Annotated in this window: 45 protein-coding genes (1 of these 45 running past the window's edge); 20 read left to right on the top strand and 25 right to left on the bottom strand. The window is 68.9% G+C overall.

From position 1 onward, the window contains the following. The 5 genes from TY25_RS30305 to TY25_RS30285 all read left to right on the top strand — a co-directional run. On the top strand, positions 1-172 hold the 3' end of the coding sequence (locus tag TY25_RS30305) for a metallophosphoesterase (RefSeq protein ID WP_042261796.1). It extends 980 nt beyond the left edge of the window; only the last 172 of its 1,152 coding nucleotides appear in the window; its start codon lies beyond the left edge, outside the window; the stop codon is at positions 170-172. Positions 173-310: 138 nt separating this feature from the next. Continuing rightward, complete coding sequence (locus tag TY25_RS30300) at positions 311-1,405, top strand: BMP family lipoprotein (protein WP_042261794.1); 1,095 nt, start codon at positions 311-313, stop codon at positions 1,403-1,405. A gap of 27 nt (positions 1,406-1,432) precedes the next feature. Next, complete coding sequence (locus tag TY25_RS30295) at positions 1,433-2,944, top strand: ABC transporter ATP-binding protein (RefSeq protein WP_042261792.1); 1,512 nt, start codon at positions 1,433-1,435, stop codon at positions 2,942-2,944. Beyond that, positions 2,941-4,110, top strand: a complete 1,170-nt coding sequence (locus TY25_RS30290; RefSeq protein ID WP_042261790.1) for an ABC transporter permease — start codon at positions 2,941-2,943, stop codon at positions 4,108-4,110. The genes TY25_RS30295 and TY25_RS30290 overlap by 4 nt, the downstream gene beginning before the upstream one ends. Further along, complete coding sequence (locus TY25_RS30285) at positions 4,110-5,390, top strand: ABC transporter permease (RefSeq protein ID WP_042261838.1); 1,281 nt, start codon at positions 4,110-4,112, stop codon at positions 5,388-5,390. Before TY25_RS30290 ends, TY25_RS30285 begins: the two co-directional genes overlap by 1 nt. On the opposite strand, the gene TY25_RS30280 is transcribed toward TY25_RS30285, so the two are convergent. Genes TY25_RS30280 through TY25_RS30265 form a run of 4 tightly spaced genes read right to left on the bottom strand, consistent with a single transcriptional unit; the run spans position 5,391 to position 9,143 of the window. Beyond that, on the bottom strand, positions 5,391-6,731 hold the full coding sequence (locus TY25_RS30280; protein WP_042261788.1) for a hypothetical protein: 1,341 nt from the start codon (positions 6,729-6,731) through the stop codon (positions 5,391-5,393). It lies immediately after the preceding gene. Then, positions 6,728-7,126: a hypothetical protein gene (locus TY25_RS30275; protein WP_042261785.1), complete on the bottom strand. Its 399-nt coding sequence runs from the start codon at positions 7,124-7,126 to the stop codon at positions 6,728-6,730. The genes TY25_RS30280 and TY25_RS30275 overlap by 4 nt, the downstream gene beginning before the upstream one ends. Then, positions 7,123-7,311, bottom strand: coding sequence for a hypothetical protein (locus TY25_RS30270; RefSeq protein WP_042261783.1), 189 nt, complete (start codon positions 7,309-7,311; stop codon positions 7,123-7,125). The genes TY25_RS30275 and TY25_RS30270 overlap by 4 nt, the downstream gene beginning before the upstream one ends. Beyond that, complete coding sequence (locus tag TY25_RS30265; RefSeq protein WP_042261781.1) at positions 7,308-9,143, bottom strand: hypothetical protein; 1,836 nt, start codon at positions 9,141-9,143, stop codon at positions 7,308-7,310. The genes TY25_RS30270 and TY25_RS30265 overlap by 4 nt, the downstream gene beginning before the upstream one ends. Before the next feature lie 633 nt (positions 9,144-9,776). Here TY25_RS30265 and TY25_RS30260 point away from each other — a divergent pair. From TY25_RS30260 to TY25_RS30235, 6 genes are all read left to right on the top strand, one after another. Then, positions 9,777-10,178 carry a hypothetical protein gene (locus TY25_RS30260; RefSeq protein ID WP_014987377.1) on the top strand — a complete coding sequence of 134 codons (402 nt, stop codon included), beginning with the start codon at positions 9,777-9,779 and terminating at the stop codon, positions 10,176-10,178. Between the two features lie 26 nt (positions 10,179-10,204). Further along, complete coding sequence (gene atpB, locus TY25_RS30255; RefSeq protein ID WP_042261777.1) at positions 10,205-10,975, top strand: F0F1 ATP synthase subunit A; 771 nt, start codon at positions 10,205-10,207, stop codon at positions 10,973-10,975. A gap of 49 nt (positions 10,976-11,024) precedes the next feature. Then, the gene (locus tag TY25_RS30250) at positions 11,025-11,282 is read left to right on the top strand and encodes a F0F1 ATP synthase subunit C (RefSeq protein WP_014987379.1); all 258 of its coding nucleotides are present in this window, start codon (positions 11,025-11,027) and stop codon (positions 11,280-11,282) included. Positions 11,283-11,288: 6 nt separating this feature from the next. After that, positions 11,289-11,798 (top strand): F0F1 ATP synthase subunit B, encoded by a 510-nt coding sequence (locus TY25_RS30245; RefSeq protein WP_042261775.1) that lies wholly within the window; start codon positions 11,289-11,291, stop codon positions 11,796-11,798. After that, positions 11,795-12,376, top strand: coding sequence for a F0F1 ATP synthase subunit B family protein (locus tag TY25_RS30240; RefSeq protein WP_052383281.1), 582 nt, complete (start codon positions 11,795-11,797; stop codon positions 12,374-12,376). Before TY25_RS30245 ends, TY25_RS30240 begins: the two co-directional genes overlap by 4 nt. 127 nt (positions 12,377-12,503) lie before the next feature. Next, positions 12,504-12,992 (top strand): group II truncated hemoglobin, encoded by a 489-nt coding sequence (locus tag TY25_RS30235; RefSeq protein WP_042261772.1) that lies wholly within the window; start codon positions 12,504-12,506, stop codon positions 12,990-12,992. On the opposite strand, the gene TY25_RS30230 is transcribed toward TY25_RS30235, so the two are convergent. Further along, positions 12,980-13,882: a serine hydrolase gene (locus TY25_RS30230; RefSeq protein WP_052383280.1), complete on the bottom strand. Its 903-nt coding sequence runs from the start codon at positions 13,880-13,882 to the stop codon at positions 12,980-12,982. The two genes, TY25_RS30235 and TY25_RS30230, sit on opposite strands and share 13 nt — an antisense overlap. A gap of 342 nt (positions 13,883-14,224) precedes the next feature. Between TY25_RS30230 and TY25_RS44265 the strand changes: the two genes are divergently transcribed. Then, positions 14,225-14,944 carry an LppP/LprE family lipoprotein gene (locus TY25_RS44265; RefSeq protein ID WP_052383279.1) on the top strand — a complete coding sequence of 240 codons (720 nt, stop codon included), beginning with the start codon at positions 14,225-14,227 and terminating at the stop codon, positions 14,942-14,944. Positions 14,945-15,096: 152 nt separating this feature from the next. Here the strand turns inward: TY25_RS44265 and TY25_RS30220 are convergent, their stop codons facing one another. The 6 genes from TY25_RS30220 to TY25_RS30195 form a co-directional block, all read right to left on the bottom strand. Then, positions 15,097-15,510, bottom strand: coding sequence for a SanA/YdcF family protein (locus TY25_RS30220; protein ID WP_226887210.1), 414 nt, complete (start codon positions 15,508-15,510; stop codon positions 15,097-15,099). Between the two features lie 307 nt (positions 15,511-15,817). Beyond that, positions 15,818-16,750, bottom strand: a complete 933-nt coding sequence (locus tag TY25_RS30215) for a DMT family transporter (RefSeq protein ID WP_042261771.1) — start codon at positions 16,748-16,750, stop codon at positions 15,818-15,820. A gap of 69 nt (positions 16,751-16,819) precedes the next feature. Then, positions 16,820-17,842, bottom strand: coding sequence for an ArsR/SmtB family transcription factor (locus TY25_RS30210; protein ID WP_042261769.1), 1,023 nt, complete (start codon positions 17,840-17,842; stop codon positions 16,820-16,822). A gap of 7 nt (positions 17,843-17,849) precedes the next feature. Beyond that, positions 17,850-18,077: a hypothetical protein gene (locus TY25_RS30205; protein ID WP_146154170.1), complete on the bottom strand. Its 228-nt coding sequence runs from the start codon at positions 18,075-18,077 to the stop codon at positions 17,850-17,852. A 112-nt stretch (positions 18,078-18,189) separates the two neighbouring features. Further along, entirely contained in the window at positions 18,190-18,399 is a 210-nt protein-coding gene (locus tag TY25_RS30200) for a hypothetical protein (protein WP_042261764.1), read from the bottom strand. Between the two features lie 221 nt (positions 18,400-18,620). Then, entirely contained in the window at positions 18,621-19,619 is a 999-nt protein-coding gene (locus TY25_RS30195) for an AurF N-oxygenase family protein (RefSeq protein ID WP_042261761.1), read from the bottom strand. Positions 19,620-19,801: 182 nt separating this feature from the next. Between TY25_RS30195 and TY25_RS30190 the strand changes: the two genes are divergently transcribed. Further along, on the top strand, positions 19,802-20,515 hold the full coding sequence (locus TY25_RS30190; protein WP_042261755.1) for a DsbA family oxidoreductase: 714 nt from the start codon (positions 19,802-19,804) through the stop codon (positions 20,513-20,515). A 61-nt stretch (positions 20,516-20,576) separates the two neighbouring features. On the opposite strand, the gene TY25_RS30185 is transcribed toward TY25_RS30190, so the two are convergent. Next, entirely contained in the window at positions 20,577-21,737 is a 1,161-nt protein-coding gene (locus TY25_RS30185; protein WP_052383288.1) for a lipase family protein, read from the bottom strand. 627 nt (positions 21,738-22,364) lie between these two features. On the opposite strand from TY25_RS30185, the gene TY25_RS30180 reads away from it, so the two are divergent. Beyond that, positions 22,365-22,877 carry a mycothiol transferase gene (locus TY25_RS30180; protein WP_042261753.1) on the top strand — a complete coding sequence of 171 codons (513 nt, stop codon included), beginning with the start codon at positions 22,365-22,367 and terminating at the stop codon, positions 22,875-22,877. Positions 22,878-23,047: 170 nt separating this feature from the next. Further along, entirely contained in the window at positions 23,048-24,202 is a 1,155-nt protein-coding gene (locus TY25_RS30175) for a GDSL-type esterase/lipase family protein (RefSeq protein ID WP_042261751.1), read from the top strand. A gap of 144 nt (positions 24,203-24,346) precedes the next feature. On the opposite strand, the gene TY25_RS43700 is transcribed toward TY25_RS30175, so the two are convergent. Together TY25_RS43700 and TY25_RS30165 are read right to left on the bottom strand one after the other, a co-directional pair. Next, positions 24,347-25,369 (bottom strand): CAP domain-containing protein, encoded by a 1,023-nt coding sequence (locus TY25_RS43700; RefSeq protein ID WP_063602774.1) that lies wholly within the window; start codon positions 25,367-25,369, stop codon positions 24,347-24,349. A gap of 42 nt (positions 25,370-25,411) precedes the next feature. Next, positions 25,412-26,149 carry a hypothetical protein gene (locus TY25_RS30165; RefSeq protein WP_146154169.1) on the bottom strand — a complete coding sequence of 246 codons (738 nt, stop codon included), beginning with the start codon at positions 26,147-26,149 and terminating at the stop codon, positions 25,412-25,414. An 870-nt stretch (positions 26,150-27,019) separates the two neighbouring features. Between TY25_RS30165 and TY25_RS30160 the strand changes: the two genes are divergently transcribed. After that, positions 27,020-28,033, top strand: a complete 1,014-nt coding sequence (locus TY25_RS30160; protein ID WP_042261747.1) for a LysR family transcriptional regulator — start codon at positions 27,020-27,022, stop codon at positions 28,031-28,033. Between the two features lie 4 nt (positions 28,034-28,037). Here TY25_RS30160 and TY25_RS30155 read toward each other — a convergent pair whose 3' ends face one another. From TY25_RS30155 to TY25_RS30130, 6 genes are all read right to left on the bottom strand, one after another. Beyond that, entirely contained in the window at positions 28,038-29,063 is a 1,026-nt protein-coding gene (locus TY25_RS30155) for an alpha/beta fold hydrolase (protein ID WP_042261745.1), read from the bottom strand. A gap of 238 nt (positions 29,064-29,301) precedes the next feature. Beyond that, positions 29,302-30,006, bottom strand: a complete 705-nt coding sequence (locus TY25_RS30150; protein WP_042261744.1) for a DUF8020 domain-containing protein — start codon at positions 30,004-30,006, stop codon at positions 29,302-29,304. Positions 30,007-30,189: 183 nt separating this feature from the next. Further along, the gene (locus TY25_RS30145) at positions 30,190-31,494 is read right to left on the bottom strand and encodes a lysine N(6)-hydroxylase/L-ornithine N(5)-oxygenase family protein (RefSeq protein ID WP_042261742.1); all 1,305 of its coding nucleotides are present in this window, start codon (positions 31,492-31,494) and stop codon (positions 30,190-30,192) included. Further along, the gene (locus tag TY25_RS30140) at positions 31,491-31,745 is read right to left on the bottom strand and encodes a phosphopantetheine-binding protein (RefSeq protein WP_042261740.1); all 255 of its coding nucleotides are present in this window, start codon (positions 31,743-31,745) and stop codon (positions 31,491-31,493) included. Before TY25_RS30140 ends, TY25_RS30145 begins: the two co-directional genes overlap by 4 nt. A gap of 30 nt (positions 31,746-31,775) precedes the next feature. Next, positions 31,776-32,423, bottom strand: a complete 648-nt coding sequence (locus TY25_RS30135; RefSeq protein WP_042261739.1) for an isochorismatase family protein — start codon at positions 32,421-32,423, stop codon at positions 31,776-31,778. A gap of 32 nt (positions 32,424-32,455) precedes the next feature. Continuing rightward, positions 32,456-33,265 (bottom strand): SDR family oxidoreductase, encoded by an 810-nt coding sequence (locus TY25_RS30130; protein WP_042261735.1) that lies wholly within the window; start codon positions 33,263-33,265, stop codon positions 32,456-32,458. Between the two features lie 160 nt (positions 33,266-33,425). Here TY25_RS30130 and TY25_RS30125 point away from each other — a divergent pair, with 160 nt between their 5' ends. Then, positions 33,426-34,982: a (2,3-dihydroxybenzoyl)adenylate synthase gene (locus TY25_RS30125; protein ID WP_226887539.1), complete on the top strand. Its 1,557-nt coding sequence runs from the start codon at positions 33,426-33,428 to the stop codon at positions 34,980-34,982. A 55-nt stretch (positions 34,983-35,037) separates the two neighbouring features. On the opposite strand, the gene entS is transcribed toward TY25_RS30125, so the two are convergent. From entS to TY25_RS30100, 5 genes are all read right to left on the bottom strand, one after another. Next, positions 35,038-36,294, bottom strand: a complete 1,257-nt coding sequence (gene entS / locus TY25_RS30120; protein ID WP_042261730.1) for an enterobactin transporter EntS — start codon at positions 36,292-36,294, stop codon at positions 35,038-35,040. Beyond that, positions 36,291-37,295, bottom strand: coding sequence for a Fe2+-enterobactin ABC transporter substrate-binding protein (locus tag TY25_RS30115; protein WP_042261728.1), 1,005 nt, complete (start codon positions 37,293-37,295; stop codon positions 36,291-36,293). Before TY25_RS30115 ends, entS begins: the two co-directional genes overlap by 4 nt. Beyond that, complete coding sequence (locus TY25_RS30110) at positions 37,292-50,710, bottom strand: non-ribosomal peptide synthetase (RefSeq protein WP_052383286.1); 13,419 nt, start codon at positions 50,708-50,710, stop codon at positions 37,292-37,294. The genes TY25_RS30115 and TY25_RS30110 overlap by 4 nt, the downstream gene beginning before the upstream one ends. 95 nt (positions 50,711-50,805) lie before the next feature. Beyond that, entirely contained in the window at positions 50,806-51,660 is an 855-nt protein-coding gene (locus tag TY25_RS30105) for a siderophore-interacting protein (RefSeq protein ID WP_042261724.1), read from the bottom strand. A gap of 164 nt (positions 51,661-51,824) precedes the next feature. Continuing rightward, on the bottom strand, positions 51,825-52,781 hold the full coding sequence (locus TY25_RS30100) for a purine-nucleoside phosphorylase (protein ID WP_042261721.1): 957 nt from the start codon (positions 52,779-52,781) through the stop codon (positions 51,825-51,827). A 246-nt stretch (positions 52,782-53,027) separates the two neighbouring features. Between TY25_RS30100 and gnd the strand changes: the two genes are divergently transcribed. The 3 genes from gnd (at position 53,028) to TY25_RS30085 (ending at position 57,150) form a co-directional block, all read left to right on the top strand. Then, on the top strand, positions 53,028-54,482 hold the full coding sequence (gene gnd, locus TY25_RS30095; RefSeq protein WP_042261719.1) for an NADP-dependent phosphogluconate dehydrogenase: 1,455 nt from the start codon (positions 53,028-53,030) through the stop codon (positions 54,480-54,482). A 338-nt stretch (positions 54,483-54,820) separates the two neighbouring features. After that, a complete protein-coding gene (locus TY25_RS30090) occupies positions 54,821-55,942 on the top strand; it encodes a serine hydrolase domain-containing protein (RefSeq protein WP_042261716.1) in 1,122 nt (373 codons plus the stop codon). 758 nt (positions 55,943-56,700) lie between these two features. Then, complete coding sequence (locus TY25_RS30085) at positions 56,701-57,150, top strand: hypothetical protein (RefSeq protein ID WP_146154168.1); 450 nt, start codon at positions 56,701-56,703, stop codon at positions 57,148-57,150. Positions 57,151-57,671: the final 521 nt, after the last annotated feature.

The raw sequence follows: 57,671 nt of genomic DNA, 5'->3' as shown, positions 1-57,671 counted from the left end.
CCACTACCTGGTCCGGCTGGATCAGCCGGTGGTGGCCGGCCTGAGCAGGCACGGCGTGAACACCCAGCTCTACACCAGTCGCGGCACCGGATTCTGGGGTCCGCAGCTGCGTGTCTTCGCCCCCAGCGAGATCACCGTCCTGGTGCTGCGCACCGCCGCGGCGACCGGCTAGCCGCCCGGGGCGCTCCCGCCGCGAAGGTCCGCGAAACCGCGCCAAGATCGGTTTCGCGGCCTAAACTCCTCCCACCACTGCAGTCCTCGGCAGGATCGGTGAGTTGGGTTGCGGGGTATCGCGTTTCAGGAGGCAAAAATGGGCAGGTTGCTACACACCCTCACCGCCGCCGGTGTGCTCGTGCTGACCGTCGCGGCGTGCGGTAGCCCGCCCGCTGAACAGGACAAAGCCGGTGAACCGGGCGCCAAGGACTTCAAGGCGTGCATGGTCTCGGACTCCGGCAAGTTCGACGACAAGTCGTTCAACCAGACCTCCTTCAAGGGCGTCACCGACGCCGTCGCCGCGCTCGGCATCTCGAAGGCACAGCTGGAGTCCAAGTCCGACAACGACTACCCGACCAACATCAACACGATGGTCCGGCAGAAGTGCAACATCATCGTCACCATCGGCTTCAAGCAGGGCGACGCGACCTACGCCGCCGCGAAGGCCAATCCGGACATCGACTTCGCGATCGTGGACTACGCCTACACCGATACCCAGAAGAACCCGCCGCTGCCGAACCTGCAGGGGCTGACCTTCAATTCCGCCCAACCGTCTTTCCTGGCCGGCTATCTGGCCGCGGCGCAGACCAAGACCGGCAAGGTCGGCACGTTCGGCGGCATCAACATCCCCACCGTGGCGATCTTCATGGACGGCTTCGCCGAGGGCATCGCGCACTACAACAAGGTGAAGAACAAGCAGGTGCAGCTGCTCGGCTGGGACGAGGCCACGCAGCAGGGCGTGATCACCAACGACTTCCAGGACAAGAACATCGGCAAGACCAAGGCCAACGATCTGATCAGCCAGGGCGCCGACATCGTGCTGCCGGTGGCCGGTCCGGCCGGTCTGGGCGCGCTGGAAGCCGCGCATTCCTCGGGCGGCAAGGTCCTCGCGATCTGGGTCGACACCGACGGCTGTGTCAGCGCCGCCGAGTACTGCTCGTCGCTGCTCACCAGCGTCGAGAAGGCGATGGACGTCGCGGTGCAGAAGGCGATCACCGACGCGTTCCACCAGCAGTTCAGCAATCAGGCCTATGTCGGCACGCTGGCCAACAAGGGCGTCGGCCTGGCCCCGTACCACGAGTTCGACTCCGTCGTACCCGCCGAGCTGAAGAGCGAGATCACCGCGCTGGCCGCCGATATCGCGAGCGGGAAGATCACGCTGGCCTCGAAGGCCCAGCCCGCAGCCAAGTGAGCCGCGGCCGTCACCACGGGGAGCGATATGCGGCTCGAATTACGCGGTCTCACCAAGCGATTCGGTTCTTTGCTGGCCAACGACCACATCGACCTGGTGGTCGAACCGGGCGAAATCCACTGCCTGCTCGGCGAGAACGGGGCGGGCAAGAGCACGTTGATGAACATGCTCTACGGCCTGCTGCAACCGGACGAGGGCGAGATCCTGCTGGACGGCAAGGCCGTGACCTGCCTGTCCCCCAGCGACGCGATCGATGCCGGAATCGGCATGGTGCACCAGCATTTCATGCTCGTTCCGGTGTTCACCGTCGCGGAGAACATCATCCTGGGCCGCGAGCCGACCAAGGGGTTCGCCGTGCTCGATCGCGCGGCCGCGCGGCGGCAGGTGCGCGAATTGTCCGAGCGGTACGGGTTTCCGGTGCGCCCGGACGCGCTGGTCGCCGATCTCTCGGTCGGTGAGCAGCAGCGGGTGGAGATCCTGAAAGCGTTGGCCAACAACGTCGAAGTGCTGATCCTCGACGAGCCGACCGCTGTGCTCACCCCGCAGGAGATCGACGAATTGATCGAGGTGCTGCGCGCCATCGCGGCGAACGGCACCTCGATCATCTTCATCACGCACAAGCTGAAGGAAGTCACCCGGATCGCCGACCGGATCACCGTCATCCGCCGCGGCAAGGTGGTCGGCACCGTCGAACCCGATACTGCCGAAACGGATCTCGCGGAACTGATGGTCGGCAGGTCGGTCGAGCTGGTGGTCGCCAAGACACCGGCCGCGCCGACCGGCCCCACCCTGGTCGTCGACGGGCTGACCGTGGTGGACGCGGCCGGCGCCGTCGTCGTGGACGACGTGTCGTTCCGGGTCGACGGCGGCGAGATCGTCGGCATCGCGGGCGTGGTCGGCAACGGCCAATCCGAGCTGGTCAGTGCGCTGCTCGGGCTGCGGACACCGGTGGCGGGCACCGTGGCCGTCGGCGGCTGGCAGGTGGTGGGCCGCTCGCCGCGTCAGCACCTGGCGGCCGGGATCGGCTATGTGCCGGAGGATCGTTCGCACGACGGCATCATCGGCACGTTCAGCGTCGCCGAGAATCTGGTGCTCGATCTGATCGACCGCCCGGAGTTCTCCCGGCACGGCGTGCTCTCCCCCGCTGCGGTGAAACGCAATGCCACCCAACGGATCGCGGAGTTCGACATCCGCACCGGGTCGATCGCCGACCCGGTGCGCACGCTGTCCGGCGGCAATCAGCAGAAGGTGGTGCTGGCCCGGGAACTGTCGCGGCCACTCGAGGTGCTGATCGCCGGGCAGCCGACCCGCGGCCTGGATGTCGGGTCGATCGAGTTCGTGCACAAACGCATTGTCCGCGAACGGGATCAGGGCACCGCGGTGCTGATCGTCTCCACCGAGCTGGACGAGATCTATGCGCTGTCGGACCGCATCATCGTCATGTACCGGGGCCGCATCGTCGGCGTCGTCGGCCCCGACACCCCGCGCGATCGGCTCGGCCTGATGATGGCGGGCGCGGCGCCGGAGGAGGACGCATGACCGGGACGACGCGCGGCGATTCGACCGACGGCCGACCGGCGGGCCGGGCCTGGGTACGCGAGACCGTCGTCAGCGCACTGGCATTGGTGCTCGCGCTGGCCGTCGGCGCGGTGCTGATCATCGTCAGCGACCCGAATGTGACCGCGGCACTGGGCTATTTCTTCGCGCGGCCGCTGGACACGGTGTCCGCGGCGGGCACCGCGGTCGGCGAGGCGTACCGGGCGCTGTTCCTCGGGGCCTTCGGCGGCACCCACCAGATCGCCGAAACCCTGGTCGCCGCAACGCCGTTGATCTGCACGGGGCTGGCGGTCACGCTGGCGTTCCGGACGGGACTGTTCAATATCGGCGCGCAGGGTCAGCTCATCGCCGGGGCGCTCTGCGCGGGCTGGGTCGGCTTCGCGCTGCACCTGCCGCCGGTGCTGCACGTGGTGGTCGCCTTAGTGGCCGGTGTCGCGGGCGGCGCGCTGTGGGGCGGTCTCGCCGGACTGCTGAAGGCCCGCACCGGCGCGCACGAGGTGATCACCACGATCATGGGCAACTACGTCGCGCTGTACGCGCTCACCTGGTTGCTCACCACCTCGACGTTGCAACGGCCGGGGCGCAACGAGCCGATCAGTCCGGTGGTCGACGAGACCGCGCAGCTGCCCCGATTCGGCGATACCCGGCTGCATCTCGGCCTGCTCGTGGCGCTCGGCGCGGCCGGACTCGTCTGGTGGCTGCTGTCCCGGTCGACGCTCGGCTTCCGGTTGCGCGCCGTCGGCGCCAATCCCGACGCCGCGCGCACCGCGGGGATGAGCGTCGGCAAGGCGTACGGGCTGGCGATGCTCCTCGCCGGCGGTCTTGCCGGACTCGCCGGCGCGCAGCAGGTACTCGGCACCGCGCTGCCGCTGACCAACGGCATCGCCGGATCGTTCGGCTTCGACGGCATCACCGTCGCGCTGCTCGGGCGCGGCAGCCCGATCGGCACCGTCTACGCCGCACTGCTGTTCGGCGCGCTCAACGCGGGCGGCAACGAGATGCAGGCCGCGACCGGTACCCCGCTCACCCTGGTCACCGTGTTGCAGGCGGTGATCGTCGTGCTGGTCGCGGCGCCCGCGGTGGTGCGCACCGTGTTCCGGATCAAGGCCGAGCGTGCGGACGCCGTCCTCGCGAAAGGGTGGAACTGATGGTGACGACCACATCCGAGGCCACCGCCCGTCCGCTGGAATCACCCGAGAAGCGGAATCGGCGGCTGCGGCTCGGGATCCTGCTGCTGATCCTGGCGCTCACCGCGGTGGCGCTGGCGCTCTATACCCGATCCGGCATCGTCGACTTCCGTTTGGCCGCACCGGATGCCGCCGGACCGTCGGATATCGACGTACCCGCCAAACCGGCGGCGCTGGTGCTGTCGGTGCTCGCGCTCGGCATCGCGATCGCCCACCTGTGGCGCGGACTGTCCGGGCGCTGGGCGGGCCTGCTGTTCACCGTCTTCGGCTTCGCGTTCGTGGTGACGTTCGTCTGCTGGGCCGCCTCGGGCAAGATCTTTCCGCTCACCAATCAGATCCAGGGCACGCTGGCGCTGTCCACCCCGCTGATCCTCGGCGCACTGGCCGGTGTGCTGTGCGAGCGCGCGGGCGTCATCAATATCGCCATCGAGGGCCAACTGCTGGCGGGTGCGTTCGCGGCGGCGTTGATCGCCACGGTCAGCGGCAGTTTCGTGGTCGGCGCGGTGGCCGCGGTACTCGCCGGGGTGTTCGTCGCATGGCTGCTCGCGGTGTTCTCGATCCGCTACCTGGTCAACCAGATCGTGCTCGGCGTCGTGCTGGTGGTCTTCGCCACCGGTATCACCGGGTTCCTGTTCGATCAGCTAGGTGATCTGTCGAACGGGCCGGCGCGGTTCAACAACCCGGGTACGTTGCAGCCCATCGCGATTCCGGTGCTGTCCTCGATTCCGATCATCGGCCCGACCGTCTTCGATCAGACCGCGCTGGTGTACGCGATGGTCGTCGCGGTCGTGCTGATCGGCTACGTGCTGTATCGGACGCGCTGGGGTCTGCGGGTCCGGGCGGTCGGCGAACACCCGCGCGCCGCGGCGACGGTGGGCATCAAGGTGCTGCGCGTCCGGTATCAGGCCGTGCTGCTCGCGGGTGCGGTGGCCGGCCTCGGCGGCGCCTACTTCACCATCGGCTCCACCGGCGGTTTCACCAAGGAGATGACCGCGGGCAACGGTTTCATCGCGCTCGCGGCAGTGATCATGGGCCGCTGGCATCCGCTCGGCGCGACCTGTGCCGCACTGTTTTTCGGTTTCACCAAGGCGTTGCAGGGCCAGTTGCAGGTGCTGGCGACGCCCATCCCGACCGAGGTGCTGCAGATGACGCCGTATCTGCTGACGGTGATCGCCGTGGCGGGTGCGGTGGGCCAGGTGCGGCCGCCGAAGGCCGACGGCGAACCCTATGTGCCGGGCTGATCATCCGCCGAACAGCAGGTACAGCCCGGTGAAGGTGAAGCCGACCATGGTCAGCATGAGTGCGAGCTGACCGGTGGCGCGCTGTGCCGGGGGCAGCACGCGCAGGCAGCGATCGTGCGCGGCGGTCACCCCGAGCACGTGCCCGGCCAGCACGGCGAGCACCTTCACCCCGGCCAACACGGCAGGATGCGCGGACAGCAGGTAGACCACCCGGTGGTGCCCGAGACCGGCGATATCCCAGCCGCGCTGGAACGGATCCGCGAACAGCAACGCCGTCGCCTGACCTTTCTCGACGAGAAAAGTCAGGTAGTGCGCGACGATATAACCGGCGACGATCGGCGTGATGCTGTGCACGAGCAGACCGGGCAGCCGGGCACGCTCGGCCCGGGACAGGCCGCCGGTGGCGCGGGCGGCGCCGGCGAACAGCAGGCCCACCACGGCGATGACGGTGAGCAGGCCACCGGTGCGGACCAGCGTCGCGGCGAAAACCGAAGCGCCACCGAGCGTATCGACCAGCTCGCGCCAGCCGGGCAACGCGGAAAGACTGTCGAACGCGGTGGATCCGAGCAGGGTCGCCGCGAGCGCCACCGCCCCGGGCCGCACCGGCGTCCCCGCCAGGTTGTGCAACGGCCACCGCAGCACCGGCGCACCCGTCGCGGACCTGCGACCGAGCGGGCTGAGCCGGGCGAGCAGGCTGCTGTACACCTCGAACGGATCCCCGCGTTCGGCCCAGGTCGTGCCGAACAGCACCAGCCCGGCCAGGGTGAGCACGACATAGCCGAGCAGCCACCAGCCCACGGCGGCAACCGAACCCGGCGCAGGGGACGCCAGCTCCAGCCAGACGAACGCGAACAACCCGAGCACGGCCGGCCGGTAACCCCACGCCTCCGGATAGGCGCGGACACCACGTCCGGGATCGCGGCCCAGCACGGCACAGCCGAACCGATGCACCGCTCGCACCGGGGACACGATCTGCCAGACCGGACCGAACACCAACGATGCGAGCATCACCCCGACCCACACGTATATATAGAGCACTCCCGGCACCGGATTGTGCTGCGGCGACGAGGAACCGAACACGGCCACCAGCGCGATCAGCACGGCGGCCAGAACGCTCGGCACAGCGATCGCGATCCGGACGGGACGCGCGTCGAGCACCGTGCGCACGGGGGCGGGCAGCAGCAGGTCGGGCCCGTCCGGGTCCAGCCGGGGTCTGCGCCAGGCGACGAGCAGGATCGCGAACGAGAAGGTCAGGGCCCACGCGGCTCCGATGAGGGCGTAGGTCAACGGAATCGGCAGATCCCCCGCGCCGTTCAGTCCGTGCGCCAGCGGCCGCGTCACTGCCGGATCAGCAGGGTGGTGATGGTCTTGCCCGCCCGGTGCAGTTCGATGTCCACGCGGCCGGGCACCGTGACGATGAAGCGGAACTCCTGTCCGGCCCGTGCCTCGACCGGGAAGGTCTGACCCGGTTCCGCATGCACATGCAGTTCATCGGCGGCGTCGCTGTCGAGTTCGACGATGATCGGTTGATACAGCCTGGCCTCGGTTCTGGTGTTCGTCGGCGTCACCGTCCCGCCCGCGATCCGGACGGCGATCCGCACCTCCGCGGGGCGGTCGATCGAGATGCTCGCGGCGGTGCGCTCGGCGGGCGACTCGGAGCTCACCCCGCACCCCGTCACCGCGGTGACCGCGGCGGCGATCGCCGCCAGTCCGCTCCATCGGCCTGTGTGCGTCACGGGTTCTCCTCTCTGCCAGGCGGTTCCGCGTTCTCCCCGGTCGCTCGCCGGTTCTCGCGCCGTTCGGCCCGGCGATCACGCGCCGCGATCACCAGGATCACGCCGACCACCGCGAGCGCGGGCACGAACGCCGGAATCGCCAGCAGCATCGAATGACCGGCCAGCACCGTGCTGTCCGTGTTCATGACCGGACCGGCTGCGGCGCGCGGACGTCACTGCGATACGCGAGGTTGATCCGGGCCGCGCCCCAGGAGAGCGCGCCGATCACGAGCAGCGAGCAGACCAGTACGACCAGCGAGGCGGCCGCGAGCAGCCAGGCCGGATGATCGAACGAGCGCTCCCGCTGCAGCACGGTGATCTCCGAGACGAACGGGCGGGTGAACTCGTCCGGTGCGGGCACGCCCGCCGCGTCGATGCCGCGGTCGTCCGGCAGATAGATCGGCAGAGCCGCCAGCATCCGGCCGTCGTGCACCCGCAACACCGTCTTCCAGTTGCCGTAAGCCGGAACGGGTCTGGTGCTGCGGTAGTGCCCGGGCTCGACCAGCCGCAACTGGTCGACGACGAGTCCGCGGCCCGGGCTGTCCGGGCCGACGCCGCCCTGCCAGGCGAGCACCTGCACCCATTCGGGGTCGTCGCCGACCACGTCCGTCGGCGTCAGGGTGAGATCGAGGGTGACCATCCGCCCGCCACGCACCGGGTCGGCGTCCTGTACCCGGACGGTCGCGCCCGCCTGCTCCGGCACCTCGGTGCGCAGTCCGTTCGCGGTGGCCAGGCCGGCGATCAGGACCGCGAGCAGCACGATCGAGCGCCGCACCGCGGGTCTCGGTATCGGCTCACCGCAGAGCACGAGACCGAACAGTGCGCCGAGCACCCCGCCGGCCACGCCCACCGGCACCGACATCAGCAGCAGCTCCGGCCACATGCTCGCGGGCCAGCTGTTGACGAATGCGCGCTGGATCCACAGTGAATCGAGCCAGAGCCCGGCGGTGGCGGCGGCCAGCCCGGTGAGCGCGCCCCACCACAGCGGCCTGCCGGACAGCGGCAGCAGCGCCATCAGCTCCACCACCACGGCGATGCCGAGGTAGAGCGGGAAGATGTTGTGCGGTTCGCCGAGCACCGGGCCGACCAGCATGGCGACGAGGCTGCGGACCACGAGGGCGAACACCACCGCGACCAGGGCACTGCCGCGGCCGAGGGTGTAGCGCGCGCCCACCAGGGCCACCGTCCCCGCCGCCGTGATCAGCATCGGCTGGAAGACGAAGCGGAACTGCTCGACGCCGAAGTCGAATTCGACCTGATACACCGACAATCCGATCAGCAGGCCGCCGAAGGCGAACACCCGTCCGAGCCACAGCCAGCGCCCGTCCACCCGCTCGGGATCCGGCCGGTCCAGCCGGCCCTCGAATTCCAGCAGCAGCACCGCCACCAACGACAAACCCGCGCCGCCGATCAGCATGAGATGAGTTGGGCCCCACAGGGTGACGTCCTGGCCGAACAGTCGGTGCCAGACGTCGTCGAGCGGGAAGCCGATCAGCGCGTACAGCCCGACCGCGGCCATGAGCACCCCGCCGACCGGCGCGTACCAGGTGCGGGTGATCCGGATGGCGGCCGGGCCCGGCTTCTCGTCGAGCGGCAGGACCACGGCCGTCATCCCCGCGATGAACAAGAAGAACAGCCCGATCAGGATGAAGTAGTGCGCCGGATTGGCCAGCGGCCCTTCGTCTCTGCCCTTGCCGACGTGCAGACTGACATCCCAGATGAAGCCGACCAGCGCGGTCAGGATAGTGGTGAGGAACAGCGTGAGCGGCAACGCGACCCAGCCGGGGCGATTGCTGTACGCACCGAGCCGATCCGCGCTCGCCTGCAACCAGGTGATGCGCCGAGTCCGATGCAGATACGCCACCACGAACAGACCCGCGGCGACCACCAGCGCCGCACCGGTCAGCAGCGCGACCTGATCCAGTGCGGCGCCACCACCTTCGGAACCCCGTGCGGACACCGCGAACTCAGGCCTCATCGCGCACACTCTCTCTGTAACTCGAAGTCTCTGTAAACGCTAATGCCCAGGACCGGCCGAGATATGCGGATGATCATGCGCGAGTTACAGATCTGGGATCACTCACAGCTATCCGGCATTCTGCGCTGGGGCAGTTCCCAACCGGGGCACGCAGATCCGCACCGCCGCCCTGCCGAAAGCCGAGTACTACGCACCGGGTATTCTCCGGCAGCAAGTTTTCAGCAGCCGTAAATTCGGACAAAACGGACTTAAAAACTAAACAGGACAAATATCAACAAGCGGTGACACGTCACCAACTGGGGAGCGAACACGTACTGTCGTGTTGCCATCGATTTACCCCTCGATGGCGTACCCTGGGCCAGCCGGTGACCGCCCGCCCGATCGCGCAGGACCCGGCCCCACGAGCTCCAGAAAAAGCGCAGTTCAACACGTTTCGAGAAAGGAAAAGTGGCCCCGCCGGAATGGCGCCGGGCCCTTCTCCTATGCACTTGCATAACAACGCCTTTGGTAACCAGAGGATATCTAGAACCCATTTCAAGATCACGGGAATGCAAGATCAAAAACCTTGGTACGCAAGCAGGTTGAGATGTGTATGCTGTGGATCAATCACGACCCCCACTACGAGGTGGGCCGATGGACGAAGGCGGTGTCTGTGTGGACGTGAATAGGCTCCAGATACGGCGTTCAGCCATTGTCGCGATCGCTCTGGGTGTGCTGGCGTTGGCCATTACCGGGATGATCGATCGACTACTGCTCGGCACATTCATCTGCGCCGGGTTGTTCGTCGGTTGGCTGAATGCACAGCTCACCCTGTGGGCCATCACCCGAATAGCCAACGCGGCCACACCGAGCAAGCAGCGCCTGGTCGGTTCTTCCGCCGTGCGACTGCTCGGTATCACCGCCGTCGCGATCCTGGTGGCTTTCCTGGCTCGCCCCAACGGCGTCGGGATCTTCTTCGGCCTGGCCCTTTTTCAAGTCGCCCTGGTCTTCAATACCGTTGTGCCTGAATTGAAAGGGCTCCGCCAAACGCCATGACGATCTCAGCCATTTCGTTTACCCAGATGGCCTCGAGCGTCACGTTGCTCGCCGAAGAGGCTCCCGCCGGAGAAGAACCGAAGATCAAGGTCGGCCACCATGCCGTGGCCCATGTCTTCGGCATGGACTTCAACGTGGACACGATCGTGTCCACGTCGGTCGCGGCGATCATCGTGCTCGTGCTCGCGTTCCTGCTGCGCCTGAAGCTGACCTCCGGAGTCCCCAACGGCGTGCAGCTGTTCTTCGAGGCCGTGACGGTGCAGATGCGCGGCCAGGTGGAAAGCGCCATCGGCATGAAGGTCGCGCCGTTCGCGCTGCCGCTCGCCGTCACGCTGTTCGTGTTCATCCTGCTGTCGAACTGGTTGTCCGTGCTGCCGGTACAGGTCGGCGACGGTGAATTGATCGCGCCGCCCGCCTCGGACGTCAACTTCGTCTACGCGCTCGCGCTGTTCGTCTTCATCGCCTACCAGTCCGCGGGTATCGCGCGACGCGGTCCGTTCGGTCACGCCAAACAGTTGTTGAAGGGCCATACCGGCTGGGGACCGATGGTGTTCATCAACGTCATCGAAGAAATCGCGAAGCCGCTCTCGCTCTCGTTGCGACTGTTCGGAAACATGTTCGCCGGTGGCGTCATGCTCTCGGTGATCACCCTGTTCCCCTTCTGGATCAGCTGGGGCCCGAACGCCGTCTGGAAGCTGTTCGACTTGTTCGTCGGCGCCATTCAAGCGTTTATCTTCTCGCTGCTGACTGTGCTGTATTTCAGTCAGTCGATGTCCCTCGAGCACGAAAACCACTGATCGGCGAGCGCCGAATCATACGCACACATCCGAGAATAGGAAGTAGAACATGGCAGACCCAACCACCGCGTCCATCGTCCAGGGCGCGCTTATCGGCGGCGGCATCATCATGGCGGGCGGCGCCATCGGTGCGGGTATCGGTGACGGCCTCGCCGGTGCCGCGCTGATCAATGGAGTCACGCGTCAGCCGGAAGCCGAAGGTCGGCTGCGCGGCATCTTCTTCCTGACCGTCGGTCTGGTCGAGGCGGCGTACTTCATCAATCTAGCCTTCATGGCCCTCTTCGTATTCGCTACTCCCGGCAAGTAACCGGGTATGTCTCCGAGAACAGATGTGGTGGCCCAGGGGAACTTCCTCATCCCCAATGGCACCTTCTTCGTCGAGCTGCTGATCTTTCTGATCGTGCTCGGAGTCATCTGGTTCTTCGTCGTTCCGCCGATCCGCAAGGTATTGGCGGAACGCGAAGAACGCGTTGCCGAGACCTTGACGAGGACCAAGGAGGCTCGGCAGCTGTTCACCGAGGCCGAGGCCAAACATCAGGCGGCGCTGGAAAAGGCGCGCGCCGAGGCGGCCGCGATCCGGAACCAGGCGCGTGCGGAAGGCCGCGCCATTCTCGAACAGATGCGCGGCGAGGCACAGCAGGAGGCCAACGCGATTGTCGTGGAGGCCGAGGCGCAATTGCGGGCACAGGCCGATCAGGTCGCCGCGGACTTGCGTGAGGCTGTCGAGCCGCTGGCCCAATCGCTGGCCACTCGGATGGTCGGCGTCAATGATCGGCGCGCGGGCACCAGCCGCGGCCATCAGACAGGACGGGCGTCGTCATGACCCTCAGCAGCAGCACCGACATCCTCGCCGAGAGTATTTATCAGATCAAGTTCGAATGGCCGGTCTTCCTCAGCCAGCTGTTCGGCTTCGTGGTCATCGTCTGGGTCATCGTCAAATACGTTGTGCCGCCGGTGAAACGGATGATGGCCAAGTCCCAGGACGCGATCCGCAAACAACTGGAGGAGAACCAGGAGGCCGCGGATCGGCTCACCCAGGCCAAAGAGGTCTACGACAACGGCATGGCCGAGGCCCGCGCCGAACTCGCCCAGCTGGTCGAGGACGCGCACGCCGACGCCGAGGCCATTGTGGTGCAGATGCGCGAGGCCGCGGCCGCGGAGGTCGAGCGGGTGCGCAAGCAGGGCCGCGACCAGATCGAGCTGGCCCGTAGGCAATTGATCCGCGACCTCAAGGACGACTTCACCGAACTGGTGTTGACCCGCACCACCGACGACGTCCGCGAACAGGTCCGCTCCCCCGAGGTCAAGGCGGACGCGGTCGAGAAGTTCCTGGACGAGCTCGAAACAATGGCCAACGCAGGCTCCGAACTCCGGGCCCGCAGCCAGTCACAGTGGAATTGAGTGTGCTTCAGGTGAATTGAGGCCCTGCCGGGTAGGCAGGGCCCTCACTTTTTTCGTGGCCGAGAGGTCGGCATGCGGCTAGTCTGACGCTGTTCGAGTTACAGCTTGTCGGATCGGAGTCGGCATCATGACGGAACCAACGGCGGGACAGACCGCCGACGCGGTGCCCAGCCTGTACGAATGGGCCGGGGGCACTGCGGCTTTCGAGTCGCTGACCGAGGTCTTCTATCGGCAGGTGCTGAAGGACGATCTGGTCGGGCCGCTGTTCCGCGGCATGGATCCCGGACATCCCGAATACGTCGCCATGTGGCTGGCCGAGGTCTTCGGCGGCCCCGCGACCTACAGCACCGAGCGCGGCGGCTACGCGCACATGGTCCGCCAGCACCTCGGCAAGGCGATCACCGAACCGCAGCGCCGGCGCTGGGTGAATCTGCTGATGGATGCCGCCGACGAGGTCGGGTTGCCCGACGATCCCGAGTTCCGCGCCGCCTTCGCCTCCTACATCGAATGGGGCACCCGGCTGGCCCACGCCAATTCCCAGCCGGAAGCCACCCCGCCGCTGGAAGCCCCGATGCCGCACTGGGGTTGGGGCGTCGCACCGCCCTATCGGCCGTAGGCATCGGCCGGGCCGGACGCCGCGGACAACGGCGGGAAGTAGTCCTTGAACAGGATCTCGCCCACCCGGGTGACGGTCTTGCGGCCGACCTGGTAACCGTTCTCGATCACCTGGGTGTTGTTCATGATCGCCACCGTGAACTGTTCCCGGGGGCCGGCGAAACCCACCGAGTTCATCAGCCAGGAGCCGTCGTCGTTGTCGTCGGCCCAGCCGTTCTTGTTGCCGGGCAGCGCGTCCGCGCCCGCCCCCCACACACCCCACTGCTGGTTCGTGTCGACGGAGTCGCTGCCGTCGACCGAGCGCATCTCGCGGACCAGGTAGGCGCGATCGCGGGCGGGCAGCTTCGTCAGCGCGAAGTCGATCAGGCGCTCGAGGTCGTTCGCGGTGACCATCATCCAGCCCCACGAATCGGGATGGCCCGCAGAGAAGCTGAACTCCGTCATGCCGAACGACCGGAACCGCGGCGCGAACACCCGCTCGCCGCCGTAGCGGTCCCACAGCGTGGTGGCGGCGTCGTTGTCGCTGCTGTGCAGCATCCGGTGCATCAGGTCGTGATCGTCGGCGCGCCACGTGATCGTGCCCGCGTCGGCCCGCAGCAGCAGGTCGACCACCATCGCCAGCTTCGGCGTCGAACACGCCGAAATCGGCGTCCCCGCATGGGCATTGCGCCATACCGCGCCGGTGCGCCGGTCCCGGACCACGATGGCGGTGAAGCCGGGACGCTCTTTGACGTAGGCCTCGGCCTGCGCGATCCGCGCGGTGAACGCCGGGTCGAACCCGAGCGGCGTCCCGGTATCCGGCCGCAGCGGGGCCTGCTGCGCGGGCTCGGGCGGGTCGTAGAGCAAGGCCGCTGCGAACACCGCGGCGACGACCAGCACGCCGGACGTCACTAGGGGAAATCGTCTCCTGACCAACCGCACGCGTTCATCCCTCGCTTCATGTCGCAAAGGTCCTGCTCGGCGCTCTGCATCTTGCCCAGTGGGACAGCGCCCGGGCAACCCGACACCCGGCAGTGGCGACAATTGGTTGCGGTCTGCCGCGGTACAGGCCCCGAGAGCTGGGGGCAATATTTTTGACGTGGGAACGCATGTGTGAAACTTTGTAACAGGAATCGGGAGGGCGCCGATCTCCAGGTGTCTCCCGAGCGCGCGGGAGTGGAGGTCCGCGCGCACTGCTCCGTGACCGGGGCAGCGGGAGCACACCGTTATCCACCAACCGATTTCGGGGGTTCAATGAACGTCAAATCGTGGGCTTTCGCCGCACTGGCCGCGAGCGTCGTACTCGGCGCGACCGGCTGTACCGACTCGAGCCCGGCACCGCAGGCCACCAGGACACCGATTCCCTCGGCCGTGCCGTCGACACCTGCCGTCACCCAGGCGCCCACCCCGGGCGAGGGCAACCCGCCGGCCGATCCGCCCAAGGCACAGCCGAGTCCGGTGACCGAAGCGCCCGCTCCGGCCCCGAACAACCCACCGGCCCCGAACAATCCGCCGCCCGTGGCCGACCCGCCCGCCGCGGACCAGCCGCCCAACGGGAGTGGTCACGGCCTGTGCTTCGACTCGAACTCCGATCTCGCCCGCTCCGCGGTCGCCCGATTGGCGCCCAACAAGGAGGGTTACCCGTGGGTGATCCGCGAGGCGAGCACCGATCCGGTCTCCGCGGGTTGTGCCGGCGTCCTGTCCTGGATGCTGGTGGACTGGAACGGCAGCCATCCCGGCTATCACGTCCTGTTCTTCACCAACGGCACCTACCTGGGCACCGCGACCTCGAAGTACTACGGCTACACCACGGTGCTCGGCAAGACCAAGAACACCGTGTCGGTGCAGTACCGCTGGGTCACCCCGCAGGACGCGCTGTGCTGCCCCTCCGGCGGCCCGAACGTCGTGACCTACACCTTGACCGGCACCACGGTCCAGGCCAAGGGCGAGTTCCCGCCGGACCCGGACAAGTAGACCGAGCCACGAGTCCGGCCGACTGCCCCTGACCGGACTCCACCGGGCGTCAGTACCCGCGCGGCCGCTGGGCTCGCAGCGCACTGACCCACCGGCGAAGCCCCTGTATCTCCCCCTGCTCCGAGGTACAGGGGCTTCGTCCTTGCCAGGGGTCAGCGCGCGAGCAACGCCGCGACCGCCTTGGGCGCGGCCACCCATTCGCGGAGGTTGTTGCGCACCTTCGTTATTCGCCGGCAGGCGCATGCGGCGGTGACGCCGTCGGCGTCGATCCCCGCGCCCCGACACAGGGCGACCGCCCGCGGCACATGCTGGTACTGGGTGACGACGAGGGCGCGGTCGATGCCGAACAGCCGTCGCGCGCGTGCACCCGTGGCGCGGGTCGACAAGCCAAGGCCGTCGGTGCGCACGACCGCCTGGTCGACGCCGCGGGCCGCGAGATACCTTGTCATCGCGGCGATTTCGTCGCCGGAGGCGCCCGCCGCATCGCCCGAGACCAGGATTTCGCGTACCTTTCCCGCGCGCAGCAGCTCGATCGCGGCGTCCAACCGCCCCCGCAGATACGGCATGGGTGTGCCGTCCGGCGCGACCTTCGCACCCCGGCACGATCACCACCGGCGCGTTGGGAGCCGTCGCCGGATCGAACCGATGTCCGGACGACAGTTGCCACAGCCGCAGATTCGCGCCGACCACCAGTCCCGTCACAGTGACGGCGGCCGCCGCGACCGAGCCGGCCAGCCACCGCCGCACCGCACCGGCGGCCCGCTTCGAATCCCTCGGCACTGTCATCTCTTTCGTCGACTCACCGGCGCCCGCGCGAGCGGGCCGTACCGGCGACCATCGTAGTGACGTGCCTGCCGCGACCAGTCGCTCGACCTACCGTGGGTCCGGCACCGGTTGCACCGCAACGTCTTCGGGCGGCACCGGCTTGGCCGCACGGGCTCGGGTGATGGCTACGCCGGACAGGCACAGCAGGCCGCCGACGATCGCGAGCAGGGCCGGGACCTCGCCCAGCGCCAGCCACGCCATCACGACCACCAGGGCCGGAACCACATAGGTGGTCACGCCCATCTTTCCGGCGGTGGTGCGGGCCAAAGCGTACGCCCAGGTGGTGAAGGCCAGCGCGGTGGGGAATACGCCCAGGTACAGGACGCTCAACGTCGACGACAGCGGCGCGGCGGCGGCTTCGGTGAGCAGCTGTCCCGCGAAGGGCGCACAGGCGATCGTGCCGATGACGCAACCGCCGGTGGTCACCTGCAACGCCGACGCGTGCGCGAGCGCAGGCTTCTGCGCGACCACCGCGACCGCCCAGGCGGCGGCCGCGGTCAGGCAGAGCACCACCCCAAGCACCGCGGAACTGCCCGCGTCCGAATTCGACAACCCCACGACCACCGCACCGGTGAAGGACACCGCGATACCGGCCATCAGGCGCGCCGGAAACCCTTCCCGCAGTAGCAATCCGCTCAGCAGCGCGATCAACACCGGGCCGATGTTGATCACCATCGCGGCGGTGCCCGCGTCGACGTACTGTTCACCCCAGTTCAGCGCGACCATGTAGACGCCGAACCAGAGCACCCCGGAGACCACGATGCCGGGCCAGGCGCCGCGGGCGGGCCACCTCTCCCCCTTGATGAGCAGGATCAGCACCAGCGCGATGGACGCCGTCAGCAATCGTCCGAATGCCAAAGCCCCGGGCGAGAAATCCGCTCCCGCAGCCCGGATGAACACGAACGCCGACGCCCACAGCACCACCGTGACGGCAGCGGCGACGGCGGCCTTCTGACCGGCAGATCGAACGACTAGCTCCATTTACCGAACACTAGATCAGGGGGCAGGAGAACTCACGCGGATTTCGGACGGCACGATCGCCCTGCGGCGCTAGGCGATCCGCGCGTTGCTGCTGAGGTCTCCTTCGAGCAGCGCGACGCCCAGGGTGGTGATCTCGTGGCGCATGGCATTGCGGTGCCGCCAGCTGTCGACCAGTCCGGCTTCGCGCAGAATCGACGCGTGTTCGCTGGCGGTGGCGGGTGAAACCCCAAGGCTGCGCGCGAGTTCGGTGGTGCTGCAGCCTTCCGCGATCACCTGCAGGGCGGCCGCCCTGGTCCGGCCCAGCAACGCGGTGAGCGCCTCGTTGGTGCCGCGCGGACCCCAGGCGGCGGCGAAGTCTCCGATATCCCGCAGCACCGGCACGATCAGCATCATCGGCGCCGTCTCGTCGACGGTCGAGTGCAGGGTGATCGGTTCGGGCCAGGCGAACAGGGACGGAATGATGAGCAGGCCGCGGCCGGCGAGATGCTCGTCGTGGCACGCCTTCGCGCGCAGCACCTCGAGCACCGGCGCCCGCCAGCGGGCATGCGGCATGAGCCCGGACAGCAGCCGTTCCACACCTTCGGCCGCCATGGTGCGGGCCATCCGTTCGGCGGCGACCTCCAGGTAAGTCTGGATATGCGCCCACCGGCCCGCGAACGCCACCGAGTGGAAGGCCTCGACGGCGCTCGCGACGCTCTGCCTGGCGCTGCCGTCCCGTTCGAAGAGGTCGGCGGTCCAGGCGGGCAGCGGGGTTTCGCCGATCTCCGCCCGCCGCCGCACCACGGTCTCCACCTCGTTGCGCAGCTCCAGCCGCGAGGCCAGATGCAGCGCTTCGACGCCGCCGGACATCGTTCGCGCGCCCCGGGTCGGCGTGATCAGGTCGAGAAAATTCTCCTCGGCGGGGAAGATCTCGGCGATCCGGCCGAAGTCGGCCGGGATCGCGGCGCCGACCTGCTGCCGCCAGCCCGTGTAGACGGCGACATTCGAGCGTTGCACGGCCCGGGTGGCCAGCATGGTTTCGCCCAAAGCGCCCAGTGGCGACCCGACCCGGATCCGGACGAGATCCTCCGGCGTGAAGATGATCCGCTTCATGCGCGGCTCACCGCAGGCCTTGCCACCGCACCGCCACGAGCGGATCGATGCTCGTCAGCAGTTCGTCGGTATTGCTCGGGTGCGGCGCTGCCCGCAGCACCGGTTCGCCCCTGCGGGACCACATGGTCTGCCACCGCCGCCTGCCTCGCTTCCACTCCGTCGCCATCCCGTCGGCGCACCGCGCCACCACCAGCGCGACCTCGCCGCCGGCGGGCGCCGCTACGTCCTTCATCATCGTTGCACTCCTCATAGTCACTGCTCAGCAGCCTATGAAGGAGAGCGGGTGGGACGCACCATGTTTCGGTCCAGGCCGAAACACCCCGGGAACTCGGGGCGCGACGAACCGCTCAGCGCTTGTGCGCGATGTCGTACCACTGGTGCGGCACGGACCAATCCCACACGTCCGCGCCGGGGACGATCGGCGATTGGGCGCGGGCCGCTTCGATCCGCTCGGCCTCGATGAAGCAGCGCACCGACCCGCCCACGCAGGCCCCGTACAAGAGCAATCCCCGGACGATGTGACGCCGGAACACCTGCCACGAGATGCGCCTCTGCATCGGTACCTCCTCGCCGAAGGTGCTTGCGGTACTACGGATTCCGAGCCTGAACCACCGCGCTGAGCAGGCCGGATCCAGTCACGATACCGCCGGGGTTCCGATTTCGGACCGAAATCGGAACCGAATTCGACCGGGTAGGGAACGGGGCGTGCGGCCCGCCCGGCTTACCCCGAAAACGGCGACGGCCCGGCGGTGCGCTACCGCCGGGCCGTCGTTCGCGATCAGGAGTGCGTGCGCACCGGTTCGCCGCGGTACCGCGACTCTTTGCCGTCGATCCGCAGCACCCGCCAGGCCAGCTTGGCCGCCGGGTTCATCAGGCCGATCTCGGCGGCCAGCATCCTGGCCTCGCCGAAGAAGTCGCGCCGCCGCGCCCTGGCCTCGGCGCTGCGCCAGAACAGTTCGCGCCGAATGCCCTTCGGGATGTCGAACTCGCGGAACAGCGACCGCGGTGGCTTCACGATCAGGTCGCAGGCGATGAACATGATGATCGGGTAGGCCAGCGACAGCGTCGCGCGCTGCACCGGATGCTGCTTCGGGACCCGGTGCCGCAGATATTCGTGCGCGAACGCGATATGCCGGGCCTCCTCGGCGATGTGAATCCGCATCACGTCGCGCATGATCGGGTGCACGTCCTCGCCCGCGCGCAGCACCTGCTTCTGCACATGGTCGATCGGTTCCTCGCCGGCGAGCACCGCGACGAAGAAGGTGGTCGGGAAGAAGCGGCCGAGCAGCGGCACCAGCGGGCCGAGCAGCTTCATGATCGAGCCCATGCCCGGGACGTCCGCGCCGATCCGGTTGACCATCTCCTGGAACATCAGGGTGTGGTTGACCTCCTCGGCGACCTCGTGATTGAGGTAGCGGAACTCGGCCGAGCCGTTGGGCACCTTTGCGAACAGATAGTTCATCACGCCGCCGATGAGCAGTTCCTCGAACTGCAGCCCGACCTTCGCGATATTGGCCTGCCGCCACATCCCGATCTCGATCTTGCGGCTTTCCGGCAGCGCGAGGTACCAGGGATGCGCACCGAGCGGATCGGTGGAGGCCGGGAGAATCCAGCGCGGGTCGTTCGGGATCACCGCCCATTCGGCGGATTCCCAGTCGATCTCGGTGTACGGGTCGAAGTGCCGATTGACCGAGCCTTCGGACAGTGTCGTCAGGATCGCCGTGTACTCACCCTTTGCTGCGGTGCGAGACGGCGCCGTTGCCGACTGTGTTGCCATGACGTCTACCTCATATCGGGTCGAGGTTAATGTGACACAGGTTTACGGTAACAGCCTGTCTCAGTCATTTCTAGATCGATCGGGTCTGCTGGGCAGATTGCCGAGCAGGCAGCGCCGCGGGAACAGAACCGAATATCGGCGTGTTGGCTGTTCAGGGGGTTGCGACGAGAGTGAGGACGCCCGTGCGGGTCGAGATCTGGACCGACATCAACTGCCCGTTCTGCTACCTGGGCAAGGCGCGGTTCGGGGCGGCGCTGGCCGAGTTCGCGCATCGCGCCGATATCGAAGTGGTGCACCGGTCGTTCGAATTGGACCCGACGCTGTCCGCGGACGAGTCCGGGCCGGTGATCGCGAAGATCGCCCGCAAGTACGGGATCAGCGAGGCACAGGCCGCGGCCAACGAACGCGGCATCGGCGCGCAAGCCGCCGAACTCGGTCTGCCGTACCTGACCGAGGGCCGCGACTACGGCAGTTCGTTCGACATGCACCGCCTGCTGCACTTCGCCCTCGCCCAGGGCAGACAGGAAGAACTGCTCGACGCTCTCTACCGCGCGAACTTCGCCGAGGAGCAGTCGTTGTTCGCCGACCACGACCGGCTGGCACGGCTCGCCGCGGACGCCGGACTAGCGGAGTCGGCCGTGCGCACGGTCCTCGCGGACCCGACGGCTTACGCCGACGACGTGCGCGCCGACGAAAAGGAAGCGGCCGAACTGGGTGCGACCGGTGTCCCGTTCTTCGTCTTCGATCGCAAGTACGGCGTCGCCGGCGCCCAGCCCGCGGCGGTCTTCGCCCAGGCGCTCGAGCAGGCCTGGGCCGAGCACCGACCAGTCCTGCAGACGATCGGCGGCGCGGACGCCTGCGGCCCCGACGGCTGCGAAGTGCCCGCGCGCGACTGAGCCGCGACGCAGTTCGCCCCGCGTGGTCGGCTACCACGCGGGGCGATCCGGAACTATCCGGCTATGCGCAGTTGCTCGGCGCGGGCTGGCCGGCGAAGCGTCCGTCCAGCCAGTTCATCATCGACGGCAGCCCGAGTTCGGCGGCCGTCAGGTGATCGGGTGTGGGGTACAGCTCCGCCTGCACCTTGACCCCCGCGCGGCAGTACCGGTGCACCGTGTTGGTGATCGCGTCCAGCGGGATCAGTCCGTCCTGCGGCGAATGCCATTCGAAGACCGGCGCGGCGGGGACACCGTCGTAGAGTTCGACGCTGTTCTCGTCCGCCACCGCCCAAGCCTTCGGATCATGGGCCAGCACAATGTCTTTCGCGTAGTCGTCGAAACTGTGCCCGACCCCGCGCGCGATCAGGTCGTTGGTGCAGCTGTTCGCCATGCCCCTGGCCGCGGCGAGCCCGCGCTCGTTCAGCGCGCTGGTGATCGGCAGGCGGTCCGGGTACTCCCGCTCCAGGCCGAGCACGGCGGCGAAGCCGAGCCCGAACGCCGGATGCTGGTTGTGCCCGATCGCCCAGCCCATGGTGGTCAGATTCATCGGCACCCCGCCTTCGGCGGCGCCGACGAGATTCAGTTCCGGCGCGTACGTCGGCGCCAGCGCGGCGGCCCAGGCGGTCGCCATACCGCCACCGGAGTAACCGGCCACCGCGGCCGGGCTCTGCCCGAGGCCGAGCTGCGGCAGCCGCTGCGCCGCACGAATCCCGTCGAGGGTGATCCGGCCGCCCAATTTCGCTGCGCCGTACGCACTGTTCGGGCCCAGGTGGTCCGGCAGCGCGACGCTCCAGCCGCGCGCCAGCGCGACGTTCAGCACCGGCGCGAACGGCACGATGAAGTTGGTGTCGTTGGCGTAGAGCCCGTGCGAGATCGCGCACTGGGTGCCGAGTCCGTTGATGATGTGCTGGAACGAGAGCAGGGGCGCGTCTGCGCGGTGACCGAGCGGCGTGAGCACCGTCGTGGTCGCCGCGATCGGCTCGCCCTGCGAGTTCGTGGACCGGAACTTGATCAGCGTGACCGTGGCACCGGGAAAAAAGAACAGCGGTGGCATCGGCCGGCTGTCGAGCACGTCGCCGGGCGCCTTGCTCGCGATGTCGGCGGGCGCGGCATAGAACGGGTCGGGGTCCGGGAGCGGCCAGATCGGCTGGGCGCTCGCGGTGACCGTCCCGGTCGCGGCCATGGCCACGCCGATCGTCAGCACACCGAGGATCGCGCGAATCGGTCTGAATTTCCGGCCGCCATCCGGCCGGAAGAAACGTCTGCCCACTGCTGCTGTACCTCCACTGCTTCGCAAGAATTGTCGGGTGATCTGCATTCAGCTGCCTCTACCGTAATATTTCAGCTGCGCTTCACTCTTTTAAGTACCGGCTTGCAAATAGCGCGCAGGCCGGTCACGACACCCAGTACGACGATTTATCACGAATATCCGCCGCACCCATATCATCGCCTCGATCAGCGTCCAGGAAACGCGGCGCAACATCTGCGCTGATCGGCGAATCATGCTGCACCACAACATCTATCGAGGACAGGAGAAGCGAACGCGGAGCCCCGTCCGATAGTCCGTATTTACCGGCGCCGATGTCCGATCTTTATCCGAGCCTGCCACACTCCCGAGTTCTGTCGTTCCGCACCGTCGTCCGGTCAGCGTAATGGCGGCAACCATATCGGTCCATCCCGAGGTCCGGCGTCGCGAAGAATTCACACCTTTCTAACAAGGTACACCGGCGGAATTCACCGGGCAGGCGGCGACAGCCACACCGGCCCGTGCCGGGAATAACGGACGGTCACCGCGCGTTCGAATCCGAACATGACCAGCGCTGACTTGTTGACCGACGCCTTCGGCCGCGTTCGGGAGAACGTGCACGGTGCCGTCGCGGACCTGACCCCCGACGAACTGGGCGTGCGCCTGGACCCTGGCGCCAACTCCATCGCCTGGCTGCTCTGGCACCTGACCCGGGTGCAGGACGATCACATCGCCGAGGTCGCACGACTGGACCAGGTGTGGACGGCCGCGGGCTGGGCGGACCGCTTCGGCCTACCCTTCGCCGACCAGGCGACCGGCTACGGACACACCCCGGCCGATATCGAGCAGCTCGGCCGAGTGCCCGTCGAACTGTTGCTCGGCTACTACGACGCGGTGCACGCGCAGACGATCGACTATGTCTCCGGCCTCACCGACACCGACCTCCCCCGCGTCGTCGACACCCGCTGGGATCCGCCGGTCACCCTCGGCGTCCGGCTGGTCAGCGTCGTGGACGACGATATCCAGCACGCGGGCCAAGCGGCGTTCATCCGCGGAGTCCTGTTGCGCCGCAGATGATCAGGCGCTCGGCCAATTGCTGAGCAGCGCGTCGAGGGCGTCGAGCGAGCGGGCCCACGAGCACTCCACCGCGCGCGGGTGGCTGTCGTAGCGACCCGCCAGTTCGAGCTGCACGCGCGCCGCACTTACTGTCTGACGGCCTGACGCGCCCCTACCCTCGAGGACCAGCTATGACCGACTGGATCACGACACCGATCGAACCACTGTTACGCGGCACGCTCGACGTCGAGCACACCGCCGACGGTCTACTCCCGCACCGGCTTCCGGCCGCGGCCCGCACACAGTTCCCGGATGACTACCTGGCGACGGTCGAGGCCCAGCCCGCCGGTGTCCGCCTGGCATTCCGGACCGAAGCGACCGGCATCGAACTGGACGCGTTGCCCACCAGGGCGTTCTACCCTGGCATACCCGCCCCCGCCGCCGGTGTCTATGAACTGCTCGTCGACGGTCGCCCGGCCGGTAGCGCGACCGTGCCGGGCACCGGCCGGCTGGTCGACATGACCACCCAGGCGGTCGTCACCGCGGACGCGGCGGCAGGCACGCTCCGGTTCGACCTGCCCGCAGGCGCTAAGGACATCGAGATCTGGTTGCCGCACACCGAAACCGCCGCATTGGTGGCACTGCGCAGCAACGCGCCGGTCCGGCCCGCTCCGGCCGACGGCCGGAAAGTCTGGCTGCACCACGGCAGTTCGATCAGTCACGGCTCGAACGCCGACCGCCCGACCGCGACCTGGCCCGCGCTGGCGGCGGCGCGCGGCGGTGTCTCGCTGCTCAACCTGAGCCTGCGCGGCAACTGTCTGCTCGATCCGTTCGTCGCCCGGACGATCCGGGACACACCCGCGGACCTGATCAGTCTGAAGTTCGGCATCAACCTGGTGAGCAGCGATGTGATGCGGGTGCGCGCCTTCACCCCGGCGGTGCACGGCTTCCTGGACACCATCCGCGACGGCCACCCGGACACGCCGCTGCTGGTGGTGTCGCCGATCCTCTGCCCCATCCATGAGGACACCCCCGGCCCGGGCGCGCTGGACTTCGACGGTCAGCGCGTGCGCTTCCGCGCGCTCGGTGATCCGGCGGAGCGAGCGAACGGAAAACTGACCCTCGCGGTCGTGCGCGACGAACTCGTCCGCGTCGTCGAGCAGCGCGCCGCCGGCGACCCGAACCTGCACTATCTCGACGGTCGATTGCTGTACGGCGAGCAGGATTTCGCCGAGCTGCCGCTGCCGGATCAGCTGCATCCGGACACCGCGACGCACCGTCGCATCGGCGAGCGCTTCGCCGACCTGGCGTTCGGCGCGTCGGGACCGCTCGCGTCGGCGGGCTGAACGCGCCGCGCGAACAGCGGATGCCGCCGGACACGTCCTCGGTCCGGCGGCACCCTCGCGTGCTGATCCGAAGCCCCCGCGGGTGCGGCCGGTCCCGCGAAGACCCGGTAAACCACAAAGCGAGTTTGTGGCTTACCTATCGAGTCAGCGCTGACTCGTCCGAGCGGCCAACTGCTCGAAGACATTGCGAATCGGGGCGTCGAAGCCGTTGCTCCACGGATCCCACGACGACTCGGCGGCGTCGTCCGAACCCCAAGGGTCCCAAGCGGAATCGCCCCACGGATCCCAGGATTCGCCGGCGCCGTCGGCACCCTCGCCCCACGGATCCCACGAATCACCGCCACCATCGGAACCGTCCCCCCACGGATCCCAGGAATCACCGCCGCCATCGGACCAATCGCCCCACGGATCCCACGGCGAGCCGCCGTCGGGCGGGTTCGCACAGTCACCGTCGGAGGGATCGCCGCCGCCGGGTTGGCCGGGCTGGCCGGGCTTTTCGGGCTGGCCGGGCTTTTCGGGCTGGCCGGGCTTTTCGGGCTGGCCGGGCTTTTCGGGCTGGCCGGGCTTTTCGGGCTGGCCGGGCTTTTCGGGCTGGCCGGGCTTTTCGGGTTTACCCGGCTGACCGTCGGTCGGCTTGCCGGGCTTACCGTCGGTCGGCTTACCGGAGTCCGGTTGGCTCGAGGTGCCGAAGTTCTGGGTCCAGTACGGAGTTCCGTTGCGCGCCTTCGCGTATCCGACACCGATATCGCGCAGGCCGCAGTTCAGGATGTTGGCGCGGTGCCCCGGGCTGTTCATCCACCCGTCGACCACGTCGGTGGCGCTCTGGTGTCCGGCGGCGATATTCTCCGCCCAGGTCTGCGGTTTGTATCCCGCCGCGCGGATGCGCGCGCCCGGATCGCCCTTCGACGAGTTGTGGTCCATGAAGTTGCCGGCGGCCATATCCTCCGAATGGCCCTGGGCGGCTTGGGTGAGATGACTTTCCGCGCGCAACGCCGGACACCCGGCCTTGGCGCGTTCGTCGTTGGTCAGGCTGATCACCGCATCGGCGGGCGATTCGGCCGAGGGTGCGGCCTGAGCCGCGGGGGCTCCGGCAAGCGCGGCCACGGCAATCGCCGAGGCGCCGACAGCGGTGGACAGAGACAGCATGGTCGCTGGCGAGAAACGCACAATTTCCTTCGTGAAGTTGTCGATTACCTTGTTATTCGGTTGTCAGCCGACGCTCGGGCCGAGCGCGAGCGGAGCCCACTCGGCGTCGTCGTCGGTCACATAAGCCGAATCGTCAGCGGCATAGGCTGATTCATCGGTGTCGTACGCCGAGTCGCCCTCGGCATAGGTCGAGTCATCGGCTTCGGCAGCCGCGTCGTCGGTGTCGTAGGCCGAGTCATCGGTCTCGGCAGCCGCGTCGTCGGTGTCGTAGGCCGACTCATCGGCTGCCGCCCCGTCGTCCGAGACGACTGCCGCGTGCCTGGGCGCACCGCCGGGCGCGGCAGGCGCGACGCCGGCGAGCAACTGGTTGATCCCCTTGGCCACCTCGGGGCCGATCGCGGCATTACCCGCGCTGAGCGCCGCCGCGAGCGCCTTGATCACCACGCGCATCGGCTCCTGCAGGGCCGGACCGCCCAGCTCGAGCAATTTCTGCGCGCTCTCGATCAGCGCCGCCGTGTTGCCGGGCTCCGGCTCCGCACGCTCGGTGCGCCTCGACTGTTGGGCGGGCGCACCGATTTCCGGCCGCTGCGCCCGCGCGTCTCCGGGTGTCCGCGAAACAGGCACGGCCACTGTCGGTTCCGGGGCCGCGGTGGCACCGTCGCGGGCCGCACCCCCTGCGTGCGGCGCCGGCTCGCCGGCTCCCGCGTTGGCCGAGACGGCCATGCCGATCAGCGTCACCGTGGACAGCATCGCCATCCGGGCGGGGACATAGGTATTTCTCGGCGCGCTGTGCTTACCCAAGATGTCTTCCTTCGAAATGGCCGATCGTCCATCGGATCGACTGAGTCGAATTGATCGCCGATTCCGGCCGGTCGCGACACTGCGACCGGCCGGACCGGCTAGCCGCGACTCTGCGGTCTAGTACGCGGTTCCAGCGTGCTGGCTTCCGATTCGAAGCGTACGAGCGCCGCGGGCACCCGACAAGGTCGCGAGAACATTCTTACATCGAATCAAGATCCCAATTAACAGACGTTGGATCGGCGATCACGGTCAGATCACGTACAGCGTCGAAACGGACAATTCTCCGATCACGGCTCGATCACGTAAACCGCGCGATTCATAGCCGCTCCGCTATATCGCGGGAGTTGTCGTAATGAACAAGCCGGATTGTCATCCGGTACAAGATGTCCACCGGTTGTTAGCCGCTCTAACATTGCGTTAAGTTTCGATTGAATAAGCACCCCACGGCCCGTACTTCGAGACCGACACGGTTACGATCCAGTATCCGATGAGCACGATGCAGGGGCGCGCTCGGCGGACCCAGAAGGCGGTTCAGCAGCCATCACCCCAGGTAGCGAGAGCAAGCGAGTCAGTGTGCGAAGTGGCAAGGTGATCCAGATAACAGAACGATAAATACTTCCACATTGACGTATCCTGCACCCGCGTAGATACTGACTCCGCGCAAGTCGGCACGATCTCCGAGTTAGTTCTTTCCCGGCCATCGCCGAACCATTCGAGATATGAACGCACGGTAAACGGAAAGAGCCGGAAGTCGAAGTCGATCGACGCTGATCGGCAACTGCCACGACTCGGCGACGGATGCTCACTTAAATTTCAGTGAAGGACCGCAAGTGCGGTAGATGAGCCGAAGGCTCGATATGAAGGTTGCCGATGTCTGATTATCCCTTGCTCACTTCCAACACGATCACGTTGCGGCAGTTCGATTACTTTGTGAACACGGTGCAACTGGGTTCACTGTCCGCGGCGGCGCGCCGATTCGGAATAACGCCGTCCGCGATGTCGCAGCAGATCGACTCGCTGGAGAGCTCGCTCGGCCGCAAACTGTTCGACCCCCGATCCCGAAGATCGAGGCTCACCAAGTTCGGCCGCGAGTTCTTCACCCAGGCCTCCGACGTCGTCGACTCGGTCCGGCAGGCGATGGCCATGGGTCAAACGTTCGGCGACGGCGTCATGACCGTCGGCACGACGCCGACGATCGCGCAGAAACTGTTGCCGCCGCTGATCTATCGGATGCGGCTGGAGCGCAATATCGACAACATCGAGGTCCGGTCGTTCACCGATATCCGCGAACTGCACTCCACCCTCGACGAGGGCGCGCTCGATCTCGCGGTCGGTCCGCTGGAGCGGTCCACCGCGAAGGTGTTCCACTGCTTCGGCGAGGAGGAACTCGTCGTCGTGTGCCACCACAGCCATCGCAACAGCTTCGATGGTTCCTGGAAACAGCTGATCGAGGCGCCGTGGATTCGCTGCGGCGCGAATTCCGATCTCACGGATATCCTTTCCCGCGAGGCGGGCCGGGCCGGCGTGCACATCCGCTTCGCGGTGCGCGCGCCCGACGTGTCCACCGCCTTGAGCCTGGTGGAACACGGGGTCGGCGTGGCACTGGTACCCCGCATGGCCTTGCACGGGTGCTCGCGCCTGGTGTCCATCGTCCGGCTGCCCCGTCCGATCCGGCGCGAACTGACGGTACACGCCCGCGACAAATCCCCGTATGTGGAGAAGTTCCTGGACGCGATCACCGACACCGAACTCGTCCGGAAATTCGGTGCCGCAGGGCTGTTCGACATCCGGCGCCCGAAGCTCGAGTCGGCGTCACGGCCACAGGTGCCCGCCCAGATCGGCGCCCGTGACTCCGCCTATATCCCCGAGGCCAAGGCGCAGTGAGGTGTTATGGCCGGACCATCGAATTCGCCCAGTCGATGACGGCCGCCTGATAATCGCGAGTGTTGCGCGCCAAGTTGACCGAATGCCCGCTCCCGGGCAGCACGAAGGCGCGCAACTTCGCGGCCGGGCCGAAGTACTGGGACTCCGACGCCAGCAGGGTGGCCGAGTCCGTGCAGACCGAATAGTTGGTGCCGCAGGACAATCGATCCCGGCTGCCGTTGACGAGCAGCACCGGCGCGGTGATGAGACCGGACATACCGGGCAGAGTGGAGGTCAGGCCGTCGGGATACTCGGTGAGCGAGAAGATTTCCTTGTTCTGTTCATCGACCGCGAGGACCTGCGGGTCGACATTGTCGGGATCGAAGAAGTCGTGCACGCGGGTGCCCGGCCGGGACACCAGGTAGCCGGAATCGAGCCCGCGCCCGGCGAACTTGGGGTCCTGCACCGCCGGGTAGTAGGTGGAAATCACGCCGAGGGTCTCGGGAATGTTGAGCGAGTGCGAATATCCGGTGAGCACAACGCCGTCCACGTCGTGGTGCTTCGTCGCCTCGATCACCGCGGTGCCCGAGGTCAGCGAATGCCCGACGCTGATCACCTTCGCGAACGGCGCGGCGCCGGCCAGCCCGGCGCGCAGTGCCCGCACGATCTCGTGCAAGGCGTCCGCGGTGGCGGTCGCGGTGAGGGTCAGGCTCGGCGGATGCGTGCTGTTGCCATTGCCGAGCCGATCGACCACGAGAGTGGCCAATCCCGCCGCGTTCATCGCGCGCCGGAAATTGTAGGTCTCGGGGGCGTACTGGAAATCCCAATACGAGCCGTTGTAATTCGAACCGGCCATGAGCACCATGACCGTATCGGCCGTGCCGTCGGCGGGCAGGCACAGTGTCGAGGCCAACTGGCCCCGGGCGACCTCGAAGGGAAACGATCGGCAATTGTCCGAGGCCGGTGCGGGATCGGCCTGCGCCACTCCCGGAACCACGCCGAGCAGAGCTGCTGCCGCCAACGCGGCCAATGTTCGAACCGAAATCCGCACGCGACGAGCTCCTCGAAAGTGAGATGCGAAGAACGCCCGTCCGGCGTCCCTGTCCAGCAACTAGTCAGGCAGGCTATCGCCGGGGGCGCGCCCATCGCAAGGATTACCGCGGATTCGAGCGCGCGCGTCCGCGTCACCGAACTCGTTGCGGGGCAAAGCCACTCCACACGACTCGGTCTTGGAAAGAACGAACCGCCCCCTTGTGAGGGGCGGTTCGCGCTGTCGACCCGGTCAGGTCTTACTTGGCCGGGTTGAACGGCTGGTTGATCGTGGTGAAGTACTGGATAGCCGCACCGATCGCCACCGGGGCGGTGATGAAGATCTGGCCCGCGACGGTGCCGAGCGCGCCCATGGCGGCCGCGCCACCGAGGCAACCCGCGGCGATGCCGCCCAGGAACGGACCGAACAGGCCGACGATGGTGCCGCCGACCACCGCGCCACCGACGATGCCGCCGAGCACACAGCCGACGGCCGCGCCGCCGAGGCCGCCGACCAGGGTGGCGATGCTCGCACCGAGGCTGATCGTGCCGGTCATGCGGGACCAGGCGGCCTGCTCACGGTCGTACTCGCTCTTCCACGGCGCCTTGTCCTCGAACGGCAGCGCGACCGGCTTGTAGACGGCCTTGCTCATGTCCAGCTGCGGGGTCAGGGTCGCCGTGCAGCCGGCGATATCGGCCGCGATCGGGAACTCGAACTCGTCGAGCCGGAACTTCAGGGGGGTGCCCGCGACGACGTTTCCGTTGGCGGCCTTGATCTTCAGCGCGCCGTCCTCGACGACGATCGAGCCGGCGTCCAGGGAGACGATGGCCTGCGTGTCGGTGGACTCGGCGGTGAAATTGATCGGCGCATCGGCAGCGGCCGGGTCTGCGGCCGCGGTGCCCGCGGCGACACCGAGTGCGGCGATCAGCATGGTGGCTGTCGCGGCGAGGTTCCTCATCAGCATTCTTCGAAGTCCTTCGTAGGTGTGGTCGGGATGCCGGAAGCTTAGGATAGCCACACCTTATTTTGTCAACATGTTCGTTGTCACTGTTTAGATTTGCTTAAATGCTCGCGGACGACCCGGATGCCAAGTCCGACACCGGGTTTCGCACATGCCGCTGGCGGGCGAGCGCTGGAGATCCCGTAGCTACCTCCCCGCCCGATCCGCCGCACGATCGGTCCGCGCACCCGTCGCCGCCCGCGCGACCGAGCGCACGATCTCGCCGGTGCGCACCGCGATATTCGACAGCAGGGACGAGGAGAGCCCGTGCGTGTGCTCGGTGCCGCCCTGCAGATAGATATCGCCCGGCAACGGCGCGGTCGGCACCAGCCGGTAGTCCCGGGTCACCTGAACCTGTCCGCTCTCGAACGCGACGGATCCGGCCAGTTCCCCGAGTACGGTCCGGACATCGCCGGGCCGGAAACCGGTGGCGCACACCACCGCATCGCACATCAGCGTCTCGGTGAGGCCGGTCGGCCCGTGCGTCACGTCGACCCGGACCCCGCCGCCGGAATCCTCGATGCTCGCGACCGTCGAGGCCCCGTGCATGAACAACCGCCGATCACCGGCGACCCGCTCGGCGTACTCCTGGGCGTACAACCGCTCGATGAGCGAGGGCTCCACCGCGGAATAGTTGGTGCCGCGGTGATAGGTCATCAACTGCCGCCGCAACTCCGGCGAGGACGCGTAGAAGTCGTCCACGGCGGCCGGGTCGAAGATCCGGTTCGCGTACGGGCTGTCGTCGGCCGGGCTGAGCCCGTATTTGCCGAACACCGCATGCACCCGCGCGTCCTCGTAGCGCTGATGCAGATGCCCGACCACCTCGGCCGCGCTCTGCCCCGCACCCAGCACCACGAACCTGTTGTGCCGCAACCGCGGCAGCGTTTCCAGACTGGGCAGCAGGCGATGACTGTGGAACACCCGCGCACTCGCCGCCACCCCTTCCGGCAGCCGCGCCGAAAGGCCCACGGCCACCACGATGTTGCGCGCTCGCAGCACGCCGGGCGCGGCACCGTCCAGCTGGATCTCGAAGTAGTCGCCCGCCGCAGCCATCGACACCGCGGTGGTACCGAAGGACACCTCGGCGTCCACCGTGCGCGCCGCCCACCGCAGATAGTCCTGGAACTCCAGCCGGGTGGGCCGGAAGGTCGACAGGTTGATGAAATCGGTGAGCCGGTCGTGCTCTTTCAGATAGTTCAGGAAGCTGTACCTGCTGCGCACATTGCGCTGCGTGACAAGGTCTTTCAGGAACGAGATCTGCATCGTCGCGCCGGGCAGCAGCATGCCGGGATGCCACTCGAAGCGCTCTTTGGTCTCGACGAACCGGGCGCTCAGCCGCTCGTGCGCGCGGTCTTGGTTGTGCTCCTCGAGCGCGATCGCCAGCGCGAGATTCGAAGGCCCGAAACCGATCCCGGCGATATCGACGATCTCGTCACCGGTGCTGCCCGTCATGTCCGATCCGCGTGACCGGGTACCAGGACGTCGAGCCAGACACCGAGCACCGGCTCGGCGGCCAGGGTGGCGAAATCCGCCTCCGTCGCGCCGCTGGCCCGCCACTTCTCCACCAGCGACATCAACCGCACCGAATCCAGGCCGGCGTCGGTGAGATCCCCGTCTTCGGGCACCTCGTGCGGTGCGACGCCCAGTGCCGCCGCGATATCGGCGATCACGTCCTCGCGGCCGATGGTAACCGGCTCGGTCATAACACTCCTCCAACTAGTCGAAAGCCCGGGTCAGGCCGCATTCGATTGCCGCAGCGCGTAATCCAGCGCGTCGGTGGTGGTCACCGCGCCACAGCGGCGCGCGACGTAATCCATGGCCATGAGGTGCTCGTCCCTGCCGAAGTCAGCGGTCGCGTCCAGCACCAGGAACGGCTGGATGTCGTTCATGAACGCCTCCGCCGCGCTGAGCATGCAGCCCATGTGCGCGTAGACGCCGGTGATGATCAACTGGTCGCGGTTGTAGTGATTGAGCAACTCGCGCAGATCGGTGCGCTGGAACGCGGAGTAGCGCCACTTGGTGACCTGGATATCGGCGGGGCCGGGCGCCAGTTCGGCGACGACCTCGGCCTCCGGGCCGTTGCTCAGCCCGCTGCCCCAGAAATCGGCGAGAATGCCACGTCGTGAGGGGTGCTGGTCACCGGGCTGCATGGTGAAGACCACCGGTACCCCGGCCTCGTTGCACTGCTTGCGCAGGCGCCGGATGTTCGCGACGGCGGTCGAGATCGGTTCCTGGTCGAGCTGGTACGCGTCGATGAAGTACCGCTGCATGTCGTGGATCAGCAGCGCGGCGCGCGACGAATCCAGCGTCCATGGAACCCGATTGACGGCGACGTCCTCGCGCGCCGGTATCGAATACGGTGCGATCGGCGGGATAGCCAACAGTTATCTCCTTGTGGGTCGGAACAGAGCCGTCATGCGTCGAACGTCGCGCCGCCATCCACCCGCAGGTCATGCATGGTGATATGGCGGGCGCGGGGAGAAGTCAGGAAGTAGATGCCTTCGGCGACGTCCTCGGGCTGGGCCACCCGGCGCAGCGGGATGCCGAGCCGGAAGCGCTCCGGGTCGCCCGCGAGCACCTGATCGCGGGCCGCGGCGGGCAATTCGGTCGCGGCGTGATCCCACATGCCGCGCAGCATGGCGGTGTCGGTGGAGCCGGGCGAGACCATGTTCACCCGCACGCCCGCGGCAGCCACCTCGAGCCCGAGCGCCATGGCGAACGCGGCGGCCGCGGCCTTGGACGCGCCGTAGGCGGCCATGCCGACCCGAGGGGTGTTGGCGGCGTTCGAGGTGACGACCACGATCGAACCGCCACCGCGCGCGGCGAGCAGCGCGGCGGCCCGGCGGGTCACGTTCATCGTGCCGGTGGCGTTCACGGCCAGGCACCGATCCCATTGGTCGCCGGTCAGTTCCGCGATTCGGCCGGTTTCCAGCACACCCGCGGCGTGCACCACCGACTCGAGCGGGCCGATCCGCTCGACCGCGGCGGCGAAGGCCCGATCGACGGACGCGGCGTCGGTCACGTCGACCTGTTCGGCGTGGGTGTCGACACCAATGCGGCTCGACCGGATCTCTTCCGCTGCGCGGTGCACTGCGGGATCGTGGTCCCAGAGCACCACGGGCGCCGCGGACCGGTCCGCGAAAATCTGTGCCGCCGCTCGTCCGATGCCACCAGCAGCACCGGTGATGATCACACCGCCACCACTTTTACCATCTCGAGACATATGCTTAGCCTAACCTTAATTCTTGATGAAAGTAAACCAAGTGTGATCAGCACGTGAGGAGCTCGTCTTGTCCACGCAATCCGACCTAACCCCTTGGCCGGCAAACGAAGTCGATACCTACCGCGCCCTGGGCTACTGGTCCGGAGAAACCTTCGGTGACATGCTCACCAGCCGCGCGGCCGCCACACCGGAGGCCGTCGCCGTGCTCGACGACCGCAATCGCTGGACCTACGCCGAGCTGGAAACCCGGGCCAGGTCGCTGGCCTCGGGTTTCCTCGAGCTCGGTATCCAGCAGGGCGATCGGGTGCTCGTGCAACTGCCCAATATCGCCGAGTTCGTCGAGGTGATCTTCGGCCTGTTCTACGCGGGCGCGCTGCCGGTCTTCTGCCTGCCCGCGCACCGCCAAGCCGAACTGCTCCCGATCGCGCAGGCCAGCGGCGCGATCGCGATGGTCACCTGTCACCACCACCAGGGGTTCAATCACGCCACGCTCGGCGCGGTGCTGCGCGACAGCGCACCCGAGCTGCGGCATCTGATCCTCGTGCCGGACCACCGGCGTCCCGCCCTGCCGCCGGGCGGCACGCACGGACTCGACGACTTGCGCGCCGCACCACGCGAATTGCCCGAAGTCGACCCGTCCGGCATCGCGTTCCTGCAGCTCTCCGGCGGTAGCACCGGTACGCCGAAGCTCATCCCGCGCACCCACGACGACTACCTGTACAGCGTGCGGCGCAGCGTGCAGATCTGCGGACTCGACGAGACCAGCGTCTACCTGGCGGTGCTGCCGGTGGCGCACAACTTCCCGATGAGTTCGCCGGGCATCCTCGGCGTGCTGTACGCGGGCGGCACCGTGGCGATGGCCATCGAACCCTCCCCCACCACCGCGTTCGGCGCGATCCAGCGTTTCGGCGTGACCATCACCGGCCTCGTGCCGCCGCTGGCCAGACTGTGGGTGGAACGCGCGGAAGCCGGGACGGACTACGACATTTCGAGCCTGCAGGTGCTGCTCGTCGGCGGCGCCCGCTGCCCCGACGAGCTGGCGCGGCGGATCGCCCCCGCGCTCGGGGTCACCCTGCAGCAGGTGTTCGGCATGGCCGAGGGACTGGTCTGCTACACCCGCCTCGACGATCCCGACGAGGTGATCCTGGCCACGCAGGGCAGGCCGATGTCGGACCACGATCGGATCGCCGTCGTCGACGAGCAGGGCGAGCCGGTACCGCCCGGCACGGACGGTCTGCTGATCACCAAGGGTCCATACACGATTCGCGGGTACTACCGCAATGCCGAGGCCAACGCGACCTCGTTCACCGAGGACGGCTGGTACCGCACCGGTGACGTGGTCAACCTGCGCCCGGACGGCAACCTGGTGGTGAAGGGCAGGCTGGGCGACCGGGTCAACCGCGGCGGGGAGAAGATCTCGGCCGAGGAGATCGAGGCACATCTGCTGGACCATCCGTTGATTCGGGACGCGATCGTCGTGTCGGTGCCGGACGAGCGGCTGGGCGAACGCAGTTGCGTGTTCGTGCTGGCGACCGACCCGGCCACCCCGCCCGCGCTCGGTCAGATCCGGCAGTTCGTGCGCGAGCGCGGCGTGGCGACCTGGAAGATCCCGGACCTGCTCGAGGTCGTCGAGAGCTTCCCGGAAACCGGCGTCGGCAAGATCAGCCGCCGTTCCCTGCGCGCCGCGCTCACCGCGCGGGCGGCGCAGTCCGCCTAGCGCGGCCGCCCGTCGAGGTGAGCCGCAGGACTCGCCTCGACGGGCCGCACGGGCCCTAACGGTGCTCGGCCGCCTGCCGGTCGGCCGCCGAGGTGGCCAGCCAGACCGGACGCGAGACCGCGCACAGCAGCAGCCCGAATACCGCCGCGCCGCAGCCGTATACGAGCAGCGCGGTGTCGGGCGCGAAGTACTGACCGAGCACGCCGGCCACCAGCGAACCGACGGCGGTGCCCGAAACCGCCTGCACCAGCCACAGACTCGACACCCGGCCGCGCAGGTCGTCGGGGGTGTGCTGTTGCAGCACCGCGAAGCGGAAGGTGTCGTTCACCGCGCGCCCCAGGCCGAAGCCGGCCAGGCCGAGCACCGCGAAAACCGCGGTGCCGCCGACGCCCACCACGATCAGCGCGACGGGCAGCAACACCACCGAGGCGAGCAGTGCCCGCCCGTTGCGGTGCACCCGCCCGGTCCAGCCGCTGGTGAACAGCCCGACCAGCGCACCGGCCGCCGGTGCGCCGTACAGCCAGCCGAGCACGGCCGGGCCCGCGCCGAGCACCGTGTCCGCGTACGCGGGCAGCAACACCAGCGGACCGCTGACCAGCATCACGGCCAGCCCGACCAGCAGCGTGCCGCGCACGATCTGGTGACCGAGCGCGAACCGCAGGCCGGTCAGCAGCGCCCGCAACGGCGGCTCGTGCACCGAACCGCTCGGCGGATGCGCGCCCACCTCTTGGAACAGCGTGACGGTGAGCGCCGTGGCGGCCGCCGCGACGAAGTAGGTCACCGAAACCCCACTGGCGGCGATGATCACGCCCGCGAGGCCGGGCGTGACGACGGTGCCCAGCTCCGTGGTGAGCGTCATCAGCGCACCCGCCGCGGCCAGCCGGTGCCTGCCGACCAGCGCCGGTGTCAGGGCCATCAGCGCCGAACTGCTCACCCCGCCCGCCACGCCGTCCAGCACCGCGGCGCCGTAGATCACCCACAGCAGTGGATGATCCAGCAGCGCGTTCCCGCCGAGGATGAGGAACCCGACCCCGGCCAGCGAACGCGCCAGCTGAATGGTGCGCCGGCGATCGTGCCGATCGGCCAGCACACCGCCGGACAGACTGCCCGCGAACATCGCGACCGCGGTCACCACCGAGACGCCCGCGACGTGCAGGCTGGACCCGGTGAGCTGATAGACCTGCACCGGCAGGGCCACCATCAGCAGCCCGATACCGAGCAGCGAGATCAGCCGCGCCGCGAAGACATAGCGGAACGCCTTGCTGTCGCGCAGCGGCGAGATATCGATGACGAGGCGACGCAGCACGCTCATCCGAAGGTTTTCGCGATGGTGTCGAGCGTGGTCAGCGCGCCGTGGTAGTCGGGCCGGTAGCTGGTCGCGGGCAGCTCGTAGACCTTGCCGTCGCGGAACGCGGGCAGCCGCGCGTACAGCGGGTTCTGGCCCAGCTCGGCCGCGCTCGGCCCGCCCACCGGGATCACGATGGCCACCGGCGCGTCGGCGACCTTGTCCAGCAGTTCGAGGCTGACCTGGAAGGAGTCACCCGAGCCGTACAGTGCCGGATTCCCGGCCTTGGTCAGCACATCGTCGGCGACGAAACCCAGTTCACCCAATTGGCTGGGCAGCGCCGCGGTCTGCGGCACCACGAACGGTTCCTTGTTGGCGACCGAGAGCAGGTAGACCACCTTGCCGGTCGGCACCTTGCCGGCCGCCTTCACCTGCGCGGCCTTGTCCTGGTAGGCGCTCAGCAGCGCGGGCACCCGGTCGGGCCGGCCGGACGCGTCCGCGACCATCCGCAGTTGTTCCTGCCAGTTGGTCACCTTGGTGGGCACCAGCACGGTCGGCGCGATCGCGGTGAGCTTGTCGTAGAGCTCGCCCGCCTGCACCGCGGTGATGCCCTGCCCGCCACCGATGATCAAGTCCGGGTTCGCGTCGGCGACGGCCTCGATGTTCAGTTCCGCGCCGGCCGGTAATTGCTTGGTGCCTTGAGCCTTCGCCTTGTCCGCCCACTGCGGCGGGAAGCCGCCGTCGAGGTTGGTGATGCCGATGACCCGGGTGTCGGTGGCCACCACCGGCGCGTCGAGCGCGTACAGGTAGTCGGCCAGGCTGCCGCTGAGCACCACGATGCGCTTCGCTTCGTGCGGCACGGTGACCGCGCCGCGATCGGTGGTGATCGTCCTGGTGTGCTCGCCGGCCGCGGTGTCCTCGGACGACGAGCATCCGACGGCGAGGCCCAGCGCCATGGTCAGTCCGCCGAGCAGGGCGACTGCCCGCCGCATGCGTCCGGCGCGGCCGGACGTTCGGGTCGACTTCATCGGTCTCCTTGTGTTGAACGAACTTTCATCTCCAGCTCCCGCTCGATCAACGGCGTGAGCTCGGCCCAGCCCGCCGCGGTGACGAGCCCGGCGTGGTCGAAGGGCAGATGGTGCACCACGGGGTCGAGCCCGAGTCCACGCCAGCCCGCGGCCAGCTCCGCACCCGGCGAGGCGACGGCATCGCACCGCCGATCGGCGGTGAACAGCGTCATCGGGCCGGCGTAGTCCGGAACCGCCGACACCGCCAGCAGTCGCACGCATTCGGTGAAACCGGCGCGCAGCGCGGCGTGCAGGTGCGGGTCCGCGGTGCCGATCTCCGGTGCGAGCACGGTCAGCAATTCGGTGACGTCCGCGTCGATGTCGGGTTCGGCCCGACGGCCGAGCGGTGCGGCATCGATCAGTCCCGCGAAGGCGACCTCCTCTCCTGCCGCACTGAGCTGGGCCGCCATGGCGTGCACCACATTTCCGCCGAACGAGTAGCCGAGCAGGTGGTACGGCCCGCTCGGCTGCTGCGCGCGCACGGTGGCGACGTACTGCGCGGCCAGCTCGTCGATCGACGAGGCGGCCGGCGCCGCGCCGCTCAGCGTGGGCAGTTGCAACCCGAGCACCGGTCGTCCCGCGGACAGACGAGCCGCCAACGGCAGGAACTGCCAGGCGAATCCACCGGCCGGGTGCACGCAGAACAGCGGCGCCTCGGCACCGCCTGCGCGCAGCACGAGCACATGTTCCCGGCCCGGGGCCGAGGACTCCGGCTCGGCCGCGGCGCCCTGGGTGCGGTCCAGGTGCGCGGCCAATTCCGCCACCGTCGGCCGGGCCGTCAGTGTGCCGAGCGAAATGGTCACGCCCAGTGCGCGATCCAGCGCGCCGAGCAGCCGCATCGCGCGCAGCGAATCGCCGCCGAGGTCGAAGAAGCTGTCCTCGATATCCACCTCGGCGAGCTCGAGCACCTGCTCGAACACCGCGCACACCGCCCGCTCCCGGGCCGTCTGCGGCGCCCGGCGCACCGTGCGGCGCTCCGGTTGCGGCAGTGCCGCGCGATCCAGCTTTCCGTTGGGCGTCAACGGGATCGCGTCGATCACCACGATCTCGGCGGGCACCAGCGCGGCGGGCACCTTGGCCCGCACTTCCGGGCGCAGATCACGAGGGGCGCAGCCCGCGTCGAGCACCACGTAGCCGAACAGTCTTGCGGTGCCCGCGGAGTCGGCGCGGACGGTCGCGGCGGCCCGCCGGACGCCGGGCAGCGCGGCCAGCGCGGTCTCCACCTCGGCCAGCTCGATGCGCACGCCGCGGATCTTCACCTGATGATCGACCCGGCCCAGGTACTCCAGTTCCCCATCGGCCCTGCGGCGCACCAGGTCTCCGGTCCGGTACATCCGGCCGCCGTCGGGAGCGAACGGATCCGCGACGAACGTGCCCGCGGTCAGGCCCGCCCGATCCCGGTAGCCGATCGCGATGCCGTCACCGGACAGATACAGCTCGCCCTGCGCGCCGACCGGCACCTCGGCCAGACCCGAATCGAGCACCCGCACCTTGGCATTGCGCACCGGACGGCCCAAACAGGGTGTGGCACTGCCGGATACCGGCGAGCCGAGCGCGTTGATGGTGAACTCGGTCGGCCCGTACAGGTCGTAACCGGTGGCGACGGGATGTTCGCGCAGCAGCGTCCACAGATCCGGCGGCACCGCCTCACCGCCGAGCAGCACCAGGGCAGGCACATGCGCGCCGGTGAGCAGACCGGCCGCGAGCAATTCCCGTGCGTAGGAAGGCGTCACGTTGACCGCGTCGATGCCGACGTCCTGGTAGTGCGCGACCAGCGCGGCGGGCTCCAGTCGCGCCTGCTCGTCGATGACGTGCACCTCGTGCCCGGCGAGCAACCAGAACAGTTCCTCCCACGACATGTCGAAGGAGAACGAGACGGTGTGCGCCACCCGCAGCCTGCCCCGGTTCGCCCGGCGGTCGGTCGGGCCGAAGATCTCGTCGAGGTGGTTGTGGTACATCGTGGTCAGACCGCGATGACCGATCACCACGCCCTTCGGGCGACCGGTCGAACCGGAGGTGTAGATGACGTAGGCCGGTTGATCGGCACAGCTCGGACCGGCCACCGCCGCCTCGGGCACCGCGGGCGGCGGCACCGCACCGTCGAGCACGCGCGCCACCTCGGGCTGATCGATCAGCAACTGCACCCGCGGCCCGCCGTCGCCCTCGACCACGCTCGCCCGATGGACACCGGTGCTGATCAGGGCCGAGGCCGCGCTGTCGGCGAGCAGCTCACGCAGCCGGGCCGGCGGATGGGTCAGATCCAGGGGCAGATACGCCGCCCCGGTGCGCATGACCGCGAAGATCGCCACCACGTGGTCGGCGATGCGCGGCAGCGCGAGCGCGACCACGTCGGTGATCCCCACGCCGCGGCTCGCCAGCAACCGAGCCATCCGGTCGACCCGATCGTCCAGCTCTCGCGCGGTCAGCGCGACCGCTCCGCACACCAGCGCGACGGCGTCCGGGGTCGCGGCGGCCCGTTCCCGCAGCAGCGCGTCGACGCTGCCACCGCGCTGCCCGGGCAGCGGCACGTGCACCCGCTCCGGCGTGAACTCCGGCGCGGCGGCGACCGGCGCCGCGGTGTTCGCGACCACCGTGCGGCCCGCTGCGGTGTCCGGTGCCGCCAGCTGTTCGAGGATGGTGACCAGTCGCGCCAGCATCTGCTCGGCCAGTCCGTCCGGGATCAGATCGGCTCGGTGTTCGAGGGTGATCCGCAGCGGATCCGACCCCGCGCCCGGGTCGACATCGAGGGTGAGGGCGTAGTGCGTGCTGTCCACCGCTTCGCGCCCGACCACGCCGGTGCGCGCGAAAACGTCTGCGGCGCCGCTCTCGTCGCGCGGCAGGTTGCGGAAGACGTAGAGCGTGTCGAACAGCGTCGGGTACCCGGCCGCGCGCTGGATGCGGCCCAAGCCGAGCTGCTGATGCGCGACGAGACCACCTTGCTCGCGCAGCATCCGGCGCAACAGTTCCAGCAACGACTCCCCCGGGCGCACCTGGACGCGCACCGGAATGGTGTTGAGCACCAACCCGATCATCCGTTCCGCACCCGGCACCTCGGGCGAGCGCGCGGAGACCGTCGATCCGAACACCACATCGTCGAGCCCGGTGCTCGCGCGCAACGCCAGTCCCCACGCGGTGGACACCACCGTGGACAGGGTGACCTGGCCGTGCCCGGCCAGCGCGCGCAGCGCCGCGGAGGTCGCCGCGCTCAGTTCGATCCGGGACCGGCCCGGCAGCGGTGACCGGTCCGTGGCCCCGGTGCCGACGAGGGTCGGCTGCCGCAGGTCGGAAAGGTATGCGTGCCAAGCCTTTTCCGAGGCGCCGTGATCCAGACCGGCCAGCCAGCGCAGCTGGTCGCGGAAATCGGCGGCAGGTTCGAGCGCCGCGTCCAGGTCTGCGGCGGTGGCTGTTTCGGCCCGCTCGTAGAGGGTGAACAGTTCGGTGAACAGCAGGGCCAGCGACCAGCCGTCGATCAGCAGGTGATGCAGCGTGAAGACGGCACGGCTGGTGCCGTCCGGCAAACGCACCAGCACCAGTCGGATCAGCGGCGGTGCGCCGAAATCGAAAGGCGTGCGGTATTCCGCGTCCGCCAGCGCCGCCACGGCGGCCGCGGCGTCGTCGGTCGGGCTCAGATCGACTTCCCGGCACGGTGTTTCCCACGTACCCGGAATGAACTGCACCGGTGCGCCGAAGCCCGCGTGGGTGAAACCGGCCCGCAGGTTGGCGTGCCTGCGCAGCACCGCATCGAGGGCGCGGCGCAACAGGTCGGCACGGGCGGGCCGGGCGGCCTCGAACACGAAGCTCACCTGCATGTGGTACGCGTCCGAACCCGCGGCCCGATCGACCACGGACTGGAAGTACATGCCCTCCTGCAACGGACCCAGCGGCAGCACTTCCTGCCACGCCGGGCACAGCGCGTCCAGGCGGGCGCGCTGGTCGCCGTCCACCGTGACGAGGTCCGCCGCGGCGACGGGCGCGGCCGCGGTGTCCGCCGGTGCCGCGGCCGCGGCCAGCTCGCCCAGGGTCGGGTGTTCGAACACGTCCGCGACGCTGAGCACCAAGCCGTGCCGCCGTGCCCCGGTCACCAGCCGCACCGAGGAGATGCTGTCGCCGCCGAGCGCGAAGAAGGCGTCGTCCGGGCCCGGCGCGGCGATGCCGAGCACCTCGCCCGCCAGCGCGCACAGCGTCCGCTCGGCGGCGGTGCTCGGCGCGCGACGCGCGGTATCGGTCCGGGTCGGCTCGGGCAGCGCGGCCCGGTCCACCTTGCCGTTGAGCGTCAACGGCAACGCGTCCAGCACCGCGATCGCCTGCGGCACCATGTATTCGGGGAGAATGCCCGCGACGGCGGCGCGGACCGCCGCCGGGTCCAGCGTGCCGCCCGGCAACGCGACGACGTAGCCGAAGAGCCTGCCGGTGCCTGCGCTGTCCGCGCGGACCGTGGCCGCCGCCCTGGCGACCCCGGCGACCGTCCGCAGCGCGGACTCGACGTCGCCCAGCTCGATCCGGAAGCCGCGCACCTTCACCTGGTCGTCGCTGCGGCGCAGGTATTCCAGCTGTCCGGCACGCTGCCGGACCAGATCACCGGTGCGGTACAACCGGCGGCCGGGCAGATCTGGATCCGGCACGAAGCGCGCGGCGGTCAGTTCCGGCTTACCGAGATAGCCGCGAACCACTTGCGCGCCACCGAGATACAGCTCGCCCGCCACACCCGGCGGCACCGGGCGCAGATGCTCGTCCAGCACTCGGGTGTGCACATCGGTCCACGGTGCGCCGATAGTGACCTGCTCGCCGTCGTGCAGATCGCTCGCCGTCGCCCACACGGTCGCCTCGGTGGGCCCGTACACATTCCGCACCGACCGGCAAGTGGCGACCAGCGCCACTGCGAGATCCGCGGGCAACGCCTCGCCACCCACCAGCGCGCGCACCGCGGCCAGCCGCGGTGCGTCCTCGTGTTCGACCAGCACACGCCAGAGCGAGGGCGTCGCCTGCACGAGCGTCGCGGCGCTGTCGGCGATCAAGGCGTGCAACGCGTCCGGATCCCGGACGGTGGCCCGATCGGCGAGCACCACGGTCGCGCCGACGGTCAACGGCAGCAGCAGCTCCAGCACGGCGATATCGAAGGACACCGTCGTCACCGCCACGATCCGGTCGCCACGACCGATCCAGCCCGCCCCGCCGACGGACTCGGCGAACGCCGCGAGATTCGCCGTGGTCACCATGACGCCCTTGGGCTTTCCGGTCGAACCGGAGGTGTGGATCACGTAGGCCAGGCGCTCGTCCGCCGGCCGCGGCTGCGGCAGCGCCACCGGATCCGGTTGTGCCACAGCGTCGGTCAGCACCGTGGGCGGCCCGCCCGCGGGCAGCCGATCGGCGAGCTCGGAACTGGTCAGCACGCACACCGGGGCCGCGTCCGCGAGCATGTACGCGAGGCGATCCGCCGGGTAGTCGACGTCGAGCGGCAGATAGGCGGCGCCCAGGCGCAGCACGGCGAGCAGTCCGGCGACCAGATCCGTCGAGCGGGCCAGCGCGACGCCGACCACCTGCTCCGGTCCCGCACCCGCCGCCAGCAGCCGCGCGGCGAGATCCGCTGTCCGCGTGGCGAGTTCGGCATAGGTGAGGGAGTCCGCGCCACAGACCACCGCGATCGCGTCGGGGGTCGCACGCACCTGGTCCGCGAAGCGCACCGCCACACCGGGCGGCGTGGTCGAGCGCCGCGCCGGATCACGCGCCGGATCGGGTGCGGCCAGGGTGGTTTCGAAGATGCCTGCCGTCGGCTCGGGCACGACCCGCTCGAGCACGGCGATCAGGCCGTCGACGAGCGCGTCCGCGGTCGCGGGGTCGAACAGGTCGGCGTCGACCACCAGGCGCAGGTTCGCCTCGTCCGGTGCGCCGACATCGGCCAGCCACACCGCCGCGTCGAACCGCGCGGCGGTGGTGACCGGGGGTACCGGCTCGACCCCGAGGCCGCCGAGCTGCGGAGCCGGGGCCGCCGGTTCGTAGGCGACCATGGTCTGGAAGAGCGGATGCCGGGCCAGCGAACGCGGCGGGGCCACAGCGTCGACCACCCGCTCGAAGGGCACGTCCTGGTGCGCCAGCGCGTCCAGCGCGGCGACCCGCACGCGACCGAGCAGCTCCGCGAAACTCGGACGGCCGGTCAGATCGCAGCGGACGACCAGCGTGTTGACGAAATACCCTACGGTGTCCCCGAATTCGCCCGCGTCGTCGTCCAGCACGCTGTCGCGATGCGACACCGTGCTGCCCAGCGGTATATCGCGCCCGGCGCCGAAGGCCGACCAGGTCGTGGCCACCGCCGCCTGCAACACCATCAGCGGACTGACACCGTACGCGCCGCACAGTTCGGTGATCGCCGCGCGCAGCCCGGCGGGCAGCGGCCGGAGCACGGTGTGCCCGCGGTACGCGGCCCGCGCCGGGCGCGGCCGGTCGAACGGCAGCTCCAGCTCGGCGGGCAGACCCGCGAGGGTGTCGCGCCAGTACGCCAGTTGCCCGGCATAGGCGTCCTGCTGCTGTCGGCGACGCTCCCGCACCGCGTACTCGCGATAGTCCGTGCCTGCCGGAGACCACTGGGGCGCTTCGTCTTTCACCCGCGCTCGATACGCGGTGTCCAGGTCGTCGAACAAAGGGCGCAGCGAGGTGGCGTCGAAGGCGATGTGGTGCACCACGAGGACCAGCACGTGGTCGTCGGGCGCGATCTCGAGCAGCGTGGCCCGCGCCGGTGCCGCGGCGGTGATGTCCACGGGCTGGGTCAGGCATGCCGCGATGGCCACGTCGAGGCCCTCGGTCCCGATCGCGTGCCAGTCCAGTCCGGCCGCGTCGGCGGCCGCGAGCACGTGCAGCGTGGCGGACCCGGCGGAGTCCTGCGGATAGGTGGTGCGCAGCACCGGGTGTCGCGCCAGCACGTCGCGCCAGGCGGCGGCGAGCGCGTCGTTGTCGAGCGCACCGCGCAGCCGGACGACCACCGGCACGTCGTAGGTGGTGGACGGTCCTTCCAGCCGGTGCAGGAACCACAGGCGCTCCTGCGCGGGCGACAACGGCGCACCGGTGCCCATGCGGTCGAGCACCACGGGTGTGAACTCTGTTGGGGGCGTTGCCACTTCACTGGCCCCGGCGACCGCGCGCTGCCCGAAGCGCCGCGGATCGATCTGCGCCCGCGTCGCGAGGGTACGCGCCGTCGGGGCGTCGAACACATCGGTGATCGCGACCCGGACGCCCAGCCTGCGCAGCCTGCCCACCAGGCGCATGGCCGTCAGCGAATGCCCGCCCAGCGCGAAGAAGTCGTCGTCGGGACCGATCGAGGCGACCTCGAGTACTCCCGCCGCGCCCTCACGGATCGCCGCCAGCACCGCATCATCGGCGATTCCGGGACTGTCGATCACCCGCGGACGATCCGGTGTCCGCACCGGCGGGCTCGGCGCCACCCAGCCGGTCATGTCGAGCAGTTCGCCCACGCGCGTGTCCTCGGCCTCGACCACCGTGCGCAACACCCGCGCGATCCGCTCGATGATCCGGCCCACCGTCACGTCCGCGACGGCGGACCGGTCGTGGTAGACCACCAGCTCCAGCCGTTCGCCGGGTGGGGCGAGCAGCGTGACCGGGTAGTGCGTGAGTCCGTGATTGTGGAAGCCCGCGATCCGCAGCTCGTGCGATTCCGGCTGTTGCGCACCGGAGTTCGGGAAGTTCTCGAACACCACGAGGGTGTTGAACAGCTGGCCCAGCCCGGCGGCGCGCTCGATCTCGGCCAGGCTCGCCTGCTCGAATTCCTGCATGGCGAACTGTGTTTCCTGCAGCTCGGCGAACAGGTCGAGCAGCGACCGCTCCGGCGCGAGGGTGCACCGCACCGGAATGGTGTTGGTGAACAAGCCGACCATGGCTTCGACGCCGGGCAGTTCGGCCGGACGACCGGATACGGTCGCGCCGAAGACGACGTCGGCCTGCTCGGTGAGTTCGGACAACACGACCGCCCAGGTGCCCTGCACCAGGGTGTTCAGCGTCAACCCGCGGCGCCGGCCCAGTGCGACGAGCGCAGCGGCCTGCGCTGCAGAGAGCGGGACCGGCACCTGCCGGAAGTCTTGTGCGCCGGTCGCTGTCGTGGACAGCAGGCTCGGCGCGGCCAGACCCGCGAGCCTGGCCGCCCACGCGTCGCGCACCGCGCCTCGGTCCTGCTGGGCGATCCACGCCAGGTAGTCGCGGTACGCGGCGGGGGCGGGCAGTTCGGCGCGATGGTAGAGCGCGAGCAGCTCCCGCAGCACGATCGGGGTGGACCAGCCGTCGGTGAGCAGATGGTGCGCGTTGAGCACCAGCCGGTGCTGCGCGTCCGGCAGGTGAATCAGTAAGGCGCGCAACAGCGGCGCTCGATCGACCACGAAACGATGTGCGGCCGCTTCGGTTTCGAGCCGGTCCGCGGCGGCGATCGCGGCCCGCACGGGCAGCGCGGACAGGTCGGCGTAGCGCCACGGCATGCGCAACGTCCGGGGAATGGCCTGCACGGGCCGGTCCAGCGCCGTGTAGTGGAATGCGGCGCCGAGATTGGGATGCCGGGCGAGTACGGCGTCGAAGGCCGTCGCCAGCCGCTGTTCGTCGAGCGGCCCGGTCAAGTCGATCCGCGCGGTCAAGGTGTACACGTCGGCCGCGCCGTCGCGGATCGCGTGGAACAGCAGCCCCTCTTGCAACGGCGAGAGCGGCAGCAGCGCCGCCAACGGGCCGTGCAGCGCTTCCAGTTCGTCGATCCCGTCCTGCGTGGCCGGGACCTCGGGGCAGTCCGACGGCGTCAGCCCACCCTCGAACAGCACCGCGTGCGCGGCGAACGCCTCCAGCGCGAGTTCCCAATGCTCTTGCAGGGCGGTCACTGTCGCCGCACCCAGCACCTCCCCCGCCGCCGTCCATTCCACGGCGAGCCTGGGTGCGTTCTGCTCGTGCACGAACGCGTTGAGCGCCAGCACCTCCGACAGCGCTTTACCCGCGGGCTCGCACACCGCGAACGGATCTTCTTCCGGCAGTTGCCAACCGGTACCGGGCGAGGCGGCGAACCGGCCGAGGTAGTTCAGCAGCAGCTCGGGTGCGGGTGTGCTCGCGAGATCGGGCGCGGTCCGCGGATCCAGGTGGCGCAGCACGCCGTAACCGACGCCGCCACCGGGCACGGCGCGCTTGGCCTCCTTCACCGCGCGCAGCAACCGGCCCGCCGCCGCACCACCGGCGAGGGCCTCGGCCAGTCCGGCCGCGGTATCGATGCCGTCGGCCGGCGCCCAGACCGGGTACTCACTGGTGAACCAGCCCACGGTCCCCGCGAAATCGGTATCCGCCGCCAAGGGGTCGCGTCCGTGGCCCTCGACGGTGACCGGCCTGCCCGTCTCCAACGCCTCGCCGCGGCTGTGCCGCCACGAGTTCACCGCGAGCAGCAGGGCAGCGAGCAGGACGTCGTCGGCACCGGCCCGGTACGCCGCAGGCAGCGTGGTGAGCAGGGCCTCGGTGAGCGCCGGAGCAGCTAGCGTTCTGCTGCGCACCGCGCTTCGCGCGTGATCACGGCGCGGATCCAGCGCCCGTTCGCCCAGCGGGGTCGTCGCCACGCGGCCGAGCGCCGCGCGCCAGTGTTCCGCTTCCGCGGCATAGGTTCCGGCCGCTCCGGCCTCGGCCAGCATCGTGGCGTACCGCCGCCACGAACTGCCCTTGGACACCACCTGCAAGGACCGCCCCTCGCGCGCGGCCCGGCACGCGGCATGCAGCTCGGGCAGCAGTACCCGCCAGGAAACACCGTCGACGGCAAGGTGATTGGCCACCAGGATCAGCCGATCCGGTGTGCCCGCCGGGGTCCGGGCCAGCGCGACGCGCAGGCAGCGGCCGTCGCGCGGGCTCAGCTGATCGGCGAGATCCTGTGCCAGGTCCGGTATCCGGGAAACGTCCTCGACAGTCGGCTCGCTGAGAATATCCGCGGCCTGGACGGCGCCCGGCGCACCGATGGTGAGCGTCGGCGGCGTCGTTTCCGTGTCCAGCACGGCACGCAGCGCGTCGTGCCGGTCGAGCATGGCCTGCACCCCGGTCCGCAGATCCGCGAAATCCAGCGTCTCGTGCAGGGTGAGCACGGTCCACTGTGCGTACCCGGCGATCGCCGCCTCGTCCGGGTTCGCGGCCAGCAAGGCGCGCACGATCGGCGGCAGCGGGACCGTGCCGGTCGGCTCGTCGTCGGTCACCGCGCTCGGCTCGTCGGCGAGCCGGTCGGCCGTCGCGGCGATGGTGCCCAGATCGCCCTGGGCCAGTATCGCTTTCGGCTGGACGAGCAGGCCGTGCGCGCGCAGCCGGCTGCTGACGCTGATCGCGGTGATGCTGTCGCCGCCGAGCCCGAAGAACTCGTCGTCGACACTAACCGCCGGGCGGCCGAGCACCTCGGCGACCACCGCGCATACGGCGCGCTCACGATCGGTGCGCGGCGCGCGTCCACTCGAAACCAGTTGCGGCGCGGGCAGGGCCGCGCGATCCAGCTTGCCGTTCACGGTGGTCGGCAGCGCGTCCAGCACCACGAGCACGGACGGAACCAGGTGGTCGGGAACGGTTTTCGCGAGCCGGTGCCGCAATTCGTCGGCCCCGTCGAGCCGCTGTCCCGACGCGGGCACGAGATAGCCGATCAGCTGAGCCAGGCCCGCGGTGCTCCGGATCACCGCCGCCGCGGCGGCCACCCCGGGCAGCGCGCCGAGGATCGCCTCGACCTCGCCCAGCTCGACCCGGTGGCCGCGGATCTTCACCTGATTGTCGCCGCGGCCCAGGAATTCGTAGCCGTGGCCGGTGCGCCACCGAGCGCGGTCGCCGGTGCGGTACATCCGCGCGCCGGGCGCGCCGAACGGGTCGGCGACGAACCGCTCGGCCGTCACGACCTGGCGGCCGAGGTATCCGCGCGCCAATTGCGGCCCGGCAAGGTACAACTCGCCGACCTCCCCGTGCGGGACGGGCTGCAATGCGCTGTCGAGCAAATAGGTGCTCGTCCCGGCCAGCGGGCCGCCTACGTGCGGCACGGACCCGGACACCGACGCACTCAGCGCGTCGACGGTGGCTTCGGTGGGGCCGTACATGTTTCGCGCGGTCACGCCGGAGGCGACGATGGTCTCCCACAGCGCGGGCGAGGCCGCCTCGCCGCCGAAGAGCAACAGCTGCGGGCGATGTCGCGCGCCGAGCATGCCGTTGTCGATCAACGCGGCGGCCATCGACGGCGTGGTGTCGACCACGTCGATCCGGTCGGCGGCGAACGCGGCCACCTGTGCGGCGGCATCGCGCTGCAATTCGGCGTCGTAGAGGTGCACCCGATGCCCGCACAGCAGCCACAGCAACTGATCGAGCGCGGCGTCGAACGCGAAGGACGCGGTGTGTGCGGTGTGTAACTGCCTGCCCCCCACCCGATCCGCCGCCTCGGCGTAGATGGTCGAGCGATGGTGGTGCAGCAGATGCGCCGCGCCACCCGAGCGGACCAGCACGCCCTTGGGACGGCCGGTGGAGCCCGAGGTGTAGACCACATAGGCAAGATGTTCGGGGTGGCGCGGCGCGGCCAGCTCCGCCGCCGTCAGCGGGCCGTCCGGCGCACCGTCGATCAACGCACGAACGGCACTGTCCGACAAGCGGATCGGGGCCGGCCGGGCGTCACCGGCCAGCACCTCGGCCAAGGCGTCCACCGCGAGCACCTGCACCGGACGGGCGTCGTCGACGATATCGCGCAGCCGCTCGGTCGGGTGCTCGGGATCGAGCACCAGATGCGCCGCGCCCGCATGCTGCACGGCGAGCATCGCCACCACGATCTCGGCGGTTCTGGGTAGCGCGAGTCCGACGATGTCGTCGGGCCCGACACCCTTGCCGCGCAGGAACCGCGCCAGCTGATGCACCTGCCTGCCGAGATCGGCGGCGGTGAGCCGGGTTTCGCCCGCGACCAGGACGATGCGCTCCGGGTACGCGGCGACCATCCGATCGAAGGCCGTGGACAGGTCGTTCGGCGTACCGGGCAGTGCCGCGCTCGCCCGCTCCGCGAGAATCCGCTCCGCGTCCGCTTGCGGATAGGGCGCGACCCGCCCGATCGTCCGATCCTGTCCGTCGGTGAGTTCACCGATCAACCGGACCAGTCCGGCCATCCGCCGCTGCACCGTCTCCGCGTCGACCGAGCGGGCGTCGACCTCGAAGCCCAGCTGGATCCGACCGCCGGACAGCGGGGTGACGGTGAGCCCGAGATCCTCGGGCGGACCGCCGGCCACATTTCGCAACGTGCCGACGGCGCCGGCGAAATCGAGGGCGACGTCGAAAGCCTTGAGATTGATGCCGATCCCGTGCAGCAGCGCGCCGGTCTGCGCGGCGCCGAACTCGCGAGCCAGGTTCTCGCCGCGGTAGCGCTGGTGCGCCCGCAGTCCGCGCAGGGCGTCGGCGACCCGCCTGCTCAGCGTGCCGATCCCGTCGTGACCGGACACCACGAGCCGCAGCGGCAGCACGTTGACCGCCATGGACGGTGTGGTCAAGGCGGTGCGGCCGACGCGAGCCATCACCGGCAACGCGATCACCACGTCGGTCTCGCCGAGCAGCCGATGCACGAATCCCGCGTAGCAGCCGACCAATACGTCCGCCCAGGTGGTGCCGGTCGCCTCGGCCACCGCACCGACGCGGGCCATGAACTCGGCATCGAGCACGGCGCGCGCCTGATGCGTGTGTTCCGCCGGTCCGTCCGGTTGGCTGCCGCGCCCGTCCAGCGACGGCAGCGGGGTGAGCAGGTCGCGCCAGTACGCGCGATCCTGTTCGAACTCCGGTCCCGCCTGGTAAGCCGCGTCCTCGGCGACCAACGTCGTCATCGAACCCCAGCGCACCGGCGCGACGGTGGTGCCGCGCACCAGCGCGGTGTAGTGGGCGGCCACCCGGCGCGAAACCAGTGCTGCGCTGTACCCGTCGATGATCAGGTGGTGGTAGAGCTGGATGCACCACACCTCGTTGTCCGACAGGCGCAGCAAGGTGTAGTTGAACAGCTGCCGGTCGACCATCCCGCGGCACGCCCGCGCGGCCCGAATCCGCTCCGCCTCGACCGCGCGATGCGCGGCGGCGGTCGGGTCCGCCTCGCCGCGCAGATCCACGGTGGGGCGCAGCTGTGCCGCGGCGTCGGTGATCCGCTGCCGCGGCCCGTCCGCGCCGTCGCGGAAACGCAAACGCATGGTGTCGGATTCGGCGATCGTGCGGCGGATCGCAGTGTCCAGCAGGTCCAGATCGATGGGTTCCGGTCCGGCGATCTCGAGCACCTCACCGACCAGATAACCGAGGGTGTCGGGGTCGAGGCGTTGGGCATTCCAGATCCCGAGTTGCGCTCCGGTCAAAGCGAATTCATCGTGCCCGTGCACCGCCGGAAGATCCGTCACAACCCATTCCTCAATCTCGAGCCACACACGTTCAACGCCTGCCGTCGCACGACACCGGGACAGCAGGCGGGTAATGCCGAAACCGACAGCCGCCGTTATTCGGCGTCGGCCTCGTGGTCCTCGTCGAAGTCCGCGTGCCCGCGCTTCCAGTAGGCCGTGACATCGGAGTCACCGGGCTTGGCGCGCAACACTTCTCGTACCCAGCGGCGCAGCGGCCGCACCACGCCCGCCTCGGCGGCGATCCAGGCGTAGATCCGCTCGCCCTGCGGCAGCGCGACGCCGCGCACCGCGCGCTCGAGCAGGTCCGAGCACCCCGGCGCGACCTCGCCGCGGTGCAGCCAGCGCACCTCGACGCCCGCGGGCGCGCTCAGCTCGATCTGTTCCGACTCGTCGACCACCTCGATGAACGCCCAACCCGCGGCGTCGGCGGGCAGCGCCTCCAGCCAGCGGGCGATCGCGGGCAGCGCGGTGATATCGCCGGCCAGCAGGTACCGGTCATAGGTGAACGGCACCACCAGTCCGCCGGGCGGGCCGGCGATGTACACCCGTGTCCCGGGCGTTGCCGCCGCGGCCCACTCCGCCGCGTGGCCGCCCGGATGCAGCGCGAAATCGATATCGAGTTCACCGGCCGCCGCGTCATAGCGCCGCACCGTGTACTCACGCGAAATCGGCAGCGGACGCGGCCATTTCAGGGCGAGATCGACTTGCTCGGGCAGGCGCAGCGAACCATCGGGATCCGGGTAGATCAGCCGGACGTGCTCGGTGGGGGCGTGACTTTCGAACCCGGCGAGTTCGGGACCGCCGAAGGTCAGCCTGCGCAGTCCCGAACCGATCATCCGGGTGTCGAGCACGGCCACTTCGCGCAGGCCGATCGGGTACGGCACCTTGGCGCCGCCCGCCTCGCCGTCGAGCACTTCGGCGATCCGTTCGAGATGAGCCGCCCGGTTCATGCGAGCGCGCCGATTTTCGTCATTTGTGTGACATCCCTTGCGTTCCATGGAGATCCATCGGCCGATCGGGCCGACGTGCACCACCTCCGGCGCAAAGTCTGAGGTTAGCCTAACTTAATTTACCGAGCAACACCACCGGTCCGAATCGGTGCCGCGGCACTGCTCTACCGCGTGCGCTGCGGCGGGTTCTTCAGCAGGTGATCGACCACCAGCCGGCCGAGGGTGTAGCCGTTGTCCAGCGACAGCCGGAACCCGGCGGACTGCTGCTGGATGTGGTCCATGACGCTCTGACCGGGATAGGGCTGATCGAAGTTGCTCACGGTGCGCAGCGACAGGTACCGATCCAGCTTGCCGTGCCGCTGCAGCACCGCCGCGGTCGCGTTGTCCTCCATCTGCGTCGTGCAGTAGACGCCGCGCCCCTCGGTGCGCACGCCCATGATGTAGCGCGCGGTATCGGAGAGCTGCTTGCCGGAATACCAGTCGTCGCCGGTCATGGTGTCGCACTTGACCACCGCGGGCTTGCGGCCCTCCTGACCGGGGAACTGCGCCCGCTCGGCGGCGGCCTCGGGGCTGTCGGCGAGCGGGGCGTGCTCGGTCAGCCGGAACGCCGTCTCGACCAGCGACTCGTTCAGCTGGAAGGCGGCGGTGTCGTAGTTCTCGACAGGCCGGTACCCGTAGGGCAGCTCCGGCGCCTCCGCGGGCACGAGATGATTCCCGAGATCGAAGTCGACCACCCAGCGCGCCCAGGCCGCGCCGCCGAGCGTGCCCTGATCCGGCGGGGTGCCCGCGGTGCCGACGGTGAGGAAATAGGCGTCGTCGAAATCGAGCTGTGGACTGTCCAGCAGCGCCATCATGGTGGACGCCGCATTGGTCTTGCCCTGCCCGGTCTGCGCGACGCACAGGCCCTCGGCGTTGCAGCGCACCGGCTTGTACGCGGTGGGCAGGTTGACCGTGATCGGCAGCGATTCGCGTTGCAACCACGGCTCCGTCTCCGGGTCGAACATGGTGATCACCAGCACCCCGACCTTGACCGGTTTCGCCTCGTCGGTGCCACCGCACCCGGCACTCAGCGCGGCGACGGCGAACACGATGCAGGCGACGACCCAGCGACGTAGCGGCATCGGATGATCCTATGTTATGCCGGGGCGTGGTCGTGAGCTGCGCGGATCCGAACCGGGCCGACCGCTGAGCCGAGCGGCCCGCCCATGTAGGTTGGACGGCAGGTTCTCTTGCGGCACAAGCGAACCACCGGGCCCCGCCGACCTGCGGTTACGGTGCGCCCGCGGATTCGACGAGCAAGCCAGACGCTCGGGTGCCGACAGTCGGTGGAGCGCGGCCGGTCCGCGCCGAGTGAAAGGCCAGACAGCATGACGTCATCGGCGGGATCGAACGCACGCGCCCACATCGGGGTCACCGGCCTCGCGGTGATGGGAAGCAATATCGCGCGCAACTTCGCCCGTCACGGACACACCGTGGCACTGCACAACCGCAGCATCGCCAAGACCGACGCGCTGCTCGCGGCGCACGGCGACGAGGGCGATTTCGTGCGCACCGAGACGATCGAAGAGTTCGTCGGCGCGCTGCAGAAGCCGCGCCGCGTGCTGATCATGGTCAAGGCAGGCGCCCCCACCGACGCGGTGATCGAGGAACTCGCCGCCGCGATGGACGAGGGCGACATCATCATCGACGGCGGCAACGCGCTGTTCACCGATACCATCCGCCGGGAGAAGTCGTTGCGCGAGCGCGGCCTGCACTTCGTCGGCGCGGGCATCTCCGGCGGCGAAGAAGGCGCGCTGAACGGCCCCGCCATCATGCCCGGCGGCCCGAAGGAGTCCTACGAGACGCTCGGCCCATTGCTGGAGTCGATCGCCGCGCAGGTCGACGGGACGCCGTGCTGCACCCACATCGGGCCGGACGGCTCGGGCCACTTCGTGAAGATGGTGCACAACGGCATCGAGTACGCCGACATGCAGCTCATCGGCGAGGCCTATCACCTGCTGCGCGACGCGCTCGGCTTCGACGCCAAGCAGATCGCCGACGTCTTCACCGGCTGGAACCAGGGTGAGCTGGAGAGCTACCTGGTCGAGATCACCGCCGAGGTGCTGAACCAGACCGACGCCAAGACCGGCACCCCGCTGGTCGATGTCATCCTCGACGCCGCCGAACAGAAGGGCACCGGCCGCTGGACCGTCAAGGCGGCGCTGGACCTCGGCGTGCCGGTGACCGGTATCGCCGAGGCCGTGTTCGCCCGCGCCCTTTCCGGCGCCACCGCGCAGCGCGCGGCCGCCGGTGGCCTCGCCGCCGGACAGCTGGCCGCCAAGCCCACCGACGCCGAGCAGTTCACCGCCGACATCGAGCGCGCGCTCTACGCGTCGAAAGTGGTGGCCTACGCCCAGGGCTTCGACCAGATCGCCGCCGCAAGCGTCGAATACGACTGGCATCTGCGGCCCGGTGATCTGGCGACCATCTGGCGCGGCGGCTGCATCATTCGCGCCCGCTTCCTCAACCGCATCAAGGACGCGTACGACACCAACCCGCAGCTGCCCAGCCTCATTCTCGACCCGTTCTTCCAGGCGGCCATCGAGAACGCCATCGACAGCTGGCGCCGGGTGGTGGCCGCCGCCGTGCAACTCGGTATCCCTGTCCCGGCCTTCGCGTCCTCGCTCGCTTACTACGACGGCCTGCGCGCCAAGCGCCTGCCCGCCGCCCTCACCCAGGCCCAGCGGGACTACTTCGGCGCACACACCTACGAGCGCATCGATATGCCCGGCAAGTACCACACCCTGTGGAGCGGCGACCGCAGCGAGATCGCAGCCGACTGATCCCCCGCGCACACCCGGCCCGGGCGCCGATCTTGTCCGGGTCGGGCGCACCGAGCACACCATCCGGGCCGGTCGCCGAATCCCGTTGGCTGCCCGCCCGATCCGCGCCCTCGGTGCGCCGCCGCGGCGCCAGCCGGTCGGTATCGAGCGACAACTCGGAGCCGGAGACGGTCGGCGGGCCGAACTCCCTGGCCCGCCTCGGCGAAACGCACCGTGCCGTAGGTCCCCCGGCGTCTTCGGTGCATCTGATGGACCACGGGTGGCAGCGCCGAATCCCGGGTCCGGGTACGGGTTTTCCCTGATGTGGGGAGCACTCCGGGACTTCTAGTGTCCGAGTCATGCGTAAGTTGGCTCTGGTCATGGCATTCGTCGCACTGGTTGCCGCCGGGTGCGCGAAATCCACCTCGGAAGCAGCGCCCGACGGTGCAGCCGACGGTGCGGCGCGGGTGCAGGCGGATCTCGACGAGCTGGTGCGGTCGGGCATCACCGGGGCCGTCGCGACCACCACCGTGGCCGGACACACCACGACGCTGTCCGCAGGCGTCGCGAATCGGGTTACGGGCGAACCGATTCCGACCGATCACCCGCAGCGGGTACGGGTGGGCAGTGTCGGCAAGAGCTTCATCGCGACGATCGTGCTGCAACTGGTCGGCGAGGGCCGCATTCGCCTGGACGAGCCGATCGATACCTACCTGCCCGGCTTGCTGACCGGCGACGGCGTCGACGGACGCGCGATCACCGTGCGCCAGATGCTGCAGCACCGCAGCGGATTACCGGAGTTCAGCGACGACGCGGAGGTCGACGAAGTCGCGGCCGCCGCGGCGGGGCGAGTGTTCACAGCCGACGAGGAAATCCGGCTCGCCCTGCGCCGCCCCGCCCAATTCGCACCCGGAACCCGGCAGAAATACACCAACACGAACTACGTCGTGCTCACCGAACTCATTCGCACCAGCACCGGCAATCCCTATGCCGCCGAACTGGAACGGCGCATCATCGCCCCGCTCGGCCTCGCCGACACCTACCTGCCGCCGACCGGCGAACACGACATCCGCGGTCCGCACCCGCACGGCTACGCGATCATCGACGGCACCCGCACCGATGTCACGCGCATCGAACCCTCGGTACCCGGCGCCGCAGGCGGACTCGTATCCACCGGCGCGGACCTCAACCGCTTCTTCACCGCCCTGATCGCCGGCGAACTGCTCCGCCGCCCGGAAATGGACGCGATGCTGGCAAGCCTGCCGATGAGCGAGCCCTACCCCCTCGACTACGGCCTCGGCCTGATGACCACCGACCTACCCTGCGGCACAAAATTCCTCGGCCACACCGGCGGCATCACCGGCTACATCACCTTGTCCGGCGCCACCCCCCAAGGCCGAGCCGCAACCCTCACCATCACCGAATCCGCCGATATCGAATCCCGCGCCGACAGCTTGCTTGCCCACGCGTTGTGCCCGTGAATGTGTGAGAAGGCTACCGTCGTCCCCTTGTGTGCGCGGGCCGTCGTCACGGGTGCCGGAGTTGTTGGTGCGGTGCGGTTTCGGCGGGTCGGTCTCCCGTCAAAGTGTCCCCCGTCCCAGGTTTACACCCGGATTATGCTGAGCACGTCGTCTGCCGTACCCGGCTGTAGGCGCACTTCAGGTGCGCGATGTCTTGTCCCGGCGTGGTCATCTGGCTGTGGTTGCGTTTCGGGCGGCTTGGGAAGAAACGGGCCGCCCGGGAGTGGACCAAGCGACAGATAGGTAGGGGGCTCACAGAGTTTTCATACGGTTCACAGGGGTCGTAGGCCCTGTGAACCGTATGGAAGCTCTGTGAAGCCCACGCCACAGCCCATCACCACGCCGGAACCGGCGATCGCGGTGGGCAGTGCGAACCAAGCGACAGATAGGTGCGTGTGGACACGCGGAAGCCCAGATCTGCACCCAACGCGCCCAGCACCATTCCTGTAACTCCCGAGGCAGGCACACCGAACTGAGCCGGTAGAACTTCGGCAGCCAGCCAACCACCCCAAACGCAAGAACCGACCGCAAAGACCACCACACTTATTCGGCAGCACCACATTGCGCCCCCTGCAACCCCGAACCCCCACCGCAGAACAGAATTGGAGTTGAACTCCGGAAGCCGAAAAGCAAGGATGGGATGAGTGTGCGGATCGGCCCATGCGCCGCCCGTCGCTACTCCAACCGGGGGATTCCATTGCTAGAGAGAGCATTTCAACGTGTTTAAATCCAACAGAGTCGTCGCCACCACGATGGCGACGCTCGGTGCGCTTGCTGCGACGATCGCGCTCGCCGCACCACAAGCCGGGGCGGCAGTCACGAATATGCATATCGAGCAGGGGCAGAGCTTCGGCAGTTCGGACGCCCTTGGCACCGGCTGCTCGTACGAAGTAACCATCACCACCGATCCGGGCACGACGATCGGCATGCTCGATCAGATCGGCGACGATCCGCGGACCGCGGACCACAAGCAGTTCCGGCCGGGCAAGATCGTCGCGGACGCGTCCGGCATCGCGCGCACCACGTGGATCCCCGACCGCAAGGGCCCGCACAAGCTCGTAGCCCTCGAACTCTCCGACGGCGACGACTTCGAGGCCTACGTCCGCCGCGGCCAAATCAACGTCGGCACCGGCATCAACCTGGGCCCTGCCTGCGCTGTCCTCCCCTGATCGCCTCCCCACCCAACCACGTGGCTGCCGCACCCGATAGCGCAAGCCATGCCGGTAGCGGCAGCCACGCCGAGTAGCCGCTGCCCCACCGGGCAGCGCCAGCCGCACCCGGTGGCTGCCGCGCGACCCTCGCCACCCCGCGCGTGTGTCGTTCAACAGACACGCGCGCGGGACGACGAAACCTGCGCGGCACGCGCTACGGCTACCAAACCGCGCGGCCGCCGCGCCGGATAGCGCCAGGTGGCGCCAGCCACGCCAGGTCGCGCCAGCCACGCCCGGTGGCTGCGGCGCGGTTTTCATAGCCCCGCGCGATCTTTGCCACCCCGTGCGATCTCACCGTCCCGCGCGGGATTCGCCATCCCGCGCGACTCTCGCCATCCCGCGCGACTCTCACCGTCCCGCACGGCTTTCGCCATCCCGCACGGCTTTCGCCATCCCGCACGGCTTTCGCCATCCCGCACGGCTTTCGCCATCCCGCACGGCTTTCGCCATCCCGCACGGCTTTCGCCATCCCGCACGGC

Origin of the sequence: Nocardia brasiliensis NBRC 14402 (assembly GCF_000308475.2) — a bacterium.
Taxonomy (GTDB): Bacteria; Actinomycetota; Actinomycetes; order Mycobacteriales; family Mycobacteriaceae; genus Nocardia; species Nocardia brasiliensis.
This window is presented reverse-complemented; position numbering and strand designations above follow the sequence as displayed.

Excerpts from the sequence above, each read along its gene's own strand:
- TY25_RS30195 (WP_042261761.1), bottom strand. The coding sequence starts at position 19,619 with ATGGCAACACAGTCGGCAACGGCGCCGTCTCGCACCGCAGCAAAGGGT.
- TY25_RS30235 (WP_042261772.1), top strand. The coding sequence starts at position 12,504 with ATGACGGAACCAACGGCGGGACAGACCGCCGACGCGGTGCCCAGCCTG.
- atpB (WP_042261777.1), top strand. The coding sequence starts at position 10,205 with ATGGCCTCGAGCGTCACGTTGCTCGCCGAAGAGGCTCCCGCCGGAGAA.
- TY25_RS30150 (WP_042261744.1), bottom strand. The coding sequence starts at position 30,006 with ATGCTGATGAGGAACCTCGCCGCGACAGCCACCATGCTGATCGCCGCA.
- TY25_RS30240 (WP_052383281.1), top strand. The coding sequence starts at position 11,795 with ATGACCCTCAGCAGCAGCACCGACATCCTCGCCGAGAGTATTTATCAG.
- TY25_RS30180 (WP_042261753.1), top strand. The coding sequence starts at position 22,365 with ATGACCAGCGCTGACTTGTTGACCGACGCCTTCGGCCGCGTTCGGGAG.
- TY25_RS30185 (WP_052383288.1), bottom strand. The coding sequence starts at position 21,737 with ATGGCCGCGACCGGGACGGTCACCGCGAGCGCCCAGCCGATCTGGCCG.
- TY25_RS30140 (WP_042261740.1), bottom strand. The coding sequence starts at position 31,745 with ATGACCGAGCCGGTTACCATCGGCCGCGAGGACGTGATCGCCGATATC.
- TY25_RS44265 (WP_052383279.1), top strand. The coding sequence starts at position 14,225 with ATGAACGTCAAATCGTGGGCTTTCGCCGCACTGGCCGCGAGCGTCGTA.
- TY25_RS30290 (WP_042261790.1), top strand. The coding sequence starts at position 2,941 with ATGACCGGGACGACGCGCGGCGATTCGACCGACGGCCGACCGGCGGGC.
- TY25_RS30285 (WP_042261838.1), top strand. The coding sequence starts at position 4,110 with ATGGTGACGACCACATCCGAGGCCACCGCCCGTCCGCTGGAATCACCC.
- TY25_RS30300 (WP_042261794.1), top strand. The coding sequence starts at position 311 with ATGGGCAGGTTGCTACACACCCTCACCGCCGCCGGTGTGCTCGTGCTG.
- TY25_RS30270 (WP_042261783.1), bottom strand. The coding sequence starts at position 7,311 with ATGAACACGGACAGCACGGTGCTGGCCGGTCATTCGATGCTGCTGGCG.
- TY25_RS30105 (WP_042261724.1), bottom strand. The coding sequence starts at position 51,660 with ATGAACCGGGCGGCTCATCTCGAACGGATCGCCGAAGTGCTCGACGGC.
- TY25_RS30200 (WP_042261764.1), bottom strand. The coding sequence starts at position 18,399 with ATGCAGAGGCGCATCTCGTGGCAGGTGTTCCGGCGTCACATCGTCCGG.
- TY25_RS30260 (WP_014987377.1), top strand. The coding sequence starts at position 9,777 with ATGGACGAAGGCGGTGTCTGTGTGGACGTGAATAGGCTCCAGATACGG.
- TY25_RS30160 (WP_042261747.1), top strand. The coding sequence starts at position 27,020 with ATGTCTGATTATCCCTTGCTCACTTCCAACACGATCACGTTGCGGCAG.
- TY25_RS30130 (WP_042261735.1), bottom strand. The coding sequence starts at position 33,265 with ATGTCTCGAGATGGTAAAAGTGGTGGCGGTGTGATCATCACCGGTGCT.
- TY25_RS30250 (WP_014987379.1), top strand. The coding sequence starts at position 11,025 with ATGGCAGACCCAACCACCGCGTCCATCGTCCAGGGCGCGCTTATCGGC.
- TY25_RS30220 (WP_226887210.1), bottom strand. The coding sequence starts at position 15,510 with ATGCCGTATCTGCGGGGGCGGTTGGACGCCGCGATCGAGCTGCTGCGC.
- TY25_RS30145 (WP_042261742.1), bottom strand. The coding sequence starts at position 31,494 with ATGACGGGCAGCACCGGTGACGAGATCGTCGATATCGCCGGGATCGGT.
- TY25_RS30100 (WP_042261721.1), bottom strand. The coding sequence starts at position 52,781 with ATGCCGCTACGTCGCTGGGTCGTCGCCTGCATCGTGTTCGCCGTCGCC.
- TY25_RS30245 (WP_042261775.1), top strand. The coding sequence starts at position 11,289 with ATGTCTCCGAGAACAGATGTGGTGGCCCAGGGGAACTTCCTCATCCCC.
- entS (WP_042261730.1), bottom strand. The coding sequence starts at position 36,294 with ATGAGCGTGCTGCGTCGCCTCGTCATCGATATCTCGCCGCTGCGCGAC.
- TY25_RS30090 (WP_042261716.1), top strand. The coding sequence starts at position 54,821 with ATGCGTAAGTTGGCTCTGGTCATGGCATTCGTCGCACTGGTTGCCGCC.
- TY25_RS30115 (WP_042261728.1), bottom strand. The coding sequence starts at position 37,295 with ATGAAGTCGACCCGAACGTCCGGCCGCGCCGGACGCATGCGGCGGGCA.
- TY25_RS30175 (WP_042261751.1), top strand. The coding sequence starts at position 23,048 with ATGACCGACTGGATCACGACACCGATCGAACCACTGTTACGCGGCACG.
- TY25_RS30295 (WP_042261792.1), top strand. The coding sequence starts at position 1,433 with ATGCGGCTCGAATTACGCGGTCTCACCAAGCGATTCGGTTCTTTGCTG.
- gnd (WP_042261719.1), top strand. The coding sequence starts at position 53,028 with ATGACGTCATCGGCGGGATCGAACGCACGCGCCCACATCGGGGTCACC.
- TY25_RS30125 (WP_226887539.1), top strand. The coding sequence starts at position 33,426 with ATGCTCACCAGCCGCGCGGCCGCCACACCGGAGGCCGTCGCCGTGCTC.
- TY25_RS30265 (WP_042261781.1), bottom strand. The coding sequence starts at position 9,143 with ATGAGGCCTGAGTTCGCGGTGTCCGCACGGGGTTCCGAAGGTGGTGGC.
- TY25_RS30205 (WP_146154170.1), bottom strand. The coding sequence starts at position 18,077 with ATGATGAAGGACGTAGCGGCGCCCGCCGGCGGCGAGGTCGCGCTGGTG.
- TY25_RS30215 (WP_042261771.1), bottom strand. The coding sequence starts at position 16,750 with ATGGAGCTAGTCGTTCGATCTGCCGGTCAGAAGGCCGCCGTCGCCGCT.
- TY25_RS30210 (WP_042261769.1), bottom strand. The coding sequence starts at position 17,842 with ATGAAGCGGATCATCTTCACGCCGGAGGATCTCGTCCGGATCCGGGTC.